Raw genomic sequence first — 57671 nt, 5'->3', positions numbered from 1 at the left:
ATGGCTTGGAAGCGTATCAAGCATCCTTCCGAAATCGTCAACGTTGGCGACGAGATCGATGTCAAGGTTCTGAAGTACGATCGCGAACGCAATCGTGTTTCCCTGGGCCTGAAGCAACTGGGCGAAGATCCATGGGTTGCTATCAAAGCCCGTTACCCAGAAAGCACTCGCGTTACCGCTCGTGTAACCAACCTGACCGACTACGGCTGCTTCGCTGAGCTGGAAGAAGGCGTTGAAGGCCTGGTACACGTTTCCGAAATGGACTGGACCAACAAGAACATCCACCCTTCGAAAGTCGTACAAGTCGGCGACGAAGTGGAAGTTATGGTTCTGGACATCGACGAAGAGCGTCGTCGTATTTCCCTCGGCATCAAGCAGTGCAAATCTAACCCATGGGAAGATTTCTCTGGCCAGTTCAACAAGGGCGATAAAATCTCCGGCACCATCAAGTCGATCACCGATTTCGGTATCTTCATTGGTCTGGACGGCGGCATCGACGGTCTGGTTCACCTGTCCGACATCTCCTGGAACGAAGTGGGCGAAGAAGCCGTTCGCCGCTTCAAGAAGGGCGACGAGCTGGACACCGTTATCCTGTCGGTTGACCCAGAGCGCGAGCGTATCTCCCTGGGTATCAAGCAACTGGAAAGCGATCCGTTCTCCGAGTACGTTCAAGAGAACGACAAAGGCGCAATCGTTAAAGGCATCGTGAAAGAAGTTGACGCTAAAGGCGCCATCATCACTCTGGCCGACGATATCGAAGCGACTCTGAAAGCCTCCGAAATCAGCCGTGACCGCGTTGAAGACGCGCGCAACGTTCTGAAAGAAGGCCAGGAAGTAGAAGCCAAGATCATCAGCGTTGACCGCAAGAGCCGTGTAATCCAGCTCTCCATCAAGTCGAAAGACGATGCTGAAGAGAAAGAAGCAATCCAGAGCCTGCGCGACAAGCCAGCTTCGGATACCGCTGCTCCTGGTCCTACCACTCTGGGCGACCTGTTGCGTGCACAAATGGAAAAACAGAACTAAGTTCTGTCAGACCATAGAAAAAGGGCGACTTCGGTCGCCCTTTTTTGTGCCTGGGATTTGGTGAATCTATTGATTCGGTTTCATCACGATGCTGGCCGTGAAACCAATCGCCCCCGCAAGCTGTCTCTTTCTGTAATCGGATCAATCGTTTATTTGCAGCTAGTCTTTAGCCTGAAGCAAACGACCGTCAGGCAGGGTGCCTGGCATAAGGAAATGAATGAACAAGCTCATTGTCGCAATAGCGTTACTGTCATTGGCGGGGTGCACCACTAATGCCAAGACTCACGTCGTACGTGGCGTCAGCGGTATCGAGATTGATTGTTCGGGGTTGGGGTCGGGGTGGGAGAAATGTCGCAAGCGCGCTGACAGGGAATGCAAGGCAGCGGGATACAAGGTCGTGGCAAGGTCCGACGATGCCAGGAACGAAGATGAGTTTCCTTTTGGGTTCAACCCGGCCGGGTACTTGACGCGCACCATGCTGGTTATCTGTAGGTGAGGGGGTAGCGGCCGATCAGTGTTTCCAAGCCAGCCCGCCAAGCGTCTCACTGCCGGTAAATATATGTGAAAACTCAGGCTGTTCAAATTCTTCCGGGCATGCTAAAACCTTTGAAGCGCTTTTCCTAGCTGCTTGAAAAAGAAGGGAAAAATATGACGAAGTCGGAGTTGATCGAACGAATTGTCACCCATCAAGGGCTGCTCTCATCCAAGGATGTGGAGCTGGCCATCAAGACCATGCTCGAACAAATGTCCCAGTGTCTGGCCACCGGTGATCGCATCGAGATCCGCGGGTTTGGCAGCTTCTCCTTGCACTACCGCGCGCCGCGCGTAGGTCGCAATCCAAAAACCGGTCAGTCCGTCAGCCTCGACGGCAAGTTCGTACCGCATTTCAAGCCAGGCAAAGAATTGCGCGATCGTGTGAACGAGGACGAGGAGGAAGGGCTTTGACGGCCACCGCAATTCAAGGAGCCGCTCGTGCGTAATCTCAAGCGTGTACTGCTCGCTGTATTCGTCCTGTTGCTGGTTTTGGCGATCCTCGCGTTCGTTCTCGAGAATCAACAATCGGTTTCCCTGCTGTTCCTGGGGTGGGCGGGGCCGCAACTGCCAGTATCGCTGGTTATGGTTGTTGCGCTGCTAATCGGGATGGTGATTGGGCCGATTCTTGGCTGGTTTCTGGGACGTACATCCAGAGCTTCACGCAAGCGCCTTGTCTGATTGCGACAAAGGCGTGGTGTACGTCGAATTTGCACCTATGCTCGTCCGTATCCATTAGTAAAACCGTCATTAAGCTGTAAAATGCTGCGCTTATCCGAGAGTGGCATATTCCCATATCGGTTCAGAATGACTCTGTCAGAAGCCTAAGCTGATTTGATGGCTTCTGCATTCATGGATTAGACAGTGCTCGGTTGGCGGCCCTGTCAGTAACTGAAGGGCATGGTTTAGCGTGAAAATTCTAGTAACCGGCGGCGCCGGGTTTATCGGCTCGGCAGTTATCCGTCATATAATCTCCAACACTGCCGATGCTGTCGTTAACGTCGATAAGCTTACTTACGCGGGTAATCTTGAGTCATTGGCTGACGTTAGCCAGAACTCGCGTTACGTGTTCGAGCGCGTCGACATCTGCGACCGCGATCAGGTCGACCGCGTCCTGCGTGAACACCAACCGGATGCGATCATGCACTTGGCCGCAGAGTCTCACGTCGACCGCTCAATCTCCGGCCCGTCTGAATTTATCCAGACCAACATTATCGGCACTTACACCCTGCTGGAAGCTGCACGCCACTATTGGGCGGCGCTGGATGATGCGCGTAAAGCCAACTTCCGCTTTCACCATATTTCGACTGACGAAGTTTACGGAGACCTTGAAGGTCCGGAAGACCTCTTCACCGAAACCACGCCGTATCAGCCAAGTTCGCCTTACTCCGCCAGCAAGGCCAGTTCCGATCACCTGGTTCGCGCCTGGAGCCGTACTTACGGCTTGCCGATCCTGGTCACCAACTGCTCGAACAATTACGGGCCATGCCATTTTCCTGAGAAGTTGATCCCGCTGATCATCCTCAATGCATTGGAAGGCAAGCCACTGCCGGTCTATGGCAAAGGCAATCAGGTCCGCGACTGGCTCTACGTCGAAGACCACGCCCGCGCGCTGTACAAAGTCGTGACCGAAGGCGTGATTGGCGAGACGTACAACATCGGTGGTCATAACGAAAAGCAAAACATCGAAGTGGTGCATACCCTGTGCGCACTGCTCGACGAACTGCGTCCCGATTCTGCTCACCGTCCCCATGCCAGCCTGATCACCTACGTTCAGGATCGCCCGGGGCATGACCAGCGCTACGCGATCGACGCCAGCAAAATTCAGCGCGAACTGGGTTGGACGCCGGAAGAAACCTTTGAAACCGGTATCCGCAAAACGGTCAAGTGGTACCTCAATAACACTGAATGGGTGGCCCATGTGAAGAGCGGTAGCTATCAGCAGTGGATCGACCAGAACTACGCAGCTCGCTCGAGCAAGGCATGAAAATCCTCCTGCTGGGAAAAAACAGCCAAGTGGGCTGGGAGCTGCAACGTTCCCTCGCGCCACTGGGCGAGTTGATCGCCCTGGATCGTCATCCGGTTGATGGTTTGTGCGGCGACCTGTCTGATCTAGGTGCATTGCCAAGCCAATGGCGTACAGCTCGCGGTTACGGCGATTAATCCTATAGAAACGAGCGCTTATCCATCACCGGCACGTCGTCCTCTGAATTCGCGACTGTGTACTCAGAAACTGCGTGAGAATTTTTGTCTACACTTGCCGGATTGGCAAGGTGGTGTAACCCGAATGCTTAGGGAAGTTTTGAATAAATGACGACGATAAACCGTAAGGGCATCATCCTCGCTGGCGGCTCGGGCACTCGTTTGCATCCGTTGACTCTTGGCGTGTCCAAACAGATGCTGCCGATTTACGACAAACCGATGATCTTTTATCCGTTGTCAGTGCTGATGCTTGCGGGCATGCGGGAGATTCTGATCATCTCCACGCCTGACGACTTGCCGAACTTTCGTAAACTGCTGGGGGATGGCAGCCTGTATGGCATCAAGCTGTCCTACGCTGAACAGCCAAGCCCGGATGGCCTGGCACAGGCGTTCATTATCGGTGAAGAGTTCATTGGTGACGATCCGTGCTGCCTGATCCTGGGCGACAACATCTTCTATGGTCAGTACTTCACGGACCACTTGCGTTCCGCCAATAATCAAACGCAAGGTGCGACCGTATTTGGCTATCACGTTTCAGATCCGGAGCGTTTTGGTGTTATTGAGTTTGACGAAACCGGTCGGGCGCTGAGCATCGAAGAAAAACCGCTGAAACCCAAGTCCAATTATGCGGTGACCGGTTTGTACTTCTATGACAACCAGGTTGTCGAGATCGCCAAGAGCATCAAGCCGTCCGAGCGCGGTGAGCTGGAAATCACCGACGTAAACCGTGTTTACCTTGAGCAGAACGCCCTTAAAGTCGAAATGCTTCGACGCGGATTCGCTTGGCTGGATACAGGGACTCACGACTCGCTGCTTGAGGCTAGTCATTTCGTGCATACCATCGAGAAGCGCCAAGGCTTGAAGGTGGCTTGCCTGGAAGAGATTGCGTACAACAGCGGGTGGATCTCCGCAGCTGAACTGTCCACACAGGCTCGGCGCCTAGGAAAGACTGGTTATGGTCAATACCTGGCGAAACTTTTGGATGCCCATGGCCACTGAGATTTGATCGATGCTGGAGGCTGATGTTATTTTGATGGCGGGCACTTGTTTGTTTTCAAAAGATTTTTTATCTCCGGTCGGCGCATGAGTTATTAATTCGCGGTACTACCTTGTAGAATGACCGACAGAATTATCTGATCCCGATAAGCATTGCATCTCAATCTCAATTGACTCGCTTTTCCTTTCAAAGGAAGGCTCCATTTGTCGAGATTTCCTCCTATAAAGGCGCTACCAGGCAGGAAAGTCCGATAAGTGGTAGAGGACGTCAATTCGGGAGGCGCCAGGCACAAAAGCCGATGGGTTTGGATCGAAGTCGAGCTGTCACCCTTGCAATCGCTTCGAGCAAAGAATTTGCATCGATTACGATGCAGGAATGACCGGAAACATAACTGAGCCCCACTTTCTGGACGTATCTGCCAGAAGGGGGATTAAGGATTTAGAGCATGGAACTGATTCCCGTAATTTTGTCTGGCGGAGTGGGCAGCCGGTTGTGGCCTGTTTCTCGTGAAGCCCATCCAAAGCCGTTTATGGAACTGCCAGATGGCCAGAATCTAATCCAGAAAACCTTCCTTCGTGCTTCGCGCCTGGAAGGTGTTGTGGAAGTTCTGACGGTGACCAACCGGGAACTCCTGTTCAAGACCGAAGACGAGTACGGCGCAGTCAATACAGCCAAGCACGCTCAAGGCTTCATCCTGGAACCTTTCGGTCGTAACACCGCTGCGGCCGTCGCCGCCGCCGCGCTTCAGCTGGAATCCACGCATGGCCCCGACGCCCAAATGCTGGTACTGGCCGCTGACCATCTGATAAAAGACGAAGAAGCCTTTGCTGCGGCCGTATCCAGTGCTATGACACTTGCCGCCGACGGCTGGCTGGTAACCTTCGGTATTCAGCCTACGTACCCTGAAACCGGGTTTGGCTACATCGAAGCGCAAAAAGATACCCCGCTGAAGGGCGGCCTGAAAGTCGCGCGCTTCGTCGAAAAACCCAATCTTGATACCGCTCAGGCTTATGTCAGCGCAGGTAACTACTACTGGAACTCCGGGATGTTCTGCTTTCGAGTGGGTACGGTCCTCGAAGAGCTTCGTCAGCATGCTCCGGACGTAGTGGAAGCGGTCAGCAAGACGATCGAAGCATCGCGCGTTACTTCATCCACCAAGTACCGTTGCCTTGCGCTCGATGCTAATGCGTTCGCTGAGGTGCCGGATATCTCCATCGACTACGCGTTGATGGAACGTTCCTCCAAAGTCGCGACTGTTCCCTGTGATATCGGTTGGAGTGACATTGGTTCCTGGAACGCTGTCAGTGAACTGACCGAGCCTGACGAGAACGGCAACCGCTTTGAAGGCGAGGTGTTGTCCCACGGTTCTCGTAACAACTACGTAAACAGTGAAAGTCGGCTTACCGCGCTGGTCGGTGTCGAGGATTTGCTGGTCATCGACACCCCGGACGCGGTGATGATTGCCCACAAGGACCACGCCCAAGACGTGAAACATATCGTCAACCAGCTCAAGGCCTGCAGTCACACGGTTCATCTGCTCCATCGCACCGTGCATCGCCCTTGGGGCACTTACACGACGCTGGAAAATGGTGAGCGCTTCAAGATCAAGCGCATTGTGGTGAAACCCAAGGCATCTCTGTCCCTGCAAATGCATCACCACAGAAGCGAGCACTGGATCGTTGTCAGCGGGATGGCTAAGGTCGTCAACGACCAACAGGAGTTGATGTTGAACACCAATGAGTCCACCTTCATTCGTGCTGGCCATCAGCACCGCCTGATGAACCCGGGAGTTATCGACCTGGTGATGATTGAAGTGCAAAGTGGCGACTATCTTGGCGAGGACGATATCGTTCGTTTTGACGATATTTACGGTCGCGCCGATAAGTAACAGTGCCAGCGCATAGGCAAGCCAGATCGGGGGATTTCCACCGGTCAGGCTTTTTTTGCATTTGGCCTGTTCCTGATGCATTTCCATTCTGATGAGAGCGCAGATCCGTCAATCGGCTTTGCTTCCACATACCTCAGCAAGAGAGCGGTATGACTACCCCGATCAAAACCCAGTGTTTCAAAGCTTATGACATTCGTGGCCAAGTGCCGTCCGATCTCAATGAAGATGTGGCCTTCCGGATAGGCCGGGCCATGGTTGTCGAGTTGCAAGGCAAAAACATTGTACTGGGGCGGGATATGCGGCTCGAAAGCCCGATGCTGGGAGAGGCGATGACACGTGGGTTGCTTGAGGCCGGTGCCAATGTCATCGATATTGGTTTGTGCGGCACCGAAGAGGTCTACTTTGCCACCAGCGCGTTCAAGGCGGATGGCGGAGTGATGATCACCGCAAGCCACAACCCCAAAGGTTACAACGGGATGAAGCTTGTGAAATCCGAGTCCCGGCCTATCAGTGGCGACACCGGGCTCAATGCCATACGTGACCGCGTGGAAAGGGGTGATTTAGGTGCGCTGGCCGCCACTCCCGGTGAAGTTCGATTTGAGCTGGATAAGACGACCTACATCGAGCACCTACTCAGTTACGTCAATGTTGCAGATCTCAAACCGCTTAAAATCTTGGCCGATCCGGGTAACGGCGCTGCCGGGCCTGTGTTGCAGGAGTTGATCAAAAAACTGCCCTTCGAATGGGTAGTCATCAACGCCGAGCCCGATGGCAACTTCCCCAATGGTGTGCCCAATCCGCTACTTCCAGAAAACCGTACGCTGACACGTCAAGCGTTGCTGGCGAACGGCTGCGATTTGGGAATCGCGTGGGATGGTGATTTCGATCGCTGCTTCTTTTTCGACCAGAACGGCCGCTTCATCGAGGGCTATTATCTGGTTGGCCTGTTGGCTGAAATGCTGCTCAAGAAGAACCCTGGCTCCAAGATCATCCATGATCCGAGGTTGACCTGGAACACGATCGATCAGGTTCGATTGGCGGGCGGTGTTTCAGTACAATGCAAGACCGGGCACGCATTCATAAAAGAGCGCATGCGTCTGGAGGATGCAATTTACGGCGGTGAGATGAGTGCTCACCATTACTTTCGGGATTTTGCCTATTGTGACAGCGGCATGATCCCCTGGCTGCTGGTGGCCGCATTGATGTCTGCCTCGGGAAAAAATTTAGCCCAACTTGTTGATGAGCGTATTGCCGCCTATCCATGTAGTGGCGAAATCAACTATCGGGTAAACGATGTATCCGCAGCGCTGAAGGAGGTCCTGGCACATTATTTACCTGAAGGGCCTCACCTCGATCAAACCGATGGCGTCGGTCTGGAGTTTCCCGACTGGCGATTCAATCTGCGAGGTTCAAACACAGAACCTCTGTTGAGGTTGAATGTGGAAAGTAAAAGAGACCCAGAGCTGGTAGCGGTAAAGGTTAAAGAAATTGAGGAACTGCTGAACAGTAGATATATGGAATGACAAAGCGGTTCTCACTTCCAGAAGGACAGTGAAGGGCAGCAACGAGTTGAGTCTATTTTAGAGACTTACTGTTCGATTGATTAATTCAAAATGGTGAAAAAATGAGCGACAAGAAAGTAGCGTTGATTACGGGTATTACTGGTCAGGATGGTGCTTACCTCGCTGAGTTCCTGCTCAAAAAAGGTTACTCGGTACACGGCATCAAGCGCCGTAGCTCCCTTTTCAATACTCAGCGTATTGACCATCTCTACCACGACCCGCACAACCAAGGCTATGATCTCAAGCTGCACTACGGCGACCTGACCGATTCAAGTAGCCTGATTCGTATCGTGCAAGAAGTTCAACCAGATGAGGTCTACAACCTCGGGGCGCAAAGCCACGTTGCGGTTTCCTTTGAATCGCCAGAATACACTGCTGATACTGATGCCATGGGTACACTGCGCATCCTTGAAGCAATCCGCATCGCTGGTCTTGAGAAAAAGACCAAGTTCTATCAAGCGTCCACATCCGAGCTGTACGGTCTGGTTCAGGAAATTCCACAGAAAGAAACCACGCCGTTCTATCCGCGTTCCCCTTATGCCGTCGCCAAGATGTACGCCTACTGGATCACTGTGAACTACCGTGAGTCTTATGGCATGTATGCCTGCAACGGTATTCTCTTTAACCACGAATCGCCCATCCGCGGTGAAACCTTCGTAACCCGTAAGATCACTCGCGCCCTGGCACGTATCAAGATCGATCTGCAAGATTGCCTGTACCTCGGGAACATGGACGCCCTGCGTGACTGGGGTCATGCTCGTGATTACGTGGAAATGCAATGGCTTATGCTGCAACAAGAAACTCCGGAAGACTTTGTGATCGCGACCGGTGAGCAGCATTCGGTTCGGGAGTTTGTTGAGGTTGCAGCGAAGGAAATCGATATCAAGATTCGTTGGGAAGGTACGGGCGTAGACGAGAAAGGTTACGACGTCGCTACCAACAAATGTATCGTTGCCGTCGATCCGCGTTATTTCCGTCCGGCCGAAGTTGAGACGCTGTTGGGTGACCCAAGCAAAGCCAAAGCCAAATTAGGCTGGGTACCCACTACCTCCTTCAATGAGTTGGTAGAAGAAATGATGCGTGAAGACATGAATGAAGCCAAGCGTGACAAACTGGTCGCTGAACACGGCTTTAAATACTTCAAGGGTCAGGAATAAAGGGGGCTGTTATGATTCCGGTATATCAGCCCTTTTTGGGCGGACGCGAAAAGGAATATGTAAACCAGTGTCTTGATTCGACCTGGATTTCCTCCCGTGGAGAGTTTATCTCCCGCTTTGAGAGCGAGTTTGCCCGATACATTGGTGCGGAACATGCGACCACAGTGAGCAATGGCACCGTTGCCCTGCACTTGGCAATGGCCGCTCTGGGGCTTGGGCCTGGCGATGAGGTGATTGTTCCAACGCTCACTTACGTGGCGTCCGTTAACACCATCATGCAAACCGGGGCCAGCGTCGTTTACGCTGAATCCCTGGCTGATACCTGGAACGTCAGCGTTGCAGACATCCGCAGCCGCATCACGCCGAAAACCAAAGCCGTCATGGTCGTGCATTTGTACGGCCTGTCGTGCGACATGGATGAGGTCGTCGCTCTGTGTAAAGAGCACAACCTGCTGCTGATCGAAGACTGTGCAGAAGCTTTCGGCTCTCTGTACAACGGTCAGCATGTAGGGACGTTTGGTGATGTCGCGACATTCAGTTTTTTTGGAAACAAGACCATTACCACCGGTGAGGGTGGGATGGTCGTGTCCAAGAACAAGGACATCCATGAGAGAGCCTGCCATCTCAAAAGCCAGGGCGTGTCCAAAACCCGCGAATATTGGCATGACGAGTTGGCGTTCAACTATCGGATGACCAACATCTGTGCAGCCATTGGCCTCGCCCAGTTGGAACGTGCAGACGAGATCATCACGCTTAAGCGGCAGGTTGCGGACTGGTATCGTGAAGCGCTCGAAGGACTTCCGCTGCAGATGCATGCAGAGCAACCCGGTACACGCCACTCCTACTGGATGTGCTCGGTGCTGTTGGATGATCCGAAGCAGCGTCAGGCATTGCGCGATCATTTGAAGAACAAGGGCATTGAGACACGCCCTCTGTTCGCTCCTGCTCACCACATGCCGCATTGCAAGACGGATGAAACCTTTCCGGTGGCCGAGGACCTTAGCTCGCGCGGGATGAACCTCCCGAGTTATCCGACGCTGAGCCGCGAGCAGGTGCAGCAAGTAGTAGAAGAAATTCGATCTTACTTTGCCAGCTGATGTTGCGTTGGGATTGAGGCTGGTAACAGCCTCAATTCTCATAAAAATTCAAAGAGGACGAATAATGTCCAGGCTTTCGAATTTAATTATTCAGGGGAAGTAATGTTTTCGTATTTTTCTCGCGTTTGGGCTGCTCGATACTTTTGGGTACATCTTGCTCTAGCTGATTTGCGCTCCCGCTGGCGCAGGTCTTTTTTTGGCGTGACGTGGTCAATTATTCAGCCTTTGGGTATGACCGTGCTCCTGACGCTGGTATTTAGCAAGCTGTTCAACACGGATGTATTAACCTACGCCCCTTATGTTCTCTCCGGAATAGTCGTGTGGGAGTTCATCTCCGCTAATACAATTGGCGGCTCATTGTCTTTCGTTCAAGCGGATGCTTACATTAAACAATGTAATCATCCCTTGGCAATTTATACCTTGCGAACTGTGCTCGGTAGTTCAATCGTGCTCATGCTGGCCAGTGTTTCCCTCTATCTCTGGGTGGCGATCATGATGCCTCAGAATTTCGGATGGAGCTGGTTGGCGACGCTAACGATATTCCCCGTCGTTGCCTTGATAGCCTGGCCTGTATCGACACTTCTCGCCTACATCAGTACCCGCTTTCGTGACGTTCCCCACGCGCTTGGGCTGGTAATGCAATCATTATGGTTCGTGTCTCCGGTGTACTTTGAAGCGAAAATGTTTCAAAACGGCGGGTTGCACGCTCTGGTTGATTACAACCCGATTTATCACATTCTTCAGTTGTTCAGAGCGCCGCTTCTGCAAGGGGAATGGCCAACTTTTGAAAACTACGCTTTTAGTTTGGGTACTGCTTTGTTCTTCGGTCTAATCGCGATGTATGTTGGTTACAAAGCGGAGCGGAAGGTTATTTTTTACCTATGAGAATGAATAAAATCAATCAGATCAATGTAAAGAACGTAAATCTCCATTACGCGGCTGCGGCCTATAAGGAGCGTTCATTAAAGTCATTGATGGCCAACATTTTCGCAAAAAAAGATGCCAATAACCACGTGGCCGATATTCACGCACTCAAGAACATAAATGTTCAAATTGTCAGCGGCGAGCGGGTGGGGCTTCTTGGGCATAATGGCGCGGGTAAGAGTACATTCCTCAAGACGGTTGCAGGCCTGTATCCAATCTCCAGCGGCGAGCTCGATGTACAAGGCCAGGTTCGTTCCCTGTTTGACCTGAGCTTGGGATTCGAACCGGACGCAACGGGACGTGAGAATATTCTCTACCGTGGCCTGCTGCTAGGCCTGTCTCCTAAGTTCATGCGAGAAAAGATCGACGAAATCGTAGCGTTTGCCGATCTGGGCGAGTTCATTGATTACCCGATTAAAACGTACTCTGCCGGGATGCAAGTACGACTTGCTTTTGCTATCTCAACCACGGTCGGCGGCGACATTCTGTTGCTGGATGAGGTAATTGGTGCGGGCGATGCCAACTTTATGGCAAAGGCTAAAGTACGTATTACCAGTCTGATCGAAAAGGCTGAAATACTCGTGCTGGCCTCTCATGACTTCGGTGCTTTGCAATCCATCTGCACCCGGGGCTTGGTGTTTCATCATGGCGAGTTGTTGTTCGACGGTGAAATAACCGACGCGATAGCTGAATACAAGAAGATAAATGGACTTGCTGATGCAAACTAAACCGTTTCGTGTGATGTGGCTGCTGAACCATGGCGCAGCTCGTAAATTCGAGCTTCAAATGCTCAAGACATTGGGGGTTAAAGAATTTTTTCTGCCAAAGTCATTTCCACAGGAAATCGGTTTTCGTTCGGCAAGCATAGATCATTCGGAGGATGCGAACCTTACTATTCCTGCTGAAGATCTAGAGGTATTAAATCAGCAGAACTGGTATGTGTCGCCGTCGAAAGAAGCCTGGGATATAGCCAATAAATATTTCGATGTTTGTTTTTTTATCTGCCACTCGAAAGGCTTCATGAATGAGGTTTCACGATCATTCACTGGGGCGGCTATTTGGCGCGCTTATGGGCTGGACAAGACACTAAGCTATTCAGAAGTCGTGAAGGTCTTGACGCTAGGTACGCAGTCAGTAAAGAAACTTGGACGACGTCTTTGGTTGGGTATTGCGTACGAGCATCTTGCCGATTCTGAACCCATGTACCTGCAGAAGCGTAAGGCATTTTTACCGCTGGGCCTGAGTAACTGTGCGATCAATGACATCTGGAACGGCAGACAGAAGCATATTTTTTTCGTTTGCCCGGATATTGGTTTCAGTAGTTACTATAAAAAAGTATATGAAGAATTTATTTCGGACATGCAAGGGTTGCCATACAAAATCGGTGGTTCTCAGCCGATAGAGGTGAATGATCCGAATGTGTTGGGTTTTGTCACCAACGAAGAGCATGAACGTAACATGAGAGAGTCGCGAGTGATGTTTTATCATTCAAGCGAACCCAACCATATTCATTATCATCCCTTCGAAGCCATTCGCGTCGGTATGCCACTGATCTTCATGAGTGGGGGCATCCTGGATCGCATGGGTGGAGCGACCCTTCCTGGTCGATGCGAGTCTGTCAAAGAAGCGAGAGAGAAAATTCGTCGCATCTTGAATGATGACACGAAGTTTATTGAGCAAGTCCGTAGAAGTCAGGCAGTACTGCTGGAGCCCATGCGCGCAGAGAACTGTGAAGCCGCTTGGATAAGCAGTTTCAAAGAAATCTTGCAAGAGCTGGAAGTCAGCCGCTTGGAACAAAGCCAACGGCCAGTCAAACGCAAGAAAATCGCAGTGGTAGTCCCAGTCGAGTATCGAGGGGGGAGCCTTCGTGGTGCCCATCTGCTAGCGGAAGCTTTGCATGAAGGGAGCAGGCAGTGGGGAGAGGATGTCGACGTTGTCCTCTTGCATTTGAAGTCTGCTGACGATGAGGCAGAAGATCCTTCCGATCAGGATGAGAGAATTCAGCGGCGCACTTTTCACTGGAAAACCCTCGACGCGCAAACAGCACGGAGAGCCATGCGATATGCAGGTCATGACGGTTGGGAACCGGACTCCGTAAGATATGTTGTCCCGGATGACGGTATCAAACAGCTTCTGGACTGCGATGCGTGGATCATAGTCTCTGATCGCGTGCAGGCACCCTTAGTACCTCTGCGGCCATGCATATTTATGGTCTATGACTACCTTCAGCGGTATGAAAAGGTACTTTCCAAAAGCGGAGATGAAAACTTTATCAGTGCCGTGCGCAGGGCACAGAAGCTTCTTGTAACAACAGAGTTTACGGAACAGGACGCCATTCAGTATGCCGGTGTTGAGGTAAATAGAATCGCTAAAGTACCTATGCTCGCTCCCGATTTTTCAAAAGTTGAATTTGAGATGTTGTCGGCCCCAGACCAGCCATATTTCCTGTGGACAACTAATGCCGGGGCACACAAGAATCATGTAAATGCACTAAAAGCACTCAAGTTCTATTATGAGGTTCTTGGAGGGCAATTCTTCTGTCATGTAACGGGTGTGAATACTAACAACCTGCTAGAGAGTAGTGAACCGCACCTTAAGTCACTGTCTGTACAGGTTAATGCAAGCGCCGCATTGTGGGAGAAAGTTAAATGGCTTGGCGAACTCCCAGACTTTGAGTATCGCAGTGCTTTGGCGAATGCAATGTTTCTATGGCATGCAGGCAAAATTGACAACGGGTCCTTCAGTGTTGTTGAAGCCGCTAGCTTAGGTGTACCGGCATTGAGTAGTGACTATCCGGCTATGCGCGAGATGGACATTCAGTTTTCACTGCAGTTGTCCTGGATGAATGCCGCCGACTATAAAGAGATGGCGCACAAGCTGAAAGAAATGGAATTGACTTACTTGTCCAAGAAGGCCCTGCTTCCATCGCCTGAGGTATTGGCAGAACAAGGCGTTGAGAAGTTGGCGGCACAATATTGGGGAGTCATACGCGAGTGTCTATAAATAAATATGGTATCTACTTGGCCTATGCGCCGGGTTTGGATTTGCGTCACGAAGGCTTGGGTAGATACCTCGCTGCCTTTCTGAAAGGGGCTAGCGACCGAGAAGATGTGCGCTTTGTACTGGTATGCCCGAGTTGGTCAAAAGAAGGGCTTGAAGATCTATTTCGCAGTGAAGGTGTCTCTAAAGAGCGCTTCGAATTAGTTTCTCCATCGAAAAAGCCGATGGTGTTACGCGTTTACGAAGCCTACATCGCTAGAAAGAAACGAAAACGGAAGCCAGGAATATTCAAAAGAATTTCCAATGGTTTCTCAGCGATTAAAAAAGCTGCTATTGATCACGTTGAGCATCAATTGGTAACGACCAATTCGTATGCGGGTGTAGCGCTACTGTTCATAGAAGGTCTTTTTCTTGTCAGCCTTGGGGTCTTGTTTAGCCCAATTATTATTTTGGCGTTGATTGTTCTTTTTTTCATAAAATTCAAGTTTGTTTTTAAACGACTGACTCGACCTTTTCGGCGCCATTTATCACGCGCTCGAGTGGCTGTCGGGGAGCCGAAGGACGATGCTTTCATTTTCCGACTTTATAAGCGAATGGAAAGAATTGAGTCAGAGCGAATGCTTCACTTGATTGATAGCCTGGCTGATGTGAAAGCTTGGTACAGTCCTACTGCTTTTTGGCCGGCCTTCAACAAGATAGATCGTCCACGTCTGATGTGCGTGCCAGATGTAGTGTTATCGGATTTCCCTGTCGGTTTCTCAAGTGTAGGAGGCGAACGCTTTTTGCAAACCTTTGAGGATGTTCGCCGATCGATCCAGACGGGGCAGCATTACGTCACCTACAGCAACGCAATCAAGTGGGATACATTGGTCGAACAGTATTCGATCCGTGCTTCCAATGTATCGGTGATCCACCATGCGCCGAATATGCTGAACCAGTGGGTCACAACTCGAGGGTTTGCGGATCTGGAAGCCACCTCGCTCCATTATTCACAAACGCTTCTCGCTAGTGCGATGCGTAAATCCTCCAATAAGAACTATACGGTAGGTTTCGCAAATGCCTCCTTTAAGTTTATATTTTATGCGAGCCAATTTAGACCGAACAAAAATTTGTTGATGTTGTTGCGAGCATACGAATTCCTTTTAAGGAAAAAATATGTCAGCCACAAACTGATTTTGACCGGTGATCCTGAGCGTTATCCGGCCGTCAAAAAATTCATTGCCGAACACGGTTTGGAGAATGATGTTTTATGCTTATACGGCTTGACGGTGCAGGAGCTTGCTGCGTGTTACAAGTTGGCAGACCTGGCGGTAAACCCTAGTCTGAGTGAAGGGGGGTGCCCATTCACCTTTACCGAGGCTCTGTCAGTAGACACGCCGGTGGTCATGGCTCGAATTGCGGTTACTGAGGAAATACTTGACCAGCCCGAGCTTCAAGACACGACATTTTTTGACCCGTTTGAATGGGAAGATATGGCTCGCCGTATTGAATGGGCTCTGTCTCATCGAGAGGAGCTTCTTAAACTGCAGAAAAACATCTATCAGAGCTTGATTCAGCGTACCTGGACGGATGTCGTGAATGAACACATCACTGTTCTTGAAGCTATCTCTGCCGGTGGCGGTAACCCTTTGGAGGTCCAGGCGTGACTTCCATTACAGGGATCCTGATTCTGGGGTTTGGCGGTCATGCCCGAAGTGTGGCTGACGTTGCACTTGCGTCGGGGATAACGCAGTTGTGCTTTATCGATGCCAACGCCAGGCCAGATGAATCGTTTTGTTCGTTCCCCGTGAAAGCGTCCGTGGATTTTGAGCTGCCCGATGATTGGTCAGTCATTCCCGCTGCTGGCGACAACAAGAAGCGAATAGAGCAATGCGAATGGATCATTCAGCAGGGATGGCCTTTAGCGACACTCATCTCACCCAGCGCCACCATAGGCATCGGAGCCCAAATCGGTGAGGGGACTTTTATTGCTCATCACGCACATGTTGGGCCGATGGCATCCGTCGGACGCGGTTGTATTATCAATACCGGCGCAATTGTCGAGCATGAGTGTGTGGTGGGTGACCACAACCACATTTCCGTCGGCGCTGTAGTTGCTGGCCGCAGCTGTATCGGTGATCGCTGCTTCCTGGGGGCGGGCTCAACAGTCATCGACGGGCTTCGGGTGACAGACGATGTCATGCTGGGAGCCGGTGCGTGTGCTCATCGTAATCTTGATAAGGCTGGCACCTACGTGGGAGTTCCAGCGAAGTTTTTGGGGCGCAAATCTTGAAAATCCTGCATTTTTTCAAGACTTACTACCCGGATACCATGGGCGGTATAGAGCAGGTTATCTTTCAGCTCGCTGAGGGAGGGACGCAGCACGGTATCGAGTCCGAAGTCCTTTACCTGAGCCCCCGTGGCGCAATGCGCAATGAGCGGCTCGGACACCATATTACCCACCGATCCTATGAGAACTTTCAGGTTGCTTCCACTGGTTTTTCAATCGGTGCGATCAAGGACTTCTACGAGCTTGCCAAACAAGCCGACATTATCCATTACCATTTTCCCTGGCCGTTTATGGATATGGTGCACTTTCTAACGAGAATCAAGAAGCCGACCGTTGTTACGTATCACTCGGATATCGTCAAACAACAGTCATTGCTCCGTTTCTATAATCCGCTCTTGCATGCATTTCTACGAAATGTAGATGTCATCGTTGCATCCTCACCTAACTATGTTGCCAGCAGCGAGACGCTGGGTAAGTACCTAGATAAGGTCAAGGTGGTCCCCATTGGTATCGATCGTGATACGTACCCAGAGGCGACTGAAGCATCATTGGCACATTGGCGTGAGGTAGTGGGGGAGCGCTTTTTCCTGTTTGTTGGGGCGCTCCGCTATTACAAAGGCCTGGACTTTCTTCTGGAAGCTGCTCAGCAGACAAAGCTGCCTATCGTGATCATGGGCAAAGGCCCCATGGAAATGGCGCTGAAACAGAAGGCTAAAGACGCGGGCCTGGATAATGTCTTTTTTGTCGGTGGCCTGCCGGATGGTGACAAGGCCGCGCTGATGACCTTGTGTTTCGCTTTGGTATTCCCCTCTCACCTTAGATCCGAAGCCTTCGGGATTACCCTGCTCGAAGGGGCGATGTATGGCAAGCCGCTCATCTCCTGCGAAATTGGAACAGGTACAACGTACATCAATATCGAAGGCCAAACGGGCTATGTGGCACTCCCGGGAGACAGCGCGTCGCTTGCAAGCGCTATGAAGAAGCTCTGGGATGATCCAGTGGCGGCTGCCACCATGGGGGAGAATGCTCTACAGCGTTATGAAGAGTATTTCAAGGCCGATGATATGGTGAAGTTCTACAGCGAAATATATCGTTCGCTTTTGAAGTGATTAGTGTGTGCACTCAAGAAGTTTGATATATAACTAAAAACTTCGTAAGCGGTGCGGTGCTATTTTGTTTTAAGGAGACTAGCATCCCGAACAGTGGTTTTATCAAAACCGTGAAGACACCAAATTGCGTCATTAAGTATGCCGAAGTCTGTGGGTGCTCGGTTGTGAGGTGTCCGACCGAATTCAAGTGCATAGCAGTCTAAGCAATGTAGCGATGCCTCAGCCTCCTAGGTGGGAGCGTCACTGAAGTAGAACCTATTACCGTGAAGTCTAGCAATCGCAATGCTTCGTTTTTTAAAATGTCAATTCCAAGGTGGTATGCCAGTTTGAATATTGGCTCTGGCTGTCCTGTCGATTAACCTCTGAGCTAATGCGCCTTCGCTGCGGGGGAAGGTTTTGCATCTCGGCTTTTCATTAATTTCATCAACCACCGCCTGCATGGTTTTTCTACCGATAAATGGAGTCCGATTGACATTGTGATAATCAATCCCAAAAACAGAAGTTCAAATGCTACGCCAGTGACAAAAGATCTGTCGACATTCGGTGCGAATAAGGGGAGCGCAATGATATGTATTAAGTAGAACGCGAACGATGCCTCACCTAATAAAACAGCAGTGTTGGTTGATAACAGCCTGCTCAGAGAGCTTTTTCTAGTTTTGGCAGTTGCAAGTATAAGTAGAGTGAATAAGCCGGCGTACGATGCATCCCAGCTGAATGAAGATAGATAATTTGCTTTCGATGCCATTAGAGTGATGATAGCAAATATCGATCCATAGCAAACGTAACTCCAATGTTTTTCATTGGTTTTGTTTTGTTTGCTTCTGCAGTAATAGGTGGCAGCAAAAATTCCTAAGATGAAATCTAACGCCCTTGTAAGCGGAAAGTTATATAGCCATCGATGTGCGGAGTCGGGATCTGTGAAAGGTAAATCATGCCTTGGAGGTAGCGCTAAGTATCCCGCCAACGATAGCTGAATGGTAACGACTAGAAGTGCTGCTGCTAGCATTTTAATGCCAGGCCGTAGAACACCAATCCGCATGAATACGGGGATTAGGATTGGGAAGCATATATATAAAAACGCCTCAACGCTGATACTCCAAGCAGGACTGTTAAGACCTCCTATTACACTAGCGTCTGGGTGCCAGGCTTGTGCTGCAAACAGATAAATTGTAATCGGAGTTGCTGTATCTTTTTGCAGCCAAACAAAGAGCATAGTCAATATGTACAGCGGGTAAACCCTGCTGAACCTAGCCCAAAGATACATAGGAGTATTATGTAATGGCTTTGATTCGAATTTGTCCAGGTAATTATAGGTGATAATAAATCCAGATAGTACGAAGAAAAACGTAACTCCCGCGTAACCAGAGGCCATAATTGTCTCTGGCAAGTTACCAAGACCTGTTAATGGGTAGTGAGAAAAAAATACCATTAACGCCGCAATAAACCGCATTCCAGTAAGGGCTGGGATCGTCTCTAATCTCTCGTGTGGTGTCGACATTACGGCCCCCCTAAATTTCGCGGCATTCTACAGCAATTTTTTGAGATGTGATCTGATTCGATATCCTCAGCACATTCATTATTGAGTTTTTTGCCTGAAAAAATGACCGGACGCTCTAAAGGTCAGGAGGCAAGCTGCAATGTGCTTGCATTTAGCACCATGTGTCCGATGCAGCATATCTTGACACCAGTGAAGGAGAGTTTCGTAGTAGGCATGAATATGGTCATGGGTACAACGCTAGAGGTGTTGATAACCTACGCTAAAATCAATCAGTACTGGCAGGCGGACAAAAGAGCTGAACCTAAAATGTTTCAAAAAAAAGCCGTACCGTGAAAGATATTTCTCACAGTACGGCTAATACCATAAAAGATTAGGGCAGACTATACGATACGCAGGCCATGGCGGCTGTTGTTATAGCCAGAAACGCGGCGGCGAGCAAAGTATAAGCAGCGATGATCGGCAGCCAATGCTTCTTTAGAAGCATGGAAAAATTTGACCATTCGAATTGCGTTGCGATGGCGCCGAACAACACTAGATACAGAGGCATGAAGAATCGGGTTTCGACTGCTCCTGGAAGAATCGCGAGCACCGGAATGAGCAGGGGGGCGAGGTAAGCAACCTCAATCCATCGAGGTTTTTGTCTTGTGCAATAAATAAGAGCGCCAAAAAAGAACAGGCTATAGCAGAGAAAAGCTACGACACTTTTGTTGATAGAAGACTTGGTGACGTAAACAAGCCCATCGCGAACATCAATGCCATTAATGAAGTGTCTTCCGTAGATGCCAAGAAACTGAACTGGGTGTTTTGCAACCAGTGCGATGTACCCACCGATAGTTGGATCGTCGGTGAATAGCGATTCATCAAGTGAGCGCAAGGCAATTCCAGCGGGATCCCTATAGTAGAGGCTTGGTGCGGGAGTGTCTCCACCGTTATAGGTTTCGTAGCGCTGTATCGTTATACCCCAATATAACTGTGTGGCCATCAAGGATTTGCCTTTGACGGTGGCGAACACCAACGGAGTGGCAACGTCATGAATACGTTTATTGATGGCCATTTGCGGCAGTGCAACAACAAAAGCCCCTAAAATAAACGCAACCATCCCAAGTGCCCGAGCGTTCCAGGATTTGCTGCGCAGAAAGACAAACGGAATAATAAATAGCAACGCTATGAACGCGAACAGATAGATAGTTCGAATGTTGTAAGCTGCGCTAGCTGCCGCGCCAGAAAAAAACAGAAATGCTAACCAGTACTTTCGTTTTGCACTGTTTGCGAATGCAATAGCAATTATCAGAGCTAGTGCAGCTGGCATATCAGACAGCGGATAAAGGAATAATCCGGGGAAAACGGCAATCGCAAGCAATGCAAATACGATGCGGCGTGTTACGGTAAGGCGACCACCGAAGCACTGCAGAAAAAAGTTTGCTACCGGGCCTGTCAAAAGATAGGCATAGATAGCGGAAGTGCTGATCCTGAAAATAACACGGCCTGTGTCATTTATAGCATCGGTTAAAGCATGGATTGGAAAAAGCAGGTAGGCGTAGACGTAGCCTCTCACAATGTCGGGAAAATTTGCAATGAAGGCTGGGGTGCTTAGATTCCAATAAGTTGTCGAGTCATAAGGATAGTCGACAATATCAAAAAACTGGTGCGTTACAAACAGTACCAAAAATACTGCGAAGAAAGAGTAGAGTTGGGGTTTGCTCTGTAATAACGAATAGAGAGTGGGTTTGCTCTCTAAGTTTGACAATAATTCCATTGCTGATCCTTTTTTGATTTTAGGCTCGAGTCTCGCTCGGAGTCATTATCAATAATGTAGTAATTAATTATTCGTTTGCAGGTGTTATTTTTTTATTTCAATCCAATCTAATCTTCCGGCGAAGCCGTAGTAATTTTCATCGACGTCACTCATGAAAGCTATGGTGTTCACTCCGTTCCGGAATTGATCTTTCACAAGTTTCGCTTCAAACTTATTGGCGTCATTCCATTGAAATGGAACATCGATTCCGTTTATTAAGATTTTCATACTGGTTTTTATTGACGGGTTGACGATTATGTCGAACTGACCTTTTAATCGATAATGCGCTGATGCCGGTATAAACTTAAAGTCGAGGAATGCCTGCTTACTGGTTTTCCAGGCTGAGGCGTTATGCTGAAACTTGTTAACAGTCCATTCAGCTTCGCGCCAGCCAGAGCCTGCTATTGGCAACTCCATACTCCACCAGTCACCAAACCCCCAGAAGTAGTGCTCGGTGGATTCTTGGTCAGCGAAACCTATCCAGTGATTTTGATAGTCTGGCTTATCGATAAAACCACGGTAGATCGCGCCAGTACGACCTTGGTCACTGCGTAGCATTTCCGTACGGCCTGGATTGATCTCGGAAGCCCCATCTGGATCTACAATGATCGCGACGGTTTCGGATTTGCCCAGCTTTTTGTCTTCCAGGCTTGGGGTGGGTTCAAACCCGGGGCCACTTATAGAAGTCGGGTAGTGAAAGATCCATTCATTGGTGGTCTCCTCGCAGGTCCCCTTTCGGCCAACGCTGTCAGTATGCTGCCACTCACTGCCATCTTCGCGGCAGACCTCCAGCGAGTTAAAAGGATGCCCATAGATGTAGTTGAGCGTGGCCTGCAGGTTCTCGTTTATAAACATCCAGGTGTTATTGAGTTGATTTGTCTTGTCGACGATCACCAGCGTTTTGTTATCGGTCTTACCGTCAAAGTGATCGACGATATTCTTTAGAATATTACGCTGCCTGTCCGATATTTTAACGTAATGGTGAAATTGATAGAGTTGGCTTGACAGTCCAATAAAAACAAATAGGGCCACGCAAAGTGCTGCCAGATTTTTACTTGCTTTGCTGACGCCAATCAGTATGGCGAGTGTCACGAACACACCGCCGGGAGTTGCGAACAAGAAGGTGCGTTGGCTGATTGCTTGATGTGATGTCGACAGTAGAAACGGTGCGTACCCTAATAGTATTAAAATGATGCCAGCGATCAACAGTCGGAGGGAAACTATCGCCGAAATATTGAGCTCGATGGTTTTGGTTTTTTTGTGGTGAGACAGTAGAAGAAGAAGCGCGGCAAATATAATAAGCGTCACGCTAATAGCATACCAATAAGAGCTGAACTCCACTGCTGTTATACGGGTTGCATCATACCAGCCCCCCAAGGTCGTTCTGAGCAAGCCAATCGAAAACAAATTCGGAAGAGAATGTAGGAGCGTGGTGATAACACTGGTACTGCCAGCGATACCCCCTTGATAACTGTTAACGAGCGGTGCGGTGTGAATGACATAGGCGATATAGGTGAAGGCACCCATAACCCAGATCAGGTGTTTCCATAGGTGCTGACGCAGCTGGGAAGCAGATGACTTTAAATTCGACTTAGCGAGTATCGCTAAAAACGGCAGTACCGTCAGTAATAATGAAGCCTCATACATTGCACATGCGGCGAATAATAATACGGCTGCCAGGATGCTCAGGAAGTAGGACAGGGGCCTCGATTTTGCTTGCAGTGCAGCGATAAATATCGCGGTGCCAAGCAACAAGAAGCTAAGCGCCCAGTTGATGTGAAGCGCTCTAAACGACAACTGCATTGTATCAGCCGGATATACAACGATCAGCAGGCCAGCGATAACGCCCCATTTTGCTGAACCGGTAATGTAGCTGGTTATGTAACTCAGGCTCGACCCTTTCACGCACAATGAGAGCGCAAGGAGCACGTTCCAGTATTTAAAGGAGTAGGGGTCCAGATAATAAGCAATGGCTTGAGGAAGGATAGTCAGTGGCCGTAACGCATGGGCGGCTAAAGGGCTGGAGGTGTCAGCTACGAAGAACAGTCCGTGAGTTGTAAACGATCCTAACAAACCCCATTCTTCAATCAAACCGATTAGCGAGAATCCGTAAGGTAACCACAATGCCAAGACCAAAATAGCAACGGGTAAGATGTGCGCCATCCAGAACTTTACCCCGTCACAAGAATGAGATGGAGAAAGTTTTCGAGGTGTTAGTTGCTCTGTCAGGTTTGTCATTTGGCTCTACTGGTCCATTCCTGTCTTTGGCTGATTTGTAGCTTTAAGTATTGTTTTGCTCAGCAAGTAGGTTACAGGCAGAAGCAGGACAATGATCAAAAGCGGCGCTATTTCTTTGGGTATCCCTAATCTCTCCACCATAAGGCTAAGCATTAAGGCGGCTAATATATACTGAAGCAGATACACTAAAGGGTAGGCCATCAACCCTTTCCATGATTTTTTCACATTGAAAACAATTTGGGCGTTGAATAAATACGAGAAAACGATCCCGCTTATGTAGGCGATGACATAAGATTTTTGATAGCTTATATACATGTTCAACAGTAAATAGATTCCATAGGTTAGAAGGGTGTTTAAACACCCTCCAACCAGGAACGAAACCCATCGACGTATGTTTTCTTTTGAGACGGTAATGCCCACTAGTTTTTCGAGCCTGTGATTTTCACGAAGTCGGAGTAGTCCCGAATATAATCAGCAGCGTCATAGTAGTCAGAAGTGAATACCAGCAGGACCGCGTCTTCAGAGTATTTATACTGAATGCCCCAGATCAAGGGCGGCAAATAAATACCTTTGTTAGGAGCATCGAGTAATACTTCGGCACGATTGTGGCCGTCATCTACTACAACAGCGCAACTACCCTTAACACAAATAAGGAACTGATGGCATTTGTGATGAGCATGTTCGCCGCGGGTTTTTTGGCTGGGTACGTTAAACACCAGAAAATAGCGCTTCGGAACAAATGGTATTTCTTTTTCAAATTCCCCGACTGACAAATCGCCCCGCATGTCCGCAACGAATTTGAAGTTGTGTGAGGTGACGTCGCCCACTCCAACCCTTGTAATCCCTTCTTGTGACTCTGCATTTCCAACGAGCTTCGGTTTTTCGCTGTTGTCGCTTGCAGCTGAATTCTCTACGTATCCGGTAATCCGCGCCGGCGACCCGGTCACGATCGCATACGGTGGTACGGATTTGGTGACCACCGCACCGGCTCCAACCATCGCCCCCATACCGATGGTAACGCCAGGGAGGATGACGGCACCGCCGCCAATCGAAGCTTTGTCGTGAATCACGGTCGGCAGGAAGGTTTCCGGGTAAACCTTCGAGCGAGGAAACTTGTCATTGGTAAAAGTGACGTTTGGACCAATGAACACATCATTGCCAACTCTCAGGCCATCCCAAACATATACACCCGACTTGATCGTCGTTCGGTCGCCGATCACGACATCATTTTCAATCAGGCAGTGAGAGCAGATGTTGACATCCGAACCGATCACCGCTTCAGGGAAAATGACAACGTACTGCCAAACACGGGTGTTTTGGCCAATGTTGGTACTTTTGACATCTGCGCTAGGGTGGATTGTCGGATTAGACATGGCTGATTTGCTCTCGGTTGTTCAACTGTATGCTTACGACTGCCAACGGTCGCTGTTTGGTATTCTCATAGGCGCGCCAGGCATAAGTGCCTACAAGTCCAAGGCCCAGTAGATTCAAGGTGCCTAGCAGTAGGACCACGACCATGGTGGCGGCATACCCTGGTACTGCGATGGTGCCATGAATTCTTGCAATGATGACAAGCAGGCCTATTGCTGCAGATATCAATGAGCCTATCGCGCCCATTTTTATCAATAGACGTATAGGGTAGTCGGTGAAAGCGAAGACGCTGTCCATCATGTATTCCAGCTTCTTCTTGAACGTCCAGGCTGATTTACCCTCCTGGCGAGTCTGGCGATCGTAATCGACGAATTTCCTTCGGAAGCCGAGCCAGAAGATTAACGCGATCAGTGACGAACGAGATTCTTCTAGCTTCAGTAGCTGTTCTTTGAATGTGTTATTGCAGCCAAAAATGTCGACGCCACCTTTAGGCATGTCATGGACGACCAGCTTTCTGTAAAGCCCCCAGAACATTGACGAGGCCACTCGGCTAAAAAAAGGATCCTTACGGGCGTTGCGCGTACCAATGGCAACATCACACTCATCGTTTGAAAGTGATTGAAAGAAGCTTATCAACAGTTCCGGCGGCTCCTGCAGGTCGGCCGCCATGACGCCGAAGTATTCTCCGGTTGCTGCCATCAGGCCCGTTCGAATCGCCGGGAATGAACCGAAGTTCCTTGAATGGGCAAGTAGTTGCGCTGCAAAAGGCAGGTTTGGCAGCTCTTTTTGAATCAACTCAAACGATGCATCCGGGCTGCCGTCGACGACAAAAACCGCTTCTACCTCGTTGTTCAAACTCTTGTTGATTTCGTCGATGGCCTGGATCAAACGCGGAATGGATTCCGCGTTTTTATACACAGGAATGATGATCGAGTACGTCATGCAATCCATCCATTGACTGCTTTGATCACTGCGCTGACTTCATGCTCTTCCATTTCTGGATAGCATGGCAGTGTCAGAATCTCTTTTGCCAATCGCTCGGTGTTGGCCAAGTGGCACTCAACGTTGACGTTCTTGAATACGGGTTGTTTGTAGTCAGGAATCGGATAGTGAACCTCGGAAGCGATTTGCAGACTACGTAGATGTTGCTGCAATGCGTCACGTTTCTGGCTCTTGATGACATAGAGGTGAGCGACCCACGCACCGCTATTCCCCTGCGGATGAACGATATCGGGTTGATTGATTTCGTTGCGATAACGTTCGGCAATCTCGTTGCGTCGCGCGTTGCCCTGATCAAGGTGGGGCAGGAACTCGGAGAGAATGGCGGCTTGCATTTCGTCCAGACGGCTGTTTCTGGCACCGTCCAGCTCCACGCAATATTTGGAGGACCAGCCGTATTGACGCAATTGTGAGACTCGCTGCGCAATTTCAGCAGAGTTGGTGACTACTGCACCGCCGTCGCCAAGCGCACCGAGGTTTTTTGTTGGGTAGAAACTGAAGCTCGAGGCGTCGCCGAATGTTCCTACACGCTTGCCTTGCACGCTGGCTCCGTGAGCTTGTGCGCAATCTTCCAGGAGCGGAATACCTTTGTCCGCACAGAAAACAGCGATCTCCTGGATTTCCGGGATGGCCAAGCCGTAAAGGTGCGTTACGACGACAGCTTTGGCTCCGGCTTCAACGGCGCGCTTTACTTCCGCGAGCGTTACGACCTGAGTATCGAGGTCGACATCCATGAAGGCCGGTACGGCGCCGATGGACAGAACAGAAGTGGTCGTATACATGCCGGCATTAGCAACCGTGGCAACAACGTCACCTTTTTCAACACCCAGGGCCTTGAGGGCCAATTCGATTGCATCGGTACCATTGGCAACGGTTATGCAGTGGCTGGCGCCCAGATACTCGGCAAACGATGCTTCAAAACGTTTGACCTCTGGCCCCAGGACTACCCACCCGCTGGAAACCACGCGCTGAATGGATGCATCGATCTGATCCCGGTATTTCGCAATTTTTGCGCTGAGATTATTGATTTGCTGCATCGATATGCTCCCTTCGAGTCGTAGCCTGCTAAATTTAGTGTGTATTTTGAACGACTTACTGACAACACGCACGCTGCGAGGCGTCTCAGGCTCTATTTGGAGAGCGATCAGTCAAAATTGGGGGGGATTCTATCTCTCCCGGGTGTTTGCTCCAACCTGTGTGATGGAAAATCGCGTTGAGACCAGGGCTTCGAGTTTCTCATCAGCCGGCTAACCAGTGCTGTGTAAGGGGCAGGGCAGGGCGCTCCGCATAAATTCAGCGCTCAAAATGACGCCTGTACGTGATAGATTGTTCCATTGCTATCTATTTTTTGAATCGGTTTGAAATGTCCAAAAAAATACTTGTGACCGGTGCGACGGGGTTTCTGGGAGGCGCTCTGGTAAAGCGTTTCTGTACTTTACCGGAAACAACGGTCGTCGCCCCCCTCAGAAATCCGAATAGTAAGTTACCCGATTTAGTAGAAAAGACTTATATATCAAACATTGATGAAACCACCGACTGGACTCAGTCCCTCAGTGGTGTGCACGTGGTTGTGCATTCGGCTGCCCGAGTGCACGTCATGCACGAAGATCCGACGCAATCGCTGGCAAAGTTTCGTGTGATTAATGTCGAGGGCACACTTAATCTTGCGCGCCAGGCCATACAAGCTGGTGTTAAAAGATTTATCTTTGTTAGCTCGATTAAGGTCAATGGGGAAAGTACTGCGCTGGGACATGCGTTCTCGGCAGATGATATCCCGCAGCCTTCGGACTCGTACGGCATTTCCAAGTACGAAGCGGAACAACAACTCATGCAACTCGCCGATACGGGAGCAATTGACGTTGTCATCATCCGCCCGGTCCTTATATACGGTGCTGGTGTAGGTGCGAATTTTCAGCAAATGATGCGTTGGCTGGTGAAGGGCATTCCGCTACCGTTCGGCGCGGTGACTAATCATCGAAGCCTTGTCTCACTGGAAAATGTCGTTGATTTGGTCAATACGTGTGTCGATCATCCCCGGGCTGTGAATCAGGTCTTTCTGGTCAGCGATAATGAGGATGTTTCAACGACCCAGCTTATGCGGCGCCTTGTCACCTATTTAGGTGTGAAGACCTGGCTCGTACCCATCCCTGCCGGGATGCTGGTGTTTCTGGCCGGCTTGTTGGGACGACGCGCGACAGCGCAACGGCTTTTCGGCTCATTGCAGGTCGATATCAAGAAAAATCAAGCGCTACTGGGCTGGCGTCCACCTGCAAGTCTGGATGATGGATTGAAATCGACGGCGCAGTATTTTCTGGAGTCTCGCAAGTGATTGGTAATGCGTGGTTTATTCCAGTGGCTGTCGGTATTTCCTTTCTGCTGACGGCAGCGTTACGTCAGTACGCAATTTCTCGAAGTTTGATGGACGTTCCGAATGCACGCAGTTCCCATGTGGTCGCGACACCACGAGGCGGCGGCGTAGCCATTGTCGTGGCTTTTATCGTTTCGTTGGGTTTTCTGTACGCCGCGGGACTGATTTCTCCATCGGCGTTTTACGCGATTGCAGGGGCAGGGGTTTCGATAGCATTGATTGGCTTTATGGACGACCACGGACATATCGCCGCACGCTGGCGTTTGCTGGGCCATTTTGCGGCGGCGGCCTGGCTTCTGGGCTGGATAGGTGGTTTACCTCCCATTGAGCTATTCGGCACCGATGTCAATTTGGGTTGGGCCGGTCATGTGCTGGCCGCTGTTTATCTGGTGTGGTTGCTCAATCTCTACAACTTCATGGACGGAATCGATGGCATTGCCAGCGTAGAAGCCATTTGTGCTTGCTTGGGCGCCTGTCTGCTTTATTGGTTGGCAGGTCTCGACACGCTGATTTGGGGACCGTTGTTGCTCGCTGTTTCCGTTTCAGGTTTTCTTTACTGGAATTTCCCACCCGCGAAGATTTTCATGGGCGACGCCGGCAGCGGGTTCCTCGGCATTGCCCTGGGCGGGCTTTCTCTCCAGGCGGCGTGGGTGAGTGCACCGATGCTATGGGCCTGGCTGATTTTGCTGGGGGTGTTCATCGTTGATGCAACATTCACGCTGTTTCGCCGTTTGTTTAGAGGGGACAAAGTCTATGAAGCGCATCGCAGCCATGCCTACCAATTCGCCTCGCGTCGTTTCGGCAAGCATTTACCGGTAACTATCGCTGTTGGCGTGATCAATCTGTTCTGGCTGTTGCCGGTAGCCGTGTGCGTGACACGTTTTGGTCTAGACGGGGCCTTGGGAGTCATTTTGGCTTATGCGCCACTGATCGCACTGGCAATAAAGTTTCGCGCCGGAGAGCTGGAAGATCCGCCGCTAAAGAACTAAGCAGCAACTACTCTGTCATTTAGGTTTAAAGTGATCGCGGCGCGACTTTGAGGTTTCACCACGGTGAAGGGTCTGCTGAGAGGAGGCGACTGAGGTGTTTGAAGGGTTTATGGATAAAATCAGAGCATATTTGGTGGGGCTCCCTCGGCGTCGGAAAAGGTTGATACAGGTCGCCACTGACATCCTGCTGGTCTGGATGGCCCTGTGGTTGGCGTTCATTGTGCGCCTGGGCCTGGACGATATGTACAACCCCTTGAAGGTCCATTTTTGGCTCTTCGTTTGTGCCCCGGTTATCGCTATTCCCTTGTTTGTGCGTTTTGGCATGTACCGTGCCGTCATGCGCTATTTCGGCAATGATGCCCTTATCGCGATTATCAAAGCCGTTAGCCTTTCGTCGCTTATTTTGGCTGTCGCTGTCTATTGGTACAGTAATCACGAAGCGGTAGTGCCACGCTCCATTGTTTTCAACTATTGGTGGCTCAGCCTCGTCATTATTGGCGGGCTGCGACTATGCATGCGTCAATATTTCATGGGCGACTGGTTCAACACCGCCCAGCATGTACCATTTACCAATCGTGAGGACGGCCTTATCAAGGTTGCTGTGTATGGTGCCGGTGTGGCGGGAAATCAGCTTGTCGCGGCACTTCGCATGGGCCGAGCCATGCGTCCCGTGGCATTTATTGATGATGATCCAAGCATCGCGGATCGTTCGATCGCAGGCCTCCAAGTCTACAAACCCAAACACATCCAACAGATGATCGACGAAACCGGCGCCCAGGAAATCCTTCTCGCTCTGCCGTCATCGACCCGCGCACGTCGTAGGGAAATTCTCACTATTCTGGAACGTTTCCCCCTTCACATCCGAAGCGTACCCAACTTCACCGATCTGGCCAGCGGCCGGGTAAAGGTCGAAGACATCCAGGAAGTGGATATCGCCGACCTCCTGGGACGCGACTCGGTGCCCGCGCAGCCGGACTTGCTCGAACGCTGTATCAAAGGCAAGACAGTCATGGTCACGGGTGCAGGCGGATCGATCGGCGCGGAGCTGTGCCGGCAGATTTTCTCGCTTGGCCCGACGACGCTGTTGCTGTTTGAACACAGCGAATTCAATCTATACAGCATTCTCTCGGAACTGGAGCAGCGCGCTTATCGCGGGTCTATACAGGTCAGATTGTTGCCAATTCTCGGTTCCATTCGCCACCAGGACAAACTTCTGGATGTGATGAAAACCTGGGGCGTCGACACCGTCTACCACGCTGCCGCGTATAAACACGTCCCAATGGTCGAGCACAACATTGCCGAAGGCGTGCTTAACAACGTCATTGGCACGCTCAATACCGCTCAGGCTGCGTTGCAATCCGGCGTGTCCAACTTTGTGTTGATCTCCACCGACAAGGCTGTTCGCCCCACGAATGTCATGGGCAGCACCAAGCGGTTGGCCGAGTTGACCCTACAAGCCCTCAGTCGAGAAATCGCCCCAGTGCTGTTCGGCGACAAGGCCAATGTATCCCGGGTCAACAAGACCCGGTTCACCATGGTGCGCTTTGGCAATGTGCTGGGGTCTTCCGGTTCAGTGATCCCGCTGTTTCACCGCCAGATCAAATCCGGTGGCCCGTTGACGGTCACCCACCCGAAAATCACTCGTTATTTCATGACCATCCCCGAAGCCGCGCAACTGGTGATCCAGGCGGGTTCCATGGGGCAGGGCGGTGATGTGTTCGTTCTGGACATGGGCGAACCGGTGAAGATTGTCGAGCTGGCAGAGAAGATGATTCACCTGTCGGGTTTGAGCGTTCGTTCGGATAAGAATTTGCAAGGCGACATCTCCATCGAATTCACCGGTCTGCGTCCCGGCGAGAAGCTTTACGAGGAGTTGCTGATTGGCGACAACGTGGGCGCGACGCAACATCCAATGATCATGAGCGCCAACGAAGATCATTTGCCCTGGGATGTACTCAAGGGCCGTTTGACGGAGTTGCTGATTGCTGTCGATCATGACGATTACAGTCGGGTCCGTCAGCTCTTGCGCGAAACCGTCAGCGGTTACAGCCCCGATGGCGAGATCGTCGACTGGATCTACCAACAACGACGCCTCGACCCCTGATTGTTTCACATCCTGCAACAGACACACTTTTGACAGCTTCACCACATCGCCTAAGTTTGGAGAGCAGCTTCGGAAAAGCTGCTTTCTCAATCGATGTCATGGAGCTTCAATTATGCGTACTGGCTATTTCTACTCTCTGGTTTTTGCCCTGCTCACCAGCGCCTCTATTGCCGCTATTGCCGCGCCTGCGGCAAAACCTGATGCTGGCAGTGCACCTTTGGTTCTGGAAGTTGCACCCAAGGCCCAGCCTGGCAAAGTCGATCTCAATGGAGCTGATGCACCTACCCTTCAGCGTGAGCTATCCGGTATAGGGGAGGCAAAGGCCAAAGCGATTGTTGCTTATCGTGACAGTAATGGACCTTTTTCGTCCGTAGACGAGCTGCTGGAAGTGAAGGGGATAGGCAAGGCGATTCTGGATAAGAACCGCGAGAAGCTGGAAGTGAACTAAGCTTTATATCAACGCCCAAGAGGCCGGTCATTGACCGGCCTTTTTGCATTTTGGCGTAAGGAGCGGTGACGGGCCTTCCATCGGTCTATAAAAAATTACGACTATCATATTGCCTTTGGATTATGCCTATAATAATTTCTCAATCCGCCGAAGCGCTCAGATATTTATCTTCCAAGCGCATCCTCACAGGAGCACGCTCATGAATTCAGTCCAGACCCAAGGAACCGCCCTCGTCACCGGAGCCTCTTCCGGAATCGGCGCCATCTACGCTGAGCGGTTGGCGGCCCGAGGTTTTGATCTGTTGCTGGTCGCTCGCGACGAGGAGCGGTTGCAGGCAGCGGCGAGCAAGTTACGCGTCGAACATGGTGTTCAGGTCGAAGTACTCAAGGCTGACCTGACACAAAAAGACGATGTTCTGAAGATTGAGCAGCGTCTGCGCAGTGATTCGAGTATCAGCCTGCTACTGAACAACGCCGGTGTTGCCGCCGATGGTCTGTTGGCGAATTCCGACATGGAGCAGATGGAAAAACTGATTCAGCTGAACGTCACTACCGTCACACGTCTGGCATCGGCAGCGGCTGCCAGTTTCGCCAAGGCGGGTCGGGGTTCGATCATCAACATCGCCTCGGTGGTGGCGTTGTTTCCTGAGCGATTCAACGCGACTTACAGTGCCAGCAAGGCTTATGTGTTAAGTCTGACGCAGTCGTTGAACGCGGAACTGGACGGTACCGGGGTGAAGGTCCAGGCGGTGTTGCCGGGCGTAACACGCACCGAAATTTGGGAACGCTCCGGTATCGACGCTTCCCAGATTCCCGCAGAAATGGTGATGGAAGCAGGTGAAATGGTCGATGCGGCGCTGTCCGGTCTGGACCAGGGTGAGCTGATCACCATTCCATCGTTGCCGAACGCTTCCGAGTGGGACGACTTTGTAAAAGCGCGCCTGGTCATGGCGCCGAATCTTTCCAGAAGTACGGCCGCCACGCGTTACAAGTGAGGCGCCTTCAATCGGCTTGAGGTAATAGCGGTATGAATGATCGTCGAGTGGTTGTAACGGGCATGGGCCTGGTGTCTCCGTTGGGCAGCGGAGTTGAGGCGGTCTGGAGGCGTCTGTTGGCCGGGCGCTCCGGGTTGCGTAATTTGCCTGACGAAGTGGTCGCCGATCTGCCGGCCAAGGTCGGTGGCGCAGTGCTCAGCGTGGCGGAAGATCCTGAAGCGGGTTTTGACCCGGATCGGGCGACGCCGCCCAAAGAGCAGAAGAAGATGGACCGCTTCATTATGTTTGCCATGGAGGCCGCGCGCCAGGCGCTTGAGCAGGCCGGTTGGCAAGCGCTGGACGCCAAGACCCAGGAACGCACCGCGACGATTATCGGCTCGGGCGTGGGTGGCTTCGGTGCGATCGCCGATGCGGTCCGGACCACGGACACCCGCGGCCCGCGACGTTTGTCGCCATTCACCATTCCTTCGTTTCTGGTCAACCTCGCGGCCGGTCATGTGTCGATCCAGCATGGTTTCAAAGGCCCGTTGGGTGCTCCGGTGACGGCGTGCGCGGCTGGGGTCCAGGCGATCGGCGACGCCGCACGGCTGATTCGTTGCGGTGAGGCGGATATTGCCGTGTGCGGTGGCGCGGAGGCTGCGATCGATCGGGTCAGTCTGGCCGGGTTCGCAGCAGCGCGAGCCTTGTCCAGCGGTTACAACGAAACACCGGAGCGCGCCTCACGGCCGTTCGACAGTGGCCGTGATGGCTTTGTGATGGGCGAGGGGGCGGGTCTTCTGGTGATCGAATCACTGGAGCATGCTCTTGCCCGTGGCGCCCAACCCTTGGCCGAGCTGGTCGGATACGGCACCAGTGCCGATGCCTATCACCTGACTGCCGGCCCCGAAGATGGCAGCGGTGCGCGCCGGGCGATGTCGCTGGCACTGGCCCAGGCGGGCATTTCTGCCGCACAGGTGCAGCATCTCAACGCTCACGCAACTTCGACCCCGGTCGGGGACCTGGGCGAGTTGGCCGCCATCAAGTCATTGTTCGGTACGGACAACAAGATCGCGGTGACGTCGACCAAGTCCGCCACCGGACATTTGCTGGGTGCGGCGGGCGGGATTGAGGCGATCTTCACGCTGTTGGCAATCCGCGATCAGGTGGTGCCACCTACACTCAATTTCGAAAATCCGGATCCGGCGGCGCAAGGTGTAGACATCGTCCACGGTCAGGCGCGGCCGATGGAGATCGAGTACGCACTGTCCAATGGCTTCGGGTTTGGCGGGGTCAATGCCAGTGTGCTGTTCAAGCGCTGGCAGGATTAGTCCTGGGGCTGTTTGAGAAACTCGCGTGTCACGTCGAGGATCCGCTGGGCCAACTCTGGGTTCTCGACACTGCGCGATAGCAGCAACGCCCCGACCAGGGCGGACATAATGAAGATGCTGCGGTCGGCGGCATCTTCGCCTTCAAGCGTGCCTTGCACTTGTTCAAGCCTTGCATTGAGCACCACATCAGAGGTCGGACTGGGCTGCCCACGCAGGCCCAGTTCCGATGACATGGTCGGCAGCGGGCAACCCTCATCCGGTGAAGTCTGGTGCCACTCGGACAAATAGGCGTCGATGAACGCCTCCAGCGGACGATCCTGCGCGAAGAGCTCGGCGCAAATCACATCGACCTGATCACCTGCGGCTTGCAAAGCCTTTTCCACCAGTTCGTCCTTGGACTTGAAATGCGAGTAGAAACCGCCGTGGGTCAAGCCCAATGCTTTCATCAGGGGTTGCAAGCCGGTCGCGCCGATACCGTCGCGGCGAAATCGCGCTGAGGCTTCCTTGATGATGCGTTGATGTGTCTGGGCTTTATGGTCCTGCGAGTAACGCATCTGGAATCTCCGCAACAATGCGCCATCTTAACCAATGAAAATGGGATGGTGACTGTACTTCTACTTCTAAAAAGCATGCAGATGCGTCCATTGTCGTCGTGCCGCGCCGAATGAACTGGCACGAATAGTGATTACTTGTCAGTTAACGATTGTTGAACAATCACGAGGCGATGAGCATGAACAGTGAACTGTCCCTGGCCGACCACATCACATTGGAGATACGCGCCGACATCATTGGCGGTCGCCTATTGCCTGGCATGGCGTTGGTGGAAAACGATCTGGTGTCTGCCTACAACGCCTCTCGCAATACCATTCGCGAAGCGTTGCACCGCCTGGGGCAGGATGGTCTGACCCGTTACGTGCGCAACAAGGGCGTGATGGTACGCCGGCTGGGCGTTGATGATGTGCGGGATCTGTTCAAGGTTCGTCGCACCCTGGAGTTGCAGGCCATCAGCGTGAGCCAGCCACTTCGCGATGACCAGTCCGAGCGGATGCTCGAGGCGCTGGAGGCCACCGAGCTGGCCCGGGAGCGCGAGGACTGGCGCGCTGTCGGCACCCACAGCCTGGCGTTTCATCAACACATCGTCGGGTTACTGAGCAGCCCATTGTTCGATGAGTTTTTCACCAACGTTGTTGCGCAACTGCGTCTGGCGTTCTGCACCGCTCCCGATGAATCACGTTTTCAGGCGCCCTGGCTGGCTCGCGACCGGCAGATCCATGACCTGCTGGCCGAGGGCGACAAAACCGCGGCCGAGGACGCCATGAGCCTTTATCTGGACGATTCCGAACACCTTCTGTTGCAGATGCTTGCACCGATTTCCCGTCACTGATCGAGGATTCTTGCCATGTACAAAGACTATCCGGCGGCCTATCAAGTCAGCAAAGGCTCGGCCTTGCAGGTGGACAAAGCCTTCTACGAACGGATCCGCGACGCGAAGGAGGGTCGGACGCTGATCGAGCAGTTCGAAGTGCCGATCCGCACCGGTCGGGCCTGGAACGTGCCGGCCGGGCACGTGTTCCGCGTGACCACGCCGGTCGGCCCGCAGGTCGGCGACTTCAACGTCTGGAATGCCAACGACCCTCGCGAGCGGCTGTGGGCGGCGCGGACGCGGCAGCTGCAGGGCGCGCATGTCAGCACCCACGATCGGCTCTGGTCGAACTTGCCTTTCTTACGGCCGCTGGTGACCATCACCGACGATAGCCTGGCCGGTTACGGCATCGACGAACATGGCGGTCGTTTGCACGATTTGCTCGGCACTCGCTGCGATCCCTATGTGAACAAAATGCTCACGGGTGAGGACTTCCATCATCACTGCCACTCGAACCTGACGCGCGCCGTGTTGCCCCATGGCCTGACCGAATTTGACGTGCACGACGTGCTGAACATTTTCCAGTGCACGGGCCTGAACCATGACGACATGTACTTCATGAAAGCGTGTCCGGCGCAGAAGGGCGATTACCTGGAGTTCTTTGCCGAGATTGATTTGCTGTGTGCGCTGTCGACCTGTCCGGGTGGTGATCTGTCGCTGGCCATGTGGGGGCCGGATGCGCAGGATCCGCTGAGCGTCTGTCGCCCGCTGGGGGTGGAGATTTATCGGTTGGAGGATTCGTTGCTCAAGGGCTGGAGCCAGCCGGAACGTGCAGCGTATAAAGGGCTGCATGGCTTGCAGATCGCCAAGGCGGATTGGGAAAGGTAGAGACGCAAAACCCTGTCATTCATCAGGAATGACAGGGTTTATTTTTCAGCGGTCCTGCGCATCCTTGGCGTCCGCTTCCGCGTTGCGTTCAGCGACGCGTTTACGTTGCTCTTCGGTGAGGTCGACCTTGTTGGCGGTGTCACGCAGCATCATCAAACCACCAACGATCGAGCCGATTGCAACGACCAGAATCAACCAGGCATACCAGGGCATAGGGCTCTCCTTGAGGGCAGGCCGATTGACGGGTTTCGCCAATCGATCGTGCATACCACTTTGAGCGATTTCGTTTCGCAGTGGTTCCATTCTATGCCTGATCTGTCGGTAACACCTGAGGCCATTTAGAGTCCGGTCAACATCGCATCCGCCGGTGCATCGGCACGCAATTGCGCCGTGAGCATGAAGTACACGAAACCCACCGCCATGAAGCCAAGGAAGATCAACCCGATCAACGTGTTGAACCAGGCCATCGCCACCAGGCACACCACCGCCAGTATCAGCGCAATCAACGGCACCAACGGGTAGCACGGCGCGCGGAAGGTGCGCTCCAGGTTCGGTTCGGTTTTGCGCAACTTGAACAGGCTGAGCATGCTCATGATGTACATCACGATCGCGCCGAACACCGCCATGGTGATCATTGCCGCGGTCAGCGTCATGCCGCCGAGGTTGATCAAACCGTCGCTGTAGATCGCTGCGATACCAATGACACCGCCAGCGATGATGGCCCGGTGCGGGGTCTGGAAACGCGAGAGTTTGGCCAGGGACGCCGGCAAGTAACCGGCGCGGGCGAGGGCGAAAAACTGCCGCGAGTACCCGAGGATGATCCCGTGGAAACTCGCCACCAGGCCGAACAGGCCAATCCATACCAGCATGTGCAACCAGCCCGAGCTTTCGCCGACCACGGTTTTCATGGCTTGTGGCAGCGGGTCGTTGATGTTCGACAGGGTGCGCCAGTCACCGACGCCGCCGGCAAAGAACATCACGCCCATGGCCAGCAATACCAGGGTCAGAATGCCGCTGATGTAGGCCTTGGGGATTGTGCGTTTCGGGTCTTTGGCCTCTTCGGCGGCCATGGCTGCACCTTCGATGGCCAGGAAGAACCAAATGGCGAAAGGAATCGCTGCGAACATCCCGGCAATCGCCGGCGCCCCGAACACATCGGAACCGGCCCAGCCATTGAGCGCGAAGTTACTGAAGCTGAATGCCGGGGCGACCACGCCCATGAACACCAGCAGTTCCGCCACGGCCAATACGCAGACAATCAACTCGAAGGTCGCGGCCAGTTTCACTCCGAGAATGTTCAGACCCATGAACACGATGTAGGCGCCGACCGCTGCGTGTTTCGGGTCGAGGGCGGGGAATTGCACATTCAAGTACGCACCGATTGCCAGTGCAATCGCCGGCGGGGCGAAGACGAATTCGATCAGCGTCGCCAGCCCGGCGATCAATCCGCCTTTCTCGCCAAAGGCGCGGCGGCTGTAGGCAAAGGGGCCGCCGGCATGGGGAATCGCGGTGGTCAGCTCGGTGAAACTGAAAATGAAGCAGGTGTACATCGTGGCGACCATGAAGGAGGTCACCAGAAACCCGAGTGTGCCCGCGACACCCCAGCCGTAACTCCAGCCGAAGTATTCACCGGAAATCACCAGCCCGACCGCGATGCCCCACAAGTGCAACGTGCCCAGCGTGGGTTTGAGTTGTGTGTTCATGCGTTTGCTCCCTGAACGGTTTGGACAGCTTCGGGGGAGGGCGTTTGCAGTGGGCGTGCCAGTGTTGTGATGGCAGTCGTAAAGCGTAAAAAGGCGTCGTATCGGGGATGTTTGCTGCTGGATGCATGCATTTTTGTGCGCCAGTTGAGGGCAGGGTTGTCCGTTCTGCCGCCATCGCGAGCAGGCTCGCTCCCACATTGGACGGCGGTGGCCCAAACAACATCAGACTTCTGCGGGAGCTAGCCTGCTAGCGATGGGGCCCGCCCAGACACCGCTGTAACGCCGGCATAAACCCACTCTTTACGCGTTCTTTATGCCCAGCCAACCCCCTCGGTCTCGTTCCTTTACAGCCTCCCTGCCGACAATGACTCCACACGCGGCAATACGCCGTAACACGGAGAACTTCCATGAGCGTTCTGGACGGGGTGTCACTGCTACTCGCAGTGGGGCTGTTCATTTATCTGTTGGTTGCGCTGTTGCGCGCGGACCGGAACTAGGAGCGGCTATGCACAGTTATGACTATTGGCTGATCCTGGCCTTCTTTGCCTTGGTGCTGATCCCGGCACCGTTCCTTGGGCGGTTCTACTACAAGGTAATGGAAGGTCAGCGCACCTGGCTGACTCCGATCCTGGGGCCTGTGGAGCGTGGCTGTTATCGGGTGGCCGGCGTTGATCCGCAGGCCGAACAGAGCTGGCAGAAGTACACCCTGGCCTTGCTCGCCTTCAACCTCGCGGGCTTTTTGCTGTTGTTCGTGATCCTGTTGTTCCAGGACCACTTGCCTCTGAACCCGCAAAACCTTCCGGGCCAGGAGTGGACGCTGGCGTTCAACACCGCCATCAGTTTCATGACCAACACCAACTGGCAGGCCTACAGCGGTGAAGCATCCCTGAGCTACCTGAGCCAGATGGTCGGCCTCACCGTGCAGAACTTTGTCAGCGCCGCCACCGGCCTCGCCGTGTTGGTTGCCCTGTGTCGCGGGATCGGCCGCAAGTCGAGCAAGACCCTCGGCAACTTCTGGGTCGACATGACCCGCGCCACCCTCTACGGCCTGTTGCCGCTGTGCCTGCTGCTGGCGCTGTACCTGGTCTGGCAGGGCGTGCCGCAAACCTTCGCGCACTACGTGAATGCCGTGACCCTGCAAGGCGTCGATCAGGTGATTCCACTGGGCCCGGCCGCCAGCCAGATTGCGATCAAGCAACTGGGCACCAACGGTGGTGGCTTCTTCGGCGTCAACTCGGCACACCCGTTTGAGAACCCGACGGCGTGGAGCAATCTGTTTGAAGTTGGCTCGATCATTCTCATCCCGGTGGCGCTGGTGTTCACCTTCGGCCACTACGTGAAGGACCTGCGTCAAAGCCGCGCGATCATCGCCTGCATGCTGGCGCTGTTCCTGATCGGCGGCGCGACCTCGCTGTGGGCCGAGTACCAACCCAACCCGACCCTGAACAACGTAGCCGTCGAACAGACCGCGCCGCTGGAAGGCAAGGAAGCGCGGTTCGGCACCACCGCCACAGTGCTGTGGTCGGTGACCACCACCGCGGCGTCCAACGGTTCGGTCAACGGCATGCACGACAGCCTTAACCCGCTGAGTGGCATGGTCGCGCTGGTCAACATGATGGTCGGCGAAGTGATCTTCGGCGGCGTCGGTGCCGGGCTCTACGGCATGTTGTTGAACGTGTTGATCGCCGTGTTCCTCGCCGGCCTGATGATCGGCCGCACCCCGGAATATCTCGGCAAAAAACTGCAAGCCAAGGAAGTCCAGTTACTGGTAGTGACCTTGCTGGTGATGCCGGTCGGCGTGTTGGTGCTCGGTGCGATTGCCGCGAGCCTGCCTGGTCCGGTTGCGGCGGTGAGTAACCCCGGTGCCCACGGTTTCAGTCAGTTGCTCTACGCCTACACCTCGGCCAGTGCCAACAACGGTTCGGCGTTCGGCGGCTTCGGTGCCAACACCGCGTTCCACAACCTGATGCTCGGTCTTGGCATGTTGATCGGTCGCTTCGGTTACATCCTCCCGGTACTGGCGTTGGCCGGCAGCCTGGCAATGAAGAAAACCGCACCGATCGGCCAGAACAGCTTCCCGACCCATGGTCCGCTGTTCGTGACGTTGCTGACCGTGACCATTTTGTTGGTGGGTGGACTGACCTTCTTGCCGACGTTGGCACTGGGTCCGATTGCTGAACACCTGAGCATGGGATTCTGAGGACTAGATGATGAATATGCCCGTAACTAAAACCGCCACCGTCAAGGCGCCGGAACAACCCAAAACTGCGATCTCGGCCCTCTGGCGTCCGGCGCTGGTGCAAGCCTTCGTCAAGCTCGACCCACGGCAATTGCAGCGTGCGCCGGTGATGCTGGTGGTCGAACTGACCGCTGTCCTGACCACCGTGCTGTGCTTCATTCCCGACAGCGCCGTGCCGACCTTCGTCGCTGCACAAATCGCGCTGTGGTTGTGGTTCACCGTGCTCTTCGCCAACTTTGCCGAAGCCCTGGCCGAAGGTCGCGGCAAGGCCCGCGCCGACAGCCTCAAGGCCGGCAGCGAAGGCTTGAGCGCCCGACGCAAAACCAGCAACGGCGTGTTTCAGGTGGTGCCCGCTACCAGCCTGCGTAAAGGCGATGTAGTGCGCGTTGAAGCCGGGGAAATGATCCCTGGCGACGGCGAGGTGATCGAAGGTATCGCTGCCGTCAACGAAGCGGCGATTACCGGTGAATCCGCACCAGTGATTCGCGAATCCGGGGGCGACCGTTCGGCCGTCACCGGCAACACCCGCCTGGTCTCTGACTGGCTGTTGGTGCGCATCACCGCCAACCCGGGCGAGTCGACACTGGACCGCATGATCGCGCTGGTCGAAGGCGCCAAGCGTCAGAAGACCCCGAACGAAGTCGCGCTCGACATCCTGCTGATCGGCCTGACCCTGATCTTCCTGCTGGTGGTCGTCACCCTGCAACCGTTCGCCCACTTCGCCAACGGCAGCCTGCCGCTGGTGTTCCTGGTGGCGTTACTGGTCACGCTGATTCCGACCACCATTGGCGGTTTGTTGTCCGCCATCGGTATCGCCGGCATGGACCGTCTGGTGCGCCTGAACGTGATCGCCAAATCCGGTCGCGCCGTGGAAGCGGCGGGGGACGTCCACGTCCTGCTGCTGGACAAGACCGGCACCATCACCTTCGGTAACCGTCGCTGCACCGCTGTTTATGCAGCGCCCGGCGTGACCGCAAAGGAGTTGGCCGAAGGTGCGTTGTTCGCTTCGCTGGCCGACGACACCGCCGAAGGCAAGTCCATCGTCGAATACCTGCGTGGGATTCATCCGCAACCTGAGCCTTCCGCTGAGGTGTTGACCGCTGTGCCGTTCAGCGCCGAAACCCGCTTGTCCGGTGTCGACTATCAAGGCCGCGTGTACCGCAAAGGCGCGGTGGATTCGCTGCTGGCTTTCGTCGGTCTGAAACGCGCCGATCTGGCCCCGGCCCTGTCCCGGGAAATCGACAAGATTGCGCAGAGCGGCGGCACGCCGTTGCTGGTCTGCGCCGAGGGTAAATTGCTTGGTGCGATCCACCTCAAGGACGTGGTCAAGCCCGGCATCCGCGAGCGTTTCGCCGAGCTGCGCAAACTGGGGATCCGCACGGTCATGGTGACCGGCGACAACCCGCTGACCGCTGCGGCCATTGCCGCCGAAGCGGGCGTCGATGACGTGCTGGCCGAAGCCACGCCAGAGAAAAAACTGGCGCGCATTCGCCACGAACAGAACGACGGTCGCCTGGTTGCCATGTGCGGCGACGGCGCCAACGACGCCCCGGCCCTGGCCCAGGCTGACGTCGGCATGGCGATGAACGACGGTACGCAAGCAGCGCGCGAGGCGGCGAACATGGTCGACCTCGACAGCGACCCGACCAAACTGCTGGACGTGGTGCAAATCGGCAAGGAATTGCTGGTGACCCGCGGTACGTTGACGACGTTCTCCATCGCCAACGACGTGGCCAAGTACTTCGCCATCCTGCCGGCGTTGTTTGCCTCGATCTACCCGCAATTGGGCGTGCTGAACGTCATGCACCTGAGCAGTCCGCAGAGCGCGATTCTGTCGGCGATTGTGTTCAACGCTTTGATCATTGTGGTGCTGATTCCTTTGGCGCTGCGTGGTGTGCGAGTGCAGGCGGCCAGTGCGGCGGCGTTGTTGCGACGCAATCTGCTGATCTATGGGTTAGGCGGGATTCTGGTGCCGTTTGTGGGGATCAAGGCGATCGACATGCTGCTCACGGCGTTGCATCTGGTTTAGTGATTGAGAAGCGCAGGGGAGCTGCTTTTTGTGGCGAGGGAGCTTGCTCCCGCTGGGCTGCGAAGCGGCCCCCTCCCAGCCACCGCATTTGTTCAGACATACCGCATTTGCCGGGTTGACGACTGCTTCGCAGCCGAACGGGAGCAAGCTCCCTCGCCACAGGTGATGTGTTTGCCTTCACAGTGATGAATGTTCACCGAATTCGAGGATTTTGAAATGTCCACAATGATACGTCCGGCCCTGAGCCTGCTCGTGCTGATGACCCTGATCACCGGCGTCGCTTACCCCTTGGTCGTCACCGGCGTCGCCCAGGTCGCGTTCCCGGATCAAGCCAATGGCAGCCTGGTGCGCGACGCCGACGGCAAGGTCCGTGGCTCGTCGCTGATTGCCCAGGATTTCGTCGGTGATGCCTGGTTCCACCCACGGCCGTCCGCCGGCGCGTTTGCCACCGTGTCGAGCAGCGCCAGCAACCTTTCGCCGAGCAACCCGGCGCTCGCGACTCGCGTGATTGACGATGCCAACAAACTGCTGGTGCCGGGACAGGGGCCAGTGCCCTTGGCGATGGTGACCACCTCCGGCAGCGGGCTTGATCCGCACTTGCCACCGGCGGCGATTGCCTATCAACTGGCGCGTGTTGCGGCAGCGCGTAATGTGCCGGTGGCGACCCTCCAGCAATTGATGGATGCGCACATCGAGCAGCCATTGGTGGGCCCTCCGGTAGTTAATGTGTTGGCGTTGAATGCGGCGCTGGAAAACCTGTAGATCGGTGGTGTCGCCAATCGCCAGCAGGCTGGCTCCCACAGGAAGTCGGCATTCCCCTGTGGGAGCTAGCCTGCTAGCGATGGCGACAGAACAATCACCACATCAACATCTGAATAAAGTGAGCTTGAAGCATGAGTGACTCCGGCCGCGCCGACGCGCTGTTAGCAGACCTGCCCCGCGATGGCCGTGGCCGGCTCAAGGTTTTCCTCGGCGCCGCACCCGGTGTCGGCAAGACCTACGCCATGCTGCAAGCAGCCCACACCCAATTGCGCCAGGGCGTGAAAGTCATCGCCGGCGTGGTCGAAACCCACGGCCGCGCCGAAACCGAAGCGTTGCTCGGCGGCTTGCCGCAACAGCCTTTGGTGCGTTCGGAATACCGTGGCGTGATGCTCGAAGAAATGGACCTCGACGGCCTCCTCGCGGCCCAACCGAAACTGGTGCTGGTGGACGAACTGGCCCACAGCAATGCCCCCGGCAGCCGTCATACCAAGCGCTGGCAAGACATCCAGGAACTGCTGGCCGCCGGCATCGACGTATTCACCACGGTCAACGTCCAGCACCTCGAAAGCCTCAACGATCAAGTGCGCGGAATCACCGGCGTCCAGGTTCGCGAAACCCTGCCGGACTGGGTGCTGCAAGAAGCCTACGAACTGCTGCTGATCGACCTGCCGCCACGCGAACTGCTTGAGCGTCTGCGCGACGGCAAGGTCTACGTGCCGGAGCAGGCGCGGGCGGCCATCGATGCTTTCTTCACCCAGACCAACCTCACTGCCCTGCGCGAACTCGCGATGCAAACCGCCGCCGCTCAAGTCGACAATGACCTGGCCCAGGGTTATCGCCAGCTCGGTCAAGCGGCACCTGCCGTACGCGGTCGTTTGCTGGTCGGCGTCGATGGCGATGCTCAGGCCGAGCGTCTGGTGCGTCACGCCAGCCGCGTTGCCCAGCGGCGGCATCTGCCGTGGAGCCTGGTGCACGTGGACAACGGCAGCGTGCGCGACGAGCAATCGCGCCTGCGCCTGCAAAGTGCCCAGCAACTGGCCGAACGTCTTGGCGGCGAAGTGGTTTTACTGCGCGCTGGCGAAGTCGCCAAGACGCTGATCCAGCACGCCGCTGAACGCCGCGCCAGTCTGGTATTGGTCGGTCAGTCCCGCAATCGTCTGCGTCGGCGCTTGTTCGGTGGAGGTCTGGCTTCACGCTTGCTGCGCGATGCGCGTGGGCTGGAAATCAACGTCCTCGACAGCGATCACGAACAGCATCAGCCGCGCCAGCGCTCGGCGCAGTCGCTGGTGTGGTTCGATTACGCGTTAGCCCTGGTGGCAACGGTTTTGGCCAGTGCTTTGGCCTGGGCAGTGGCGAGTGTTTTGCCGCTGCCGAACATTTCGCTGGTGTTCCTCGCCGCGGTGTTGCTGGTGGCGGTGCGCAGCAGCCTCGGCCCGGCGCTGGCCTGTGCGGCGCTATCGTTTCTGACCTATGACTTTTTGTTCATTCCGCCGACTTTCTCTTTAAGCATCCAACGCGAAGAAGACGTGTTGACCTTGCTGTTCTTCCTGCTGATGGCGGCCCTCACCGGTAACCTGGCGGCGCGGCAACGGCGGCAATTGCAGGCGTTGCGCGACACTCAGGAAGAGACCACCGAACTGCTCGACCTGTCGCGCAAACTGACCGCCGCCACTGATCGCCAGGCCGTGATCAGCGCTGCGGCGCAGCACCTCAACGGCTGGAGCGAATTGCAGCTGTGCCTGCTCAATCGCGACGGCCCGGCAGGGTGGAAGGTCGAAACCGGTGGCCCGCTGGAATTTTCCGAAGCCGAGCGCGCTGCCGCCGATTGGGCCTGGCAACACGACCAGCCGGCGGGCGCGGGCACTGGCACGCTGCCGTTCGGGCGCTGGTGGTGGTGGCCGTTGTCGGTGGAGGACGGACCGTTGGCGCTGCTCGGCGTCTGTGCCAAAGAAGGCCAGACCTTGAGCGGCCAGCGTCGGCGTTTATTGACGGCGTTGAGTCAGCCGCTGGCTCAGGCACTGGCGCGTGCGCAGCTGGCTGAAGACCTCGAAGCGGCGCGCCTGCACGGCGAAACCGAGCAGTTGCGCAGTGCCTTGCTGGCATCCGTGTCCCACGATTTACGCACGCCGCTGACCTCCATGCGCGGCAGCATCGACAGCCTGTTGGCCCTCGGTGAAGCCATCCCGCAGGAGGATCGACTTGAACTGCTCGAAGGCACCCGCGATGAAGCCGAGCGTCTCGACCGTTACATTCAAAACCTGCTGGACATGACCCGCCTCGGTCACGGTGCGTTGAAGCTGGCGCGGGACTGGGTGTCGCCGGCCGACATCGTCGGCAGTTCACTCAACCGACTGCGCGCGGTACTGGCGCCGTTGCAGGTCAGCACTGAAGTGCCGCCGGAATTGCCGCTGCTGTATGTGCATGCCGCGCTGATCGAGCAGGCGCTGGTCAACGTGCTGGAGAACGCCGCGCGGTTTTCGCCGCCTCACGGCCGTCTGCAATTACGCGCCGGAGCCGATGACAGCGAGCTGTTCTTCTCGGTCAGCGACGAGGGACCAGGGATTCCTGAGGAAGAGCGGGCGAAGATTTTCGACATGTTTTACACCGCTGCGCGCGGTGATCGGGGCGGGCAGGGCACCGGACTGGGGCTGGCGATTTGTCAGGGCATGGTCGGCGCACATGGCGGTCGGATCAGCGTCGCCGACGGCATCGAAGGGCGCGGCACCTGCATCACGCTGCACTTGCCATTGCAGGCGCAGCCAGACATTGAAAATGAGGGCTGAAAGTGAGCGTTGAAAGTGAAGCCTGATACCCTTTGGACATCTCCATGCCGCGACCGGAAACCATGAGCCAGACCGCGACCATTTTGGTCATCGACGATGAACCGCAGATCCGCAAATTCCTGCGCATCAGCCTCGCTTCCCAGGGCTACAAAGTGCTGGAGGCCGGCACCGGCAACGAAGGCCTGGCCCAGGCTGCGTTGAACAAACCCGACTTGCTGGTGCTCGACCTCGGCCTGCCGGACATGGACGGCCAGCAAGTGTTGCGCGAGTTTCGCGAATGGTCGACGGTGCCGGTGCTGGTGCTCTCGGTACGTGCCAGCGAAGGGCAAAAGGTTGAAGCGCTCGATGGCGGTGCCAACGACTACGTGACCAAGCCGTTCGGTATTCAGGAATTCCTTGCCCGGGTGCGGGCCTTGTTGCGTCAGGCACCCGTTGGCGAGGCGCAGCAAGCGGCGTTGACGTTCGGCCCGTTGACCGTGGACCTGGCCTATCGCCGGGTGTTACTCGATGGCACCGAAGTCGCGTTGACTCGCAAGGAGTATGCGGTGTTGGCGCAACTGGCGCGGCATCCCGGGCGGGTCATCACGCAGCAGCAACTGCTGAAAGATATTTGGGGGCCGACCCATACCGAAGACAGCCATTATTTGCGGATTGTGGTGGGGCATTTGCGGCAGAAACTGGCGGATGATCCGACTCAGCCGCGGTTTATCGTCACCGAAGCGGGGGTTGGGTATCGGTTGTTGAGTGAGGTTAGTCTCTAGTTTTTGTATTGAATGACCCGGCCTCATCGCGAGCAGGCTCGCTCCCACATTGGATCTCCTGTGAACACAAAATGTGTGTCCACCAAAGATCAAATGTGGGAGCGAGCCTGCTCGCGATGGGGCCTTTTTGTTCACTCGAGAACGTCAGGAATCCCGCTCACTCTCATACCGATCCAGCGTATCCCGCGCAATCTCCCGCCCCAGCGCGATCAACTCCGGCGCCTTGTAAAACTCGAAAAACCGGCACACTCGTTTCGGCACGTTGATCAGGATATCCGGCGGATAACCGGCGATCTTGTACTGCGCCAATGACGTCTGCATCACCTCGAAACTCTGGTTGATCAGGTCCAGCAACGACGCCGGTCCCACGTTGTCGATGATGAAAGAACCGGTGGCGGACTTTGGCGCGCCTTCGCGTTCGCGCTCCGGGGCGGCCGCCGGTTGCTGGGCTTCGGGTTCGGCGGATTCGATCCAGGGGTTGATGGCGGCCGCTTCTGCCATCAACGCTTCTTTTTCCAGCAGCAGCAATTGTTCTGCCTGTTTGCGGCGGAACGGCAGTTTCGAACCCAGCGAATTGATCAGGCTGTCGAACCGGCTCTTGAACGCAGGCGGACGCTGAATCACCGGCAGTTGATAGTGACGCTGGTTGGTGGAGTTGAGGTTGACCGCGATGATCAGGTCGCAATGGCTCGACACCACGGGCACGATCGGTAAAGGGTTGAGGATGCCGCCGTCCACCAGCATGCGATTGCCCTGCATCACCGGCGTGAACAGGCTGGGAATCGCTGCCGAGGCACGCATGGCCTGGTGCAGGCAGCCTTCCTGAAACCAGATTTCCTGCTGGTTGGTCAGGTCGGTGGCCACGGCGGTGTAGGGGATGCGCAGGTCTTCGATGTTGATCTCGCCGACGATCTTGCGGATCTGCCCGAACACCTTCTCCCCGCGAATCGCGCCCAGGCGAAAACTGACGTCCACCAGACGCAACACGTCGAGGTAGTCCAGGCTTTCGATCCAGTCGCGATAATCGTCGAGTTTACCCGCGGCGTAGATCCCGCCGACCACGGCGCCCATCGAGCATCCCGCGATGCAGGCGATGTCGTAGCCGCGCCGTTCGATTTCTTCAATGACACCGATATGGGCATAACCCCGGGCTCCACCCGAGCCCAACACCAGCGCGACACGCTTTTTCATGAATCGCCCTCGTCTGACAAGGTTCAACAATGCACCCATCAAGGGGCGCGCTTCAATCGCCAAGGTCGTTCGACGGGCCGAGAGCGTCGTTTTTTCGACACTCCATGGCGGCACATGGGTATTCTCGCGAGCGCTTGAAGTTTGCGCGGTGGGGCCAAGGCACTTTTCACGTGCCAGACCGTCTTACCTGCACGACTGTTTTTCTATTTTTGAGGTGTGATTGATGAAAGCCTGGATCTGTGTGCCTTTGATTGCCCTGGCGCTCGCCGGTTGTGCCGGCAAAACCGCTTATCGTGACAGCTGCGGTAGCAACCTCGATGCCGCGTGGCATGAACTGGATCTGGCCAAGGCCGAGGGTTTTGCCGGCAACGTCAGCTACTCCAAAGCCCTGTCGCTGTTGACGGCGGCCAAGACCCAACAGCAATTCGAAGGCTTCGAAGGCTGCACCAAGAAGGCCGAGAAGGCGCGCTTCTATATTCGTGAGTCACGCGCGGGCCGTTGAGGCATGATGTAGGGATTAGGGGAAATTCGATTCAGGGAGCAAGCAATGTCTGCCTTGGTTGATCGGTTGGTGGCTCAAGTTCTGGGCCTGGAAGTTCGTTTGCTGGCTTGCCAGGCACGCCTGAGTGCGCGCACTGACCCGGAAGCGTTGCACGACCTGCGCACCACGGTTCGCCGTTTGCGCAGTCTGTTGCGACCATTGCGTGGTCTTCCCGGCGTCGAGCAACTGGAAGCGGCGGCGTCCCGGGTGGGAGAGCTGACCACGCCATTGCGTGATCGCGAGGTGCTGGCGGCATACTTGCTCAACCACGATCAACCGGAGGCGGCGCAACGGCGCATGGCGCTGATGGCTGCGGCTTATCCGGCGGTCGCGACCAGCACCGAGGTCACGCAGTTACTGATGATCCTCGACGCCTTTCCGCGTTTCCTCCGCGCTTCCCAGCGTCAGGGCTTGCTCAAGGGCCTGCGCAAACGCATCGAAAAACGCCTCGCCAAACAATGGAAGAAGCTCGATCAGGCGCTGCACGATCCTGCCCACGATCGCCATCGCTTGCGGTTGCTGATCAAGCGCGTGCGCTATGGCATCGAAGCCTATCCCGAACTTGATCGCTTGCCCAAGGCGGCGATGCCGCGATTGAAGTCTGCGCAAGGTGCCTTGGGCGACTGGCACGACTGCTGGCAATGGCTGGTCAGGGCCGAAGAGGAAGCCGATTTGCAGCCTTGCGTCGTGGTCTGGAAAACCACCATGGCTAAGGCCGAAGAACGCGCCGACCGCGTCCTCGACAAACTCAGCAACGCCTGCTTCAAATCCTGAACCCACCCGATCAAATGTAGGAGCGAGCCTGCTCGCGAAAGCGGTGTCTCAGTCGGCATCAAGGCTGGCTGACAGACCGCTTTCGCGAGCAGGCTCGCTCCTACAGGGGGTTTGTGTTGAGCCTGAACCCAGTGCGGCTCATCTGTCAGTGCTTTTGGCCGGAATAAGCGCTGTGCTGTGTCCGTTGGCTGGTTAACATCCCTCCATCCTTTTTCCGCACCGAGGTTTCCATGCGCTTTTCCGATCTGCTCGACGCCGTCCGCAGCCAGCCGCTGGAGTTGTCTATCCCGGCAGAGTGGGCTCAGGGGCGTGCCAGTTTCGGTGGCCTGGTGGCCGCGTTGCAATGCGAAGCCATGCGCGCAAAAGTCCCGGCGGATCGGCCGGTGCGTTCGCTGGCGATCACCTTTGTCGGGCCGGTCGAACCTGAAGTGCCGGTCAGTTTTGAAGTCGATGTGTTGCGCGAAGGCAAAGCCGTCAGCCAGGTGCTGGGCCGGGCAATGCAGAAGGGGCAGGTGGTGACGTTGATCCAAGGCAGCTTCGGTGCCTCGCGGCCTTCCGAAGTCGCGGTCGCGGCCGAGCCTGCGCCTGAAATGAAACATTGGGACGACTGTCAGGAACTGCCGTACATCAAAGGCGTACTCCCGGAATTCATGCGGCATCTGGCGATGCGCTGGAGTGTCGGCGGTCTGCCGTTCACCGGCAATAAATCCCGCGAGATGGGCGGCTGGGTGCGTTTGCGCGGGGATGTGAAGGAAGAGGCGGTCAGCGAGTCGCATATCCTGGCGCTGGTGGACGCCTGGCCACCGGCCCTGTTGCCGCACCTGAACAAACCGGCGATGGGCAGCACGCTGACCTGGACCATCGAATTCGTCCAGCCACTGCTGGAATTGAGCACGCTGGACTGGTGCAAATACCTGGTTGAAATCGAGCACGGCGCCGACGGCTACGGCCATGCGGCCGCGAAGCTGTGGAGCGCGGACGGTCAGTTGATCGCCATGAGCCGGCAGACGGTAACGATTTTCGCCTGATCAGTGACGACGGTGGCGCTCACGCCAGGCGCGCCACCAGCCGCCGCTCAGGAAAAACCGTGGGAAGGTCAGGAACTGCTCGACCAGCAAGCGCGATAGCGCATCTTTGCGATCACTGAACGGCTCGGAGGCTTGCGCCTCCAGGCTATGGCCGTGGCGTTGCAAGCCCAGCGCGGCGATCACGCCAATGACACCGATGGCGAAGTTCGCGAAGTTCAGGCCGAACACCCCGGAAACAATCAACAGAAACGCCACGATGAACAGCGGCACGGCAATCAGGTGCAACACCAGATTGGTCGGGTGCTGGTGATTGCCCGGGTAGGCGCGCCATTGCCAGGCGGGAAGGTTGGGGTGACGTTTGCCCATGATGCTGATCCTCGATCCATGTTGAACACATGGTTGAAGAATAGGCGGGGCGAGGGCGGGCGGCGAATCGAGGTTGGCTATCGAAGTGATAGCGGTCATGGTCAGGATTGATGTTGACCCGGGCTGACGCTATCGCGAGCAGGCTCGCTCCCACAGTGGATTTGTGTTCACGTAAGATCTCTGTGGGAGCCTGCTCGCGAAGAGGCCCTCAAAGCTTGAGCTGCCCTATAGCCTTGTTCAATTCTCCAGCTAGCGCCGCCAGTTCATTGCTGGTGGTCGCCGAATCCACCGTCTGCTGCACGGTGTTTTCGGTCACATCCCGAATACTCACCACCGCCCGATTCATTTCTTCCGCGACCTGACTCTGCTGCTCGGCCGCCACCGCAATCTGCGTATTGCTTTCGCGCATCTGCGCCACTGCGCTGGTGATTTGCGCCAATGCGACGCCAGCCTCCTGGGCCTGTTGGACGCAGTCGTCAGCCTTGAACGAGCTTTCCTGCATGAAATCCACCGCGTCCCGGGTCCCGGCCTGCAGCGCGGACACCATGAGGGTGATCTCGTCGGTGGACGTCTGGACACGCTTGGCCAGGTTGCGCACTTCATCGGCGACCACCGCAAAGCCACGGCCCATTTCGCCAGCACGGGCCGCTTCAATCGCTGCGTTCAGCGCCAGCAGATTGGTCTGCTCGGCAATGCTGTGAATCACGCCGACCACGCCGTTGATTTTCTGACTGTCCTCGGCGAGGCGCTGAATCATCTCGGCCGTCTGCTGCACGCCGCTGGACAACCCGGTAATGGATTTCTGCACCCGACTGACCACTTCCTGCCCGCTGCCGGCCAAGGTGTCGGCGGTTTGCGAGAGGTCGCGGGTGGCGCCGGCGTGCTGGGCGATGTGATAGACGGTGGCGGTCATTTCGTTGATCGCCGTGGCCGCCTGATCGGTTTCGCTTTGCTGGCCGAGCATGCCATGACGCACCTCGTTCATGCTTGAAGCCAGCCGCGCCGCGCCGACATCCAGTTGCCGGGCGGTGCTGGCGACGGTGTTGACCACTCGCTGGTAACCGGCCTGCATCGCATTGAAGGCATTGGCCATCTGCCCGACCTCGTCCTTGCAGGCCAGCGGCACACGGGCTGACAGGTCGCCGGTTTTCTCGACGTGGAGCATCACGTCTTTCAAGGTGTTGAGCTGACTCAGCAGGAATCGGATCAACAGCTGCGAAGCGCCAAGCATCGCCAGCATCAGGATGAACACTGCCACCGCGTAGCTGGCAAAGCGTTCGCCGAACACCTGGCTCAGGCTCGGACCGTAGGCCACCACCGCGACCTGCTGACCGTCAGGGCGAGAAAACACCTCGGCGCCCATCAACGGGTTGTCGCCGAACAGCGGCATGACGTTGATCTCGACCCAGCCATTGGCATCGGCCAGTTCCAGCACCGGCTGCTCGTTGAGCAACGGCGCCTGCCCGCGACTGAACGTCAGCAGATGATCGGCCTTGGGCAGCGGTTGCCCGACCGGCCAGGCGTTGAGCAAACGTGCCTGCGCCTGAGCCGATGCTTGAGAGGCATGGCTGCGGGCCTGTTGCTCGAGTTGCACGGCGTACAACACCAGCATGAGCGTGGTAATGAAGGCGACCGCATTGACCGCCCAGAATTTGTATTTCAGCGAGATGTTGCTAAGCCAGGCACCCATGGAGGTCTTCTCTGATAGCGGAAACAGCATTGGCAAGGTGCCAGCATTGTGCCGCTATGCAGGGATTCTGAACTTGATATGGATCAATGAGCATCACAAATCCCCTGTGGGAGCGAGCTCGCTCGCGATGGCGTCCTGTCAATCACATCAATGTTGTATGTGCCGACGCTATCGCGAGCAAGCTCGCTCCCACATGGGGGAATTTGTTTACCGGGGAATTGAGGGCAGGCTGTAAAACGCGCGTGCGCAGGCAGTGGTGTGAGCGGCCAGGTCCTCTTCGGTCTCACCCCGATGCAACGCCACTTCCCGCAACACTTCCGTCAAATACGCCGGTTCGTTGCGACCGTTCTTCGGCTTGGGTCGCAAGCTGCGCGGCAGCAGATACGGCGCATCGCTCTCCAGCATCAAACGCCCACGCTTGATTTCCTTCACCAGCGGATGCAAGTGCGTGCCCCGGCGCTCGTCGCAGATCCAGCCGGTGATGCCGATGTGCAAATCCAGATCGAGGTAACTGAACAGCGCCTTCTTTTCCCCGGTGAAGCAATGCACCACTGCGGCCGGCAGCTGATCACGGTAATCGCGGAGGATTTCCAGCAGTCGCTGACTGGCATCGCGCTCGTGGAGGAACACCGGCAATTGCAGGTCGACTGCCATTGCCAAGTGCTCTTCGAGGACTTTTTCCTGTTGTGGGCGCGGCGAGAAATCGCGATTGAAATCCAGACCGCATTCACCCACGGCTACCACGTTGGGTTCCTTGAGCAAACTGCGCAGTTGACGGGCGCTGTCGGCGTTCCAGTCGCTGGCCGAATGAGGGTGAATGCCCGCGGTGGCGAACAGCCGCTGAGCCGTTTCGTCCAGCTCCCGGCACAGTTCCAGTGCCTGTTCGCTGCCCTCGACACTGGTGCCGGTCAGGACCAATTGGCAGACCCCCGCGGCATACGCGCGATCGAGTACGGCCTGGTGTTTATCACCAAAACTGGGGTTGGTCAGGTTGACGCCGATATCGATGAGTTGCATGGTGCTACCTCGGACCAAAGGCCGGAAAGCATATCAGAGCTGTAGATTTATAAGAAAAGCCAAGAACTACAACGTGTTAAAGCTGTCTCTTGATGCCGCGAGACACGCCGGGGTGGCCAAGGTGCCATCACTGTGCCAGTCTTTCGCACCTTGTCAGCGCTCAAGGCGCTCTGTTTCTGTCGTTCGATTTCATGAAAATTCTTGAGATCGGCCCAGTATTCTTTCCGGAGAGTGGATGACACGTCCCTCGATTTTGCTTCTGCTGTGCTGTTCGTTGCTGCTGCCGATGCCGGCGGTTGCGCGTCTGGCCGGCCCGCTGCAGGCCGTGCCGGCGGCCAAGGTCCGTGACCTGACGGAGATTCGCAGCAGTCGAGTGTTGCGGGTGCTGGTCAACCAGAGCCGCAACAGCTCCGGCGAAGTCCAGGGCCAGGCCATCGGCGTCGAATACCACCGCCTGCGCGCCTTCGAGCAATACCTCAACGGTCACGCCCGTGACGGTCAGGAAATCACCCTCAAGATCATTCCCAAAGCCAAGGATCAACTGCTCGGTGCCTTGCAGCGCGGGGAGGGTGACCTGGTCGCGCCGGGGGAGTTGCTCGATTTGCAACCGGGCTACGCCGTCAGCAGCAGCGAACCGATTGCCAGCAATATCCCGTTGGTGCTGGTGGGGATCAAAGGTGAACGTCGTTACACCCGAGTCGAACAACTCTCGGGTAAAACCCTGGCGCTGCCCACTGGTAGTGCTGCCGGGGACGCGGTCAGTCAGATCAATTCAAAGCTCGCCCTGCACAAACTGGCGCCGGTGAAAATCGAATGGGTCGATCCCAGTCTGGCGGTTGAAGATGTTCTGGAAATGGTGCAGGGCGGGATTTTTCACCTGACTATTGTCGAGCAACCGATTGCCGAACGCTGGGGCAAGATCCTGCCCAAGTTGCGCTTCGACAAGCAGGTGGCGATCAGCGACCCGGGTGAAGAATTCTGGTTCGTGCGCCGTGACGCATCGATGCTGCGCGCAAGCATCGATCGTTTCCTGACGACCTACAAGAAACCGTCGGACCAGGATGCGGCGTTCCTGCGCATCTATCGACGTCTGTATCAAGTGCACTATCCGTTGGCCAAGGCTGATCGGCAGCGTCTGGAAAAACTTCGCCCGGTGCTGCAAAAGCACGCTGAAGCCCAAGGCATGGACTGGCTCAACCTGGCGGCGCTGGCCTTTAAGGAGTCGGCCCTTCAACCCAACGCCCGCAGCGGCAGCGGCCCCACCGGCCTGATGCAGATCACGCCGTCCGCGGCCCAACGGGTGGGGGTCAGCAACATTCAGAACCTCGACGCCAATGTTCAGGCCGGTGCCAAGTACCTGGCGATGATCCGTCGCAAGTTCTTCGCAAGCCCCAAACTCAATGAGCGCGAGCGAATGGCGTTCGTGCTGGCGGCTTACAACATGGGACCGGAACGGGTTCAGGGCATGCGCGCCGAAGCCCGGCGACGTGGCCTGAATCCCAATCAGTGGTTCTTCCAGGTCGAGCGCATTGCCATGGAACAGGTGGGCATGGGCGCCGTCAGCTATGTGAATAGCGTGAACAAGTATTACCTGGCGTTCGATCGTGAGCGGGAGTCGTTGGAGCCTCAGGGACAGAAAGTTGCCTCACGGAAATGATCGGCTAAACTGATTGTTATGTCGCAATTATTGCGCTTTTAACATTGGTTTTATCGATTAATATAGCGGCCAACCAACACACAATCACAATGGATGACACAGCATGAGCTCACTGATCAACAAGGTACTGTTTACCCGCGCTGGCTACGGCTTGACCGTTCTGCGAATCTTCGTCGGCATCATCTTCGCCGCTCACGGCGCGCAGAAACTCTTTGGCATGTTCGGCGGCTACGGCATTGCCGGCACCGCGCAGTATATGGAAAGCCTGGGTCTGGCACCGGGTCACCTGATGGCGATCCTGGCCGGTGGTACCGAGTTCTTCGGCGGTCTGGCACTGATCATCGGTTTGCTTGCACGCCCGGCGGCACTGGGGCTGACCTTTATCTCGCTGGTCGCCATTTTCACCGTGCACATCAGCCACGGTCTGTTCATGGCCAACAACGGTTATGAATTCGCCCTGGCCTTGCTCGGCGGCAGCATCGCGGTACTGATCGAGGGTGCCGGCAAACTGTCGGTAGACCGCGCAATCGCTGACTGACCGCTCTGGCTCAACGAAAAGGCCCGCATTGCGCGGGCCTTTTTTGTTGCGCGTCATTCTTGACACTGTCCGGTCAGCTTCTCTAGGATGCTGCTCATGCGCCGATTTAAACAGCTACTTGCGGGGCGCCAGGTGACTCATCCAGTTGCCGATAGAAGCTTGAAACAGGCTTCGAAATACCGCTAAAGCGCTGGTTCGGTGTTGCCTCTCACCTGCCATGCAGACTTTTGAGGCAGAGACACGACTCGATGAATGCACTAAGCCCCGTTGTACGCCCAGCGCCGATCACGGCACACCTCACCCAGCGCAATCCAAAAATCCTGCTTGGCGGAAAACATCAGCCCACGCTCCTGCGTTATCTCGATGGCTGGCCACGTCGCACTGGCGGGCCCGCAGCGTTCCTGATCCAGTTTGTCGAAGACGGTGAATCGCTGGCGCGCTTTGCCAGCGACAGCTTCGATCTGGCCGTCATTCAATCGCCCAGCGTCGAAGAGGCGCCAGAAGTGATCAGGCAACTGACGCGGGTCGCCCGGCAAGGTTTGATTACGCGCCGCTGAGGCTTTAGAGATACTCGATCGCCACGATGTACACGCACTGCTCACCGGTCGGTGTCTGGACCCTAACCTCGGCGTCCAGCGCCTTGCCGATGAGCGCACGGGCGAGCGGCGAGTCGATGCTGATCAGGCCCAGTTTCAAGTCCAGCTCATCCGGCCCGACGATGCGGTAGCGTGACTCTTTGCCGTCTTCATCTTCGATGGTGACCCAGGCGCCGAAGTAGACCTTGTTCGGGTCGCTGGGCTTCTCGCTGACAACCTTCAGTGCTTCGAGCCGCTTGGTGAGAAAGCGCACGCGACTGTCGATCTCGCGCAGCATCTTTTTGCCGTAGGTGTACTCAGCGTTTTCCGAGCGATCACCTTGTGCAGCCGCCTCGCTGACCGATTGCGTCACCTGAGGCCGACGGACATGCCAGAGCTCATGAAACTCGGCCCGCATCCGCGCTTCACCTTCGGGGGTGATCAGCGCGGTGCCAGCGGTGCGGGGAGGGCGATAACGGCTCATGGCAACTTCTTGTGATGGAAAGGCGTTGAGTCTATCAACCCTCGCGCAACACTGTCAGGGGGCTGGCGTTCAACGCGCGACGGGTACCGAACACACCGGCGCCGCCAATCAGCACCGCGCCAATCAGCGGCAACACCAGCAGCCACGGATGCGGATGCCACGGCAGGTCGAAGGCGTAGCTGTAAAGCACCAGGCTGACCAGTTCCGAACCGAGTGCCGCCAACAACCCGCTAACCGCGCCAAGCAAACCGAACTCTATCCGCCGTGCCTTGACCAGCAACTGCCGTTCGGCCCCCAGCGCTCGCAACAGCGCGCCTTGGCGAATGCGCTCATCGAGGGTTGCCTGCAAGCCTGAGAACAACACGGCCATGCCCGCCGCCAGTACAAACAGCAGCACATACTCCACCGCCAGGGTGACCTGGGCGAGGATGCTGCGCAGCTGCTCCAGCAAGGCTTCGACTTGCAGAATGGTCACCGCCGGGAAGGCCCGGGACAGGTCGACAATCTGCTGATCGTGACCCGCTGCCAGATAGAAACTGGTCAGGTAGGTCGCCGGCAAATCCTTCAACGTGCCGGGCTGGAAGATCATGAAGAAGTTCGGCTGGAAGTTGTCCCAGTTGATCTCCCGCAGGCTGGTGACTTTCGCTTCGCGATTGACCCCGCCAACGGTAAACACCATGTGATCGCCGAGCTTGAGCTTCAGGCTTTCGGCGACCTTGCCTTCCACCGACACGCCAGGAACGTCGTCGGGTGGCTGTTCGCCCCACCAGTTGCCCGCCGTGAGTTTGTTGCCCGTCGGCAGGTCCGCCGCCCAGGTCAGGCTCAGGTCGCGCTGGATGGCTCGATCACCCGCTGAATCCTTGCTGACGATTTCCTGCACCGGCTCGCCGTTGATGCTGATCAGGCGTCCGGGCACTACCGGGTACAGCGGCGCCGATTGGGCTGACAGTTCGATCAGGCGATCAGTGAATGCCTGCTTGTCGGCGGGCAAGATGTTCAGGGCGAAATAGTTTGGCGCGTTTTTCGGCAACTGGTTCTGCCAGGTATCCAGCAACTCGCCGCGCAGCAATGCAATCAACGCCATGGACAACAGGATCAGACCGAAAGCCAGGGCTTGTCCCGCTGCCGCTAAAGGATGACGCAGCAGTTGGCCCAGCCCGAGGCGCCACGGCAATGAGGCGCGTGCCAGCATCCGGCGCAGGCTTTTGAGCAGCAGCAACAGCAGGCCACCGAGGATCACCGCTGCAATCACGCCACCGCCGAGCAGGGCGAAGGTCAACACCAGATCGAGGCTCAGGCGCCACATGATCAGGCCGAGGGCACCCAAGGCGGCGCCATAGACCATCCAGGTGCTGGAAGGAATCGGCAGCATGTCTCGACGCAGAACCCGCAACGGCGGCACTCGACCGAGT

53 protein-coding genes and 2 pseudogenes (2 of these 55 running past the window's edge) are annotated in these 57671 nt (G+C 55.2%); 39 read left to right on the top strand and 16 right to left on the bottom strand.

Annotated features, from left to right (window positions below; translation table 11 throughout):
• The 18 genes and pseudogenes from rpsA to ACA070_RS21965 all read left to right on the top strand — a co-directional run.
• On the top strand, positions 1–1023 hold the 3' portion of the coding sequence (gene rpsA, locus ACA070_RS22050; protein ID WP_074874771.1) for a 30S ribosomal protein S1. 672 nt of this gene lie to the left of the window's left edge; 1023 of the gene's 1695 nt are visible here — the last part of the coding sequence; the start codon falls outside the window, past its left edge; it ends in the stop codon at positions 1021–1023.
• Between the two features lie 217 nt (positions 1024–1240).
• The gene (locus ACA070_RS22045) at positions 1241–1519 is read left to right on the top strand and encodes a hypothetical protein (protein ID WP_497448335.1); all 279 of its coding nucleotides are present in this window, start codon (positions 1241–1243) and stop codon (positions 1517–1519) included.
• A gap of 152 nt (positions 1520–1671) precedes the next feature.
• The gene (gene ihfB / locus ACA070_RS22040; RefSeq protein ID WP_003369729.1) at positions 1672–1968 is read left to right on the top strand and encodes an integration host factor subunit beta; all 297 of its coding nucleotides are present in this window, start codon (positions 1672–1674) and stop codon (positions 1966–1968) included.
• 27 nt (positions 1969–1995) lie between these two features.
• A complete protein-coding gene (locus tag ACA070_RS22035; protein WP_497448334.1) occupies positions 1996–2235 on the top strand; it encodes a LapA family protein in 240 nt (79 codons plus the stop codon).
• A 229-nt stretch (positions 2236–2464) separates the two neighbouring features.
• Positions 2465–3541: a dTDP-glucose 4,6-dehydratase gene (gene rfbB / locus ACA070_RS22030; RefSeq protein ID WP_497448333.1), complete on the top strand. Its 1077-nt coding sequence runs from the start codon at positions 2465–2467 to the stop codon at positions 3539–3541.
• A pseudogene (locus ACA070_RS22025) lies at positions 3538–3696 on the top strand (sugar nucleotide-binding protein); the annotation flags it as partial. The gene rfbB and the pseudogene ACA070_RS22025, both read left to right, overlap by 4 nt.
• A pseudogene (locus tag ACA070_RS22020) lies at positions 3680–3868 on the top strand (sugar nucleotide-binding protein); the annotation flags it as partial. The pseudogenes ACA070_RS22025 and ACA070_RS22020, both read left to right, overlap by 17 nt.
• Positions 3865–4755 carry a glucose-1-phosphate thymidylyltransferase RfbA gene (rfbA, locus tag ACA070_RS22015; RefSeq protein ID WP_497448332.1) on the top strand — a complete coding sequence of 297 codons (891 nt, stop codon included), beginning with the start codon at positions 3865–3867 and terminating at the stop codon, positions 4753–4755. The pseudogene ACA070_RS22020 and the gene rfbA, both read left to right, overlap by 4 nt.
• Positions 4756–5198: 443 nt before the next feature.
• Positions 5199–6641, top strand: a complete 1443-nt coding sequence (locus tag ACA070_RS22010) for a mannose-1-phosphate guanylyltransferase/mannose-6-phosphate isomerase (protein WP_497448331.1) — start codon at positions 5199–5201, stop codon at positions 6639–6641.
• Between the two features lie 149 nt (positions 6642–6790).
• Positions 6791–8164, top strand: a complete 1374-nt coding sequence (locus ACA070_RS22005; protein ID WP_497448330.1) for a phosphohexomutase domain-containing protein — start codon at positions 6791–6793, stop codon at positions 8162–8164.
• A gap of 101 nt (positions 8165–8265) precedes the next feature.
• Positions 8266–9360, top strand: coding sequence for a GDP-mannose 4,6-dehydratase (gene gmd, locus ACA070_RS22000; RefSeq protein WP_282382624.1), 1095 nt, complete (start codon positions 8266–8268; stop codon positions 9358–9360).
• 11 nt (positions 9361–9371) lie between these two features.
• On the top strand, positions 9372–10457 hold the full coding sequence (locus ACA070_RS21995) for a DegT/DnrJ/EryC1/StrS family aminotransferase (protein WP_497448329.1): 1086 nt from the start codon (positions 9372–9374) through the stop codon (positions 10455–10457).
• A gap of 102 nt (positions 10458–10559) precedes the next feature.
• Positions 10560–11342, top strand: a complete 783-nt coding sequence (locus ACA070_RS21990; RefSeq protein ID WP_497448328.1) for an ABC transporter permease — start codon at positions 10560–10562, stop codon at positions 11340–11342.
• On the top strand, positions 11339–12109 hold the full coding sequence (locus ACA070_RS21985) for an ABC transporter ATP-binding protein (RefSeq protein WP_497448327.1): 771 nt from the start codon (positions 11339–11341) through the stop codon (positions 12107–12109). Before ACA070_RS21990 ends, ACA070_RS21985 begins: the two co-directional genes overlap by 4 nt.
• A complete protein-coding gene (locus ACA070_RS21980; protein WP_497448326.1) occupies positions 12087–14384 on the top strand; it encodes a glycosyltransferase in 2298 nt (765 codons plus the stop codon). Before ACA070_RS21985 ends, ACA070_RS21980 begins: the two co-directional genes overlap by 23 nt.
• Positions 14375–16027 (top strand): glycosyltransferase, encoded by a 1653-nt coding sequence (locus tag ACA070_RS21975; protein ID WP_497448325.1) that lies wholly within the window; start codon positions 14375–14377, stop codon positions 16025–16027. Before ACA070_RS21980 ends, ACA070_RS21975 begins: the two co-directional genes overlap by 10 nt.
• Complete coding sequence (locus tag ACA070_RS21970; RefSeq protein WP_497448324.1) at positions 16024–16653, top strand: acetyltransferase; 630 nt, start codon at positions 16024–16026, stop codon at positions 16651–16653. Before ACA070_RS21975 ends, ACA070_RS21970 begins: the two co-directional genes overlap by 4 nt.
• Positions 16650–17759, top strand: coding sequence for a glycosyltransferase family 4 protein (locus ACA070_RS21965; protein WP_497448323.1), 1110 nt, complete (start codon positions 16650–16652; stop codon positions 17757–17759). The genes ACA070_RS21970 and ACA070_RS21965 overlap by 4 nt, the downstream gene beginning before the upstream one ends.
• A gap of 367 nt (positions 17760–18126) precedes the next feature.
• Here ACA070_RS21965 and ACA070_RS21960 read toward each other — a convergent pair whose 3' ends face one another.
• Positions 18127–19257: an acyltransferase family protein gene (locus tag ACA070_RS21960; RefSeq protein WP_497448322.1), complete on the bottom strand. Its 1131-nt coding sequence runs from the start codon at positions 19255–19257 to the stop codon at positions 18127–18129.
• 90 nt (positions 19258–19347) lie between these two features.
• Between ACA070_RS21960 and ACA070_RS21955 the strand changes: the two genes are divergently transcribed.
• The gene (locus ACA070_RS21955; RefSeq protein ID WP_497448321.1) at positions 19348–19590 is read left to right on the top strand and encodes a hypothetical protein; all 243 of its coding nucleotides are present in this window, start codon (positions 19348–19350) and stop codon (positions 19588–19590) included.
• A gap of 37 nt (positions 19591–19627) precedes the next feature.
• On the opposite strand, the gene ACA070_RS21950 is transcribed toward ACA070_RS21955, so the two are convergent.
• The 6 genes from ACA070_RS21950 to ACA070_RS21925 all read right to left on the bottom strand — a co-directional run bounded on the left by ACA070_RS21950 (position 19628) and on the right by ACA070_RS21925 (position 26697).
• Positions 19628–21013 (bottom strand): hypothetical protein, encoded by a 1386-nt coding sequence (locus ACA070_RS21950; RefSeq protein ID WP_497448320.1) that lies wholly within the window; start codon positions 21011–21013, stop codon positions 19628–19630.
• A gap of 84 nt (positions 21014–21097) precedes the next feature.
• Positions 21098–23290: a glucosyltransferase domain-containing protein gene (locus tag ACA070_RS21945; protein ID WP_497448319.1), complete on the bottom strand. Its 2193-nt coding sequence runs from the start codon at positions 23288–23290 to the stop codon at positions 21098–21100.
• 6 nt (positions 23291–23296) lie between these two features.
• Positions 23297–23605 carry a GtrA family protein gene (locus tag ACA070_RS21940; RefSeq protein WP_497452005.1) on the bottom strand — a complete coding sequence of 103 codons (309 nt, stop codon included), beginning with the start codon at positions 23603–23605 and terminating at the stop codon, positions 23297–23299.
• 104 nt (positions 23606–23709) lie between these two features.
• Positions 23710–24663 carry a WxcM-like domain-containing protein gene (locus ACA070_RS21935; RefSeq protein ID WP_497448318.1) on the bottom strand — a complete coding sequence of 318 codons (954 nt, stop codon included), beginning with the start codon at positions 24661–24663 and terminating at the stop codon, positions 23710–23712.
• Positions 24656–25603 (bottom strand): glycosyltransferase family 2 protein, encoded by a 948-nt coding sequence (locus ACA070_RS21930; protein WP_461955092.1) that lies wholly within the window; start codon positions 25601–25603, stop codon positions 24656–24658. Before ACA070_RS21930 ends, ACA070_RS21935 begins: the two co-directional genes overlap by 8 nt.
• On the bottom strand, positions 25600–26697 hold the full coding sequence (locus ACA070_RS21925) for a DegT/DnrJ/EryC1/StrS family aminotransferase (RefSeq protein WP_497448317.1): 1098 nt from the start codon (positions 26695–26697) through the stop codon (positions 25600–25602). Before ACA070_RS21925 ends, ACA070_RS21930 begins: the two co-directional genes overlap by 4 nt.
• A 326-nt stretch (positions 26698–27023) precedes the next feature.
• On the opposite strand from ACA070_RS21925, the gene ACA070_RS21920 reads away from it, so the two are divergent.
• The 6 genes from ACA070_RS21920 (at position 27024) to fabF (ending at position 33870) form a co-directional block, all read left to right on the top strand.
• Positions 27024–27989, top strand: coding sequence for a UDP-glucose 4-epimerase family protein (locus ACA070_RS21920; RefSeq protein ID WP_497448316.1), 966 nt, complete (start codon positions 27024–27026; stop codon positions 27987–27989).
• On the top strand, positions 27989–29017 hold the full coding sequence (locus ACA070_RS21915) for an MraY family glycosyltransferase (RefSeq protein WP_497452004.1): 1029 nt from the start codon (positions 27989–27991) through the stop codon (positions 29015–29017). The genes ACA070_RS21920 and ACA070_RS21915 overlap by 1 nt, the downstream gene beginning before the upstream one ends.
• A 109-nt stretch (positions 29018–29126) precedes the next feature.
• On the top strand, positions 29127–31121 hold the full coding sequence (locus ACA070_RS21910; RefSeq protein ID WP_497452003.1) for a polysaccharide biosynthesis protein: 1995 nt from the start codon (positions 29127–29129) through the stop codon (positions 31119–31121).
• Between the two features lie 112 nt (positions 31122–31233).
• A complete protein-coding gene (locus ACA070_RS21905) occupies positions 31234–31569 on the top strand; it encodes a ComEA family DNA-binding protein (protein WP_497448315.1) in 336 nt (111 codons plus the stop codon).
• Between the two features lie 199 nt (positions 31570–31768).
• Positions 31769–32563 carry an SDR family NAD(P)-dependent oxidoreductase gene (locus ACA070_RS21900; RefSeq protein WP_497448314.1) on the top strand — a complete coding sequence of 265 codons (795 nt, stop codon included), beginning with the start codon at positions 31769–31771 and terminating at the stop codon, positions 32561–32563.
• A gap of 32 nt (positions 32564–32595) precedes the next feature.
• On the top strand, positions 32596–33870 hold the full coding sequence (fabF, locus tag ACA070_RS21895) for a beta-ketoacyl-ACP synthase II (RefSeq protein ID WP_497448313.1): 1275 nt from the start codon (positions 32596–32598) through the stop codon (positions 33868–33870).
• Here the strand turns inward: fabF and ACA070_RS21890 are convergent.
• A complete protein-coding gene (locus tag ACA070_RS21890) occupies positions 33867–34424 on the bottom strand; it encodes a TetR/AcrR family transcriptional regulator (protein ID WP_497448312.1) in 558 nt (185 codons plus the stop codon). The two genes, fabF and ACA070_RS21890, sit on opposite strands and share 4 nt — an antisense overlap.
• Positions 34425–34600: 176 nt before the next feature.
• On the opposite strand from ACA070_RS21890, the gene ACA070_RS21885 reads away from it, so the two are divergent.
• Entirely contained in the window at positions 34601–35254 is a 654-nt protein-coding gene (locus ACA070_RS21885) for a GntR family transcriptional regulator (protein WP_497448311.1), read from the top strand.
• A gap of 15 nt (positions 35255–35269) precedes the next feature.
• Complete coding sequence (locus ACA070_RS21880; RefSeq protein WP_497448310.1) at positions 35270–36121, top strand: urea carboxylase-associated family protein; 852 nt, start codon at positions 35270–35272, stop codon at positions 36119–36121.
• A gap of 45 nt (positions 36122–36166) precedes the next feature.
• On the opposite strand, the gene ACA070_RS21875 is transcribed toward ACA070_RS21880, so the two are convergent.
• Positions 36167–36334 carry a DUF2897 family protein gene (locus tag ACA070_RS21875; RefSeq protein ID WP_094468421.1) on the bottom strand — a complete coding sequence of 56 codons (168 nt, stop codon included), beginning with the start codon at positions 36332–36334 and terminating at the stop codon, positions 36167–36169.
• A gap of 125 nt (positions 36335–36459) precedes the next feature.
• Complete coding sequence (gene eat / locus ACA070_RS21870; protein WP_461955083.1) at positions 36460–37824, bottom strand: ethanolamine permease; 1365 nt, start codon at positions 37822–37824, stop codon at positions 36460–36462.
• A gap of 407 nt (positions 37825–38231) precedes the next feature.
• Here eat and kdpF point away from each other — a divergent pair, with 407 nt between their 5' ends.
• The 6 genes from kdpF (at position 38232) to ACA070_RS21840 (ending at position 46398) form a co-directional block, all read left to right on the top strand.
• A complete protein-coding gene (gene kdpF / locus ACA070_RS21865; RefSeq protein ID WP_007899818.1) occupies positions 38232–38321 on the top strand; it encodes a K(+)-transporting ATPase subunit F in 90 nt (29 codons plus the stop codon).
• Between the two features lie 8 nt (positions 38322–38329).
• Positions 38330–40024 (top strand): potassium-transporting ATPase subunit KdpA, encoded by a 1695-nt coding sequence (gene kdpA / locus ACA070_RS21860; protein ID WP_497448309.1) that lies wholly within the window; start codon positions 38330–38332, stop codon positions 40022–40024.
• A gap of 10 nt (positions 40025–40034) precedes the next feature.
• A complete protein-coding gene (gene kdpB / locus ACA070_RS21855; RefSeq protein ID WP_497448308.1) occupies positions 40035–42092 on the top strand; it encodes a potassium-transporting ATPase subunit KdpB in 2058 nt (685 codons plus the stop codon).
• 216 nt (positions 42093–42308) lie between these two features.
• Positions 42309–42854 (top strand): potassium-transporting ATPase subunit KdpC, encoded by a 546-nt coding sequence (kdpC, locus tag ACA070_RS21850; protein ID WP_497448307.1) that lies wholly within the window; start codon positions 42309–42311, stop codon positions 42852–42854.
• A 131-nt stretch (positions 42855–42985) separates the two neighbouring features.
• Positions 42986–45637 carry a DUF4118 domain-containing protein gene (locus ACA070_RS21845; protein ID WP_497448306.1) on the top strand — a complete coding sequence of 884 codons (2652 nt, stop codon included), beginning with the start codon at positions 42986–42988 and terminating at the stop codon, positions 45635–45637.
• A gap of 62 nt (positions 45638–45699) precedes the next feature.
• A complete protein-coding gene (locus ACA070_RS21840) occupies positions 45700–46398 on the top strand; it encodes a response regulator (protein WP_497452002.1) in 699 nt (232 codons plus the stop codon).
• 144 nt (positions 46399–46542) lie between these two features.
• Here ACA070_RS21840 and ACA070_RS21835 read toward each other — a convergent pair whose 3' ends face one another.
• Positions 46543–47589, bottom strand: a complete 1047-nt coding sequence (locus tag ACA070_RS21835) for a patatin-like phospholipase family protein (protein WP_497448305.1) — start codon at positions 47587–47589, stop codon at positions 46543–46545.
• A 223-nt stretch (positions 47590–47812) separates the two neighbouring features.
• On the opposite strand from ACA070_RS21835, the gene ACA070_RS21830 reads away from it, so the two are divergent.
• From ACA070_RS21830 to ACA070_RS21820, 3 genes are all read left to right on the top strand, one after another.
• Positions 47813–48091, top strand: a complete 279-nt coding sequence (locus tag ACA070_RS21830; protein ID WP_338585426.1) for a hypothetical protein — start codon at positions 47813–47815, stop codon at positions 48089–48091.
• Between the two features lie 45 nt (positions 48092–48136).
• Positions 48137–48904, top strand: a complete 768-nt coding sequence (locus ACA070_RS21825; protein WP_497448304.1) for a CHAD domain-containing protein — start codon at positions 48137–48139, stop codon at positions 48902–48904.
• A gap of 230 nt (positions 48905–49134) precedes the next feature.
• On the top strand, positions 49135–49932 hold the full coding sequence (locus tag ACA070_RS21820) for an acyl-CoA thioesterase (protein WP_497448303.1): 798 nt from the start codon (positions 49135–49137) through the stop codon (positions 49930–49932).
• Here the strand turns inward: ACA070_RS21820 and ACA070_RS21815 are convergent, their stop codons facing one another.
• The 3 genes from ACA070_RS21815 to ACA070_RS21805 form a co-directional block, all read right to left on the bottom strand.
• Positions 49933–50298, bottom strand: coding sequence for a terminase (locus ACA070_RS21815; RefSeq protein ID WP_109633668.1), 366 nt, complete (start codon positions 50296–50298; stop codon positions 49933–49935).
• Between the two features lie 208 nt (positions 50299–50506).
• Positions 50507–51988, bottom strand: coding sequence for a methyl-accepting chemotaxis protein (locus tag ACA070_RS21810; protein WP_497448302.1), 1482 nt, complete (start codon positions 51986–51988; stop codon positions 50507–50509).
• 207 nt (positions 51989–52195) lie between these two features.
• Positions 52196–53005 (bottom strand): TatD family hydrolase, encoded by an 810-nt coding sequence (locus ACA070_RS21805; RefSeq protein ID WP_497448301.1) that lies wholly within the window; start codon positions 53003–53005, stop codon positions 52196–52198.
• Between the two features lie 235 nt (positions 53006–53240).
• Between ACA070_RS21805 and ACA070_RS21800 the strand changes: the two genes are divergently transcribed.
• From ACA070_RS21800 to ACA070_RS21790, 3 genes are all read left to right on the top strand, one after another.
• Positions 53241–54662 (top strand): MltF family protein, encoded by a 1422-nt coding sequence (locus ACA070_RS21800; RefSeq protein WP_497448300.1) that lies wholly within the window; start codon positions 53241–53243, stop codon positions 54660–54662.
• A gap of 103 nt (positions 54663–54765) precedes the next feature.
• Positions 54766–55200, top strand: coding sequence for a DoxX family protein (locus tag ACA070_RS21795; protein WP_497448299.1), 435 nt, complete (start codon positions 54766–54768; stop codon positions 55198–55200).
• A gap of 248 nt (positions 55201–55448) precedes the next feature.
• The gene (locus ACA070_RS21790) at positions 55449–55757 is read left to right on the top strand and encodes a hypothetical protein (RefSeq protein ID WP_010461613.1); all 309 of its coding nucleotides are present in this window, start codon (positions 55449–55451) and stop codon (positions 55755–55757) included.
• A gap of 4 nt (positions 55758–55761) precedes the next feature.
• Here the strand turns inward: ACA070_RS21790 and greB are convergent, their stop codons facing one another.
• Both greB and ACA070_RS21780 read right to left on the bottom strand, forming a co-directional pair.
• Positions 55762–56259 carry a transcription elongation factor GreB gene (gene greB / locus ACA070_RS21785; RefSeq protein ID WP_033057207.1) on the bottom strand — a complete coding sequence of 166 codons (498 nt, stop codon included), beginning with the start codon at positions 56257–56259 and terminating at the stop codon, positions 55762–55764.
• 34 nt (positions 56260–56293) lie between these two features.
• Positions 56294–57671 carry the 3' portion of an ABC transporter permease gene (locus ACA070_RS21780; RefSeq protein ID WP_497448298.1) on the bottom strand. The gene runs 1127 nt beyond the window's last position, so the window shows 1378 of its 2505 coding nt (coding positions 1128–2505); its start codon lies off the right edge, out of view — the gene reads right to left on this strand; its stop codon occupies positions 56294–56296.

The organism is Pseudomonas sp. LBUM1678, assembly GCF_059695575.1.
The sequence above is the reverse complement of the archived record's forward strand: the minus strand, read 5'-3'. Positions and strand labels throughout refer to the sequence as shown.

Coding starts and splice junctions, on each gene's coding strand:
- ACA070_RS21790 (WP_010461613.1), top strand. CDS start 55,449: ATGAATGCACTAAGCCCCGTTGTACGCCCAGCGCCGATCACGGCACAC.
- ACA070_RS21875 (WP_094468421.1), bottom strand. CDS start 36,334: ATGCCCTGGTATGCCTGGTTGATTCTGGTCGTTGCAATCGGCTCGATC.
- ACA070_RS21810 (WP_497448302.1), bottom strand. CDS start 51,988: ATGGGTGCCTGGCTTAGCAACATCTCGCTGAAATACAAATTCTGGGCG.
- ACA070_RS21900 (WP_497448314.1), top strand. CDS start 31,769: ATGAATTCAGTCCAGACCCAAGGAACCGCCCTCGTCACCGGAGCCTCT.
- kdpA (WP_497448309.1), top strand. CDS start 38,330: ATGCACAGTTATGACTATTGGCTGATCCTGGCCTTCTTTGCCTTGGTG.
- ACA070_RS21980 (WP_497448326.1), top strand. CDS start 12,087: ATGGACTTGCTGATGCAAACTAAACCGTTTCGTGTGATGTGGCTGCTG.
- ACA070_RS22010 (WP_497448331.1), top strand. CDS start 5,199: ATGGAACTGATTCCCGTAATTTTGTCTGGCGGAGTGGGCAGCCGGTTG.
- ACA070_RS21820 (WP_497448303.1), top strand. CDS start 49,135: ATGCGCTTTTCCGATCTGCTCGACGCCGTCCGCAGCCAGCCGCTGGAG.
- ACA070_RS21985 (WP_497448327.1), top strand. CDS start 11,339: ATGAGAATGAATAAAATCAATCAGATCAATGTAAAGAACGTAAATCTC.
- greB (WP_033057207.1), bottom strand. CDS start 56,259: ATGAGCCGTTATCGCCCTCCCCGCACCGCTGGCACCGCGCTGATCACC.
- ACA070_RS21940 (WP_497452005.1), bottom strand. CDS start 23,605: ATGTATATAAGCTATCAAAAATCTTATGTCATCGCCTACATAAGCGGG.
- ACA070_RS21845 (WP_497448306.1), top strand. CDS start 42,986: ATGAGTGACTCCGGCCGCGCCGACGCGCTGTTAGCAGACCTGCCCCGC.
- ACA070_RS21830 (WP_338585426.1), top strand. CDS start 47,813: ATGAAAGCCTGGATCTGTGTGCCTTTGATTGCCCTGGCGCTCGCCGGT.
- ACA070_RS21945 (WP_497448319.1), bottom strand. CDS start 23,290: ATGACAAACCTGACAGAGCAACTAACACCTCGAAAACTTTCTCCATCT.
- ACA070_RS21995 (WP_497448329.1), top strand. CDS start 9,372: ATGATTCCGGTATATCAGCCCTTTTTGGGCGGACGCGAAAAGGAATAT.
- rfbA (WP_497448332.1), top strand. CDS start 3,865: ATGACGACGATAAACCGTAAGGGCATCATCCTCGCTGGCGGCTCGGGC.
- ACA070_RS21990 (WP_497448328.1), top strand. CDS start 10,560: ATGTTTTCGTATTTTTCTCGCGTTTGGGCTGCTCGATACTTTTGGGTA.
- ACA070_RS21840 (WP_497452002.1), top strand. CDS start 45,700: ATGAGCCAGACCGCGACCATTTTGGTCATCGACGATGAACCGCAGATC.
- ACA070_RS21800 (WP_497448300.1), top strand. CDS start 53,241: ATGACACGTCCCTCGATTTTGCTTCTGCTGTGCTGTTCGTTGCTGCTG.
- kdpC (WP_497448307.1), top strand. CDS start 42,309: ATGTCCACAATGATACGTCCGGCCCTGAGCCTGCTCGTGCTGATGACC.
- ACA070_RS21925 (WP_497448317.1), bottom strand. CDS start 26,697: ATGCAGCAAATCAATAATCTCAGCGCAAAAATTGCGAAATACCGGGAT.
- ACA070_RS21905 (WP_497448315.1), top strand. CDS start 31,234: ATGCGTACTGGCTATTTCTACTCTCTGGTTTTTGCCCTGCTCACCAGC.
- kdpF (WP_007899818.1), top strand. CDS start 38,232: ATGAGCGTTCTGGACGGGGTGTCACTGCTACTCGCAGTGGGGCTGTTC.
- ACA070_RS21805 (WP_497448301.1), bottom strand. CDS start 53,005: ATGCAACTCATCGATATCGGCGTCAACCTGACCAACCCCAGTTTTGGT.
- ACA070_RS21815 (WP_109633668.1), bottom strand. CDS start 50,298: ATGGGCAAACGTCACCCCAACCTTCCCGCCTGGCAATGGCGCGCCTAC.
- ACA070_RS21825 (WP_497448304.1), top strand. CDS start 48,137: ATGTCTGCCTTGGTTGATCGGTTGGTGGCTCAAGTTCTGGGCCTGGAA.
- ACA070_RS21910 (WP_497452003.1), top strand. CDS start 29,127: ATGGATAAAATCAGAGCATATTTGGTGGGGCTCCCTCGGCGTCGGAAA.
- ACA070_RS21880 (WP_497448310.1), top strand. CDS start 35,270: ATGTACAAAGACTATCCGGCGGCCTATCAAGTCAGCAAAGGCTCGGCC.
- ACA070_RS21795 (WP_497448299.1), top strand. CDS start 54,766: ATGAGCTCACTGATCAACAAGGTACTGTTTACCCGCGCTGGCTACGGC.
- gmd (WP_282382624.1), top strand. CDS start 8,266: ATGAGCGACAAGAAAGTAGCGTTGATTACGGGTATTACTGGTCAGGAT.
- ACA070_RS21835 (WP_497448305.1), bottom strand. CDS start 47,589: ATGAAAAAGCGTGTCGCGCTGGTGTTGGGCTCGGGTGGAGCCCGGGGT.
- ACA070_RS22005 (WP_497448330.1), top strand. CDS start 6,791: ATGACTACCCCGATCAAAACCCAGTGTTTCAAAGCTTATGACATTCGT.
- ACA070_RS21930 (WP_461955092.1), bottom strand. CDS start 25,603: ATGACGTACTCGATCATCATTCCTGTGTATAAAAACGCGGAATCCATT.
- fabF (WP_497448313.1), top strand. CDS start 32,596: ATGAATGATCGTCGAGTGGTTGTAACGGGCATGGGCCTGGTGTCTCCG.
- ihfB (WP_003369729.1), top strand. CDS start 1,672: ATGACGAAGTCGGAGTTGATCGAACGAATTGTCACCCATCAAGGGCTG.
- eat (WP_461955083.1), bottom strand. CDS start 37,824: ATGAACACACAACTCAAACCCACGCTGGGCACGTTGCACTTGTGGGGC.
- ACA070_RS21960 (WP_497448322.1), bottom strand. CDS start 19,257: ATGTCGACACCACACGAGAGATTAGAGACGATCCCAGCCCTTACTGGA.
- ACA070_RS21920 (WP_497448316.1), top strand. CDS start 27,024: ATGTCCAAAAAAATACTTGTGACCGGTGCGACGGGGTTTCTGGGAGGC.
- ACA070_RS21950 (WP_497448320.1), bottom strand. CDS start 21,013: ATGGAATTATTGTCAAACTTAGAGAGCAAACCCACTCTCTATTCGTTA.
- ACA070_RS21885 (WP_497448311.1), top strand. CDS start 34,601: ATGAACAGTGAACTGTCCCTGGCCGACCACATCACATTGGAGATACGC.
- ACA070_RS21890 (WP_497448312.1), bottom strand. CDS start 34,424: ATGCGTTACTCGCAGGACCATAAAGCCCAGACACATCAACGCATCATC.
- ACA070_RS21935 (WP_497448318.1), bottom strand. CDS start 24,663: ATGTCTAATCCGACAATCCACCCTAGCGCAGATGTCAAAAGTACCAAC.
- kdpB (WP_497448308.1), top strand. CDS start 40,035: ATGAATATGCCCGTAACTAAAACCGCCACCGTCAAGGCGCCGGAACAA.
- ACA070_RS22045 (WP_497448335.1), top strand. CDS start 1,241: ATGAACAAGCTCATTGTCGCAATAGCGTTACTGTCATTGGCGGGGTGC.